Here is a 56,867-nt window from a genome sequence, read left to right on the forward strand (position 1 = left end):
CGGTGAGCAGCAGGGCCAGCGCCGGTACGGCGGTGCCGGTCAGGGCGGTGGTGGAGCCGGCCACGTCGAGGGCCAGGCCGGCCGCGCCGAGCGCGGTGGCGGCGCTGCCGAGCAGGCTGCCGCGCAGCCGGCGCCACCACAGCACCCCGCCGACCAGGGCGAGTACGGCCGCCACGGCGAGGGAGATCTGGGTCTCGACCCGTTCCAGGCCCGTGGCCCCGTACCAGTCGCAGCCGGCGGGCAGCCGCCGCGCCTGCACGTTGTAGTCGGCGCACACCAGCAGCTGCACCAGTTTGACGGGCTCCCCGGCGAGGCGGGCGGAGCCGCCGCTCAGGTCGCCGCGGCGCTCCCCGCACTCGGGGAGCGCGCCCGGGGTGGTCCCGGCGGGTCCGTCCTGCCAGCAGTTGCCGCGGCCCTGCCCGTCCCACCACACGTCCATGGCGTTGGGCCGGGACTTCCCGGCCTTGTCCCGGCCGAGGACGTTGCCGGCGTACCGGTTGTGGTGGGAGGTGTCGGCCTGCTTGGCCCAGGCCTCCTCGCCGCGGATGAAGGCCGGTACGGCGCTGAGGTAGAAGGCGGCGCGGTCGTGTCCGTAGACCCAGTTGTCCTCGTAGATGTTCCAGTTGCCGCCCGCGGTGATGATGCCGGTGCCCGGGGGCATGGAGATCTGCGGGCAGACCACGCCCTGCTCGTAGCCGCGCTGGGCGGGCGGTTTGGCGCAGGTGCCGTCGGCGACGTGGCGGTAGTAGTCCTGGTTGTTGTCGTGGATGAGGTTCCGCTCGAACTTGGCGTGGTTCTGCGGGAGTCCGGGGTGGCCGGGGAAGGCGCTGTCCATGGAGGCGCCGCCCATGTTGTGGTCGAACTCGCTGTCGTGGACCCAGACGGAGTCCCCGGCCGTGCCGGAGTAGCCGACCATGTTGTGGTGGCTGCGGCAGTTCGCGATCTCTATGGAGTAGCGGGGGACGTCGTAGCCGCGGCCCTCGTTGATGTTGGAGGCGCTGCCGGGGTAGATCCCCGAGTCCCCGTTGCCGTAGGACTCGCAGTTCTTGTACAGGCCGTGGTCGCTGGCGAAGGTCAGGAAGCCGTACTCGTCGTTCCAGCGGGTCAGCACGTCGTCGATGACGAACCCGTCGACGGCCAGGACGTACAGCGAGTTGAAGGTGGTGCGCTGCGCGGTGAAGTTCCGGAAGTAGATCCCGTGCGACTGGTCCGCGCGGATGGCGTTGAGCTTCTGGTACTTGGCGTCGAAGACCACGTCGAGGCGGGAGGCGCCGGTGCCCTCGATCTGGAGGTCCTCCTTGCCGAGGATCGCGACGAGGTTCTGGTTGTGGCGGCACTGCACCTGCTGCTCGTACGACAGGATCTGGTAGCCGAGCGAGGAGGAGGGGGCCTTCAGTCGGGCGCACTCCCCGGCGGGCGCGGGCAGCGAGGGCTCCTCCTCGTAGAGGCCGGGCAGGACCGCGATGTTCATCCCGGGGCGGTCCACGGCGTCGACGGCCTGCTGGAGGTGGCGGTAGCCCTGCGCGGCGCACTTCTCGAAGAGGGCGAGGTTGCGGGTCCGCAGGGCCTCGGGGAAGTCCGCGATCCGGCGTTCGAAGGCGGCCCGGTCGGTCTTGCAGACCAGCAGGTCGGGCTCTCCGCCGCGGTGGACGGGTACGGAGCCGGTGCCGTCGGGGAAGACGACGGGGCGCTCCTCGTGGGCCAGGGCCGCGGGGGCCGCGGCGATCAGGGTGAGGAGCGCGAGGAGGGCGGCGAGCAGCGCCGCCGGCACGGCAGGGAACCTGCGGATCCACGACATGCGCGAGAGAGTAGAGCAATGTTCATCTTTTGAGAGCCCCCCGCGCACGGCGGATTCCCGGACCGGCACCCCGTTGACGGGAGGGGCCGCGGAATCCTACTGTCAAGCATAGGAATCCTTCGACAGGACGGGAGCGGGCCATGGGCAGTGCCAGCGGCGGAGCCGGCGAGCAGGCCAGGAAGACGGCGGAGGGTCTGGAGTACCTCACCGGTTTCGGCAACGAGCACAGCTCGGAGGCCGTCCCCGGCGCCCTCCCGATCGCCCGCAACTCCCCCCAGCGCGCACCCCTGGGCCTGTACGCCGAGCAGCTCAGCGGCAGCGCCTTCACCGAGCCGCGCGCGCACAACCGCCGCTCGTGGCTGTACCGGATCCGCCCCTCCGCGGCCCACCCGCCCTTCACCCGCATCGACAACGGCGCCGTGCGCACGGGCCCCTTCACCGAGACCGTGCCGGACCCGAACCGGCTCCGCTGGAACCCGCTGCCCGAGCCCGCGCCCGGGACGGACTTCCTGGCCGGCCTGTGGACCCTGGGGGGCAACGGGGACGCGGCGCAGCGCACCGGCATGGCGGTGCACCTGTACGCGGCGAACGCCTCGATGACCGACCGGGTCTTCGGCAACTCCGACGGCGAGCTGCTGATCGTCCCCGAGCGAGGCGGCCTGCTGCTGCGCACGGAGTTCGGCCTGCTGCGCGCCGAGCCCGGCCACATCGCGCTGATCCCGCGCGGGGTCCGCTTCCGCGTGGAGCTCCTGGACGCCGAGGCCCGCGGCTACGTCTGCGAGAACTACGGCCAGCCCTTCGAACTGCCCGGCCTCGGCCCGATCGGCGCCAACGGCCTCGCCGCGCCCCGGGACTTCCAGGCCCCGGTCGCCGCGTACGAGGACGTGGAGGGCCCGGTGGAGGTGGTGAACAAGTTCTGCGGCAACCTCTGGTCCGCGACCTACTCCCACTCCCCCCTCGACGTGGTCGCCTGGTACGGCACGCACGTCCCGTACGTCTACGACCTGCGCCGCTTCAACGTGATCGGCACGATCAGCTTCGACCACCCGGACCCGTCGATCTTCACCGTGCTGACCTCCCCCTCCGACACCCCCGGCCTGGCCGGCGTCGACTTCGTGGTCTTCGCCCCGCGCTGGCTGGTCGGCGAGGACACCTTCCGCCCGCCGTACTTCCACCGGAACGTGATGAGCGAGTACATGGGCCTGATCGAGGGCGCGTACGACGCCAAGGCCGGGGGCTTCGTCCCGGGCGGCGGCTCGCTGCACAACATGATGTCGGCGCACGGCCCCGACCGGGAGACCTTCGACAGGGCCAGCGCCGCCGAGCTGAAGCCGCAGAAGATCGACGACGGCCTCGCCTTCATGTTCGAGACCCGCTGGCCCATCACCGCGACGGCCCAGGCGGCCTCCGCCGGCCACCTCCAGCAGGGGTACGACGAGGTCTGGCAGGGCCTGGAGCGCCACTTCCGGGCGTAGAGGGCCTAGCATTCCTGCACGCCGCCCCGCCCGTACGGAGAACACCCCGTGACCGCCTTCGCACCCGATTCGCTGGTCCTCAACCGGAAGCTGCCGCTCTGGTACCAGGTCTCGCAGTCCCTGCGCGCCTCGATACTGGGGCGCACCGCGGACTCCTCGCTGCGGCTGCCCACGGAGGAGCAGCTCGCCGAGCACTACGGCGTCAGCGTGCTCACCATGCGCCAGGCCCTCAAGGAGCTGGAGCAGGAGGGCCTCATCAGCCGGCACCGGCGGCGGGGCACCTTCATCGAGCCGGGTGCGCAGCGCGGGGCGCCGGTCCGGCTGCTGGGTTCGGTCGACGCCATCGTGGCCCAGCAGTCGGGCGAGCGGACGACGGTCCTCGGGCACTCCCGGGGCCCGGTGCCCGGGGAGCTCGCGGAGTACTTCCCCGGACTCCCGGAGGTGGTCACGTACCGGCGGCTGCGGCGGGACGGGGAGAGCGGCGAGCCGACCAACTGGGCGGAGAACGCCGTGCTGCCCGAGCTCGCCGGGGCGGTGGACCTGGGCGATCTGGAGCGCTGGCCGATGACCAAGGTGCTCCGGGACGTGGTCGGGGTGCGGATCAGCCGGATCACCGACACCGTCGAGGCCCGGCTGGCCGATCCGGCCACCGCCGAGCTGCTGGAGGTCCCCCTGCTCAGCCCGATCCTGCACTACACGGGGGTCACGTACGACGAGGACGGCCGGGTGGTCGACGTGGCCCGGATCCGGTACCGCGGCGACCGCTTCTCCTTCACGGTCACCGTCGACGCGCACTGAGCCGTCCGGCGGGGCGCGCGGCGCCCGCCGGGCCGCCCCCGGGTCCGGGTCCGGGTCCGGGTCCGGGTCCGCCTCAGGGTGCCGGTGCCGCCGTCCGGGCGGCTACTTCTCGTCCTCCGCGGAGCGCTCGCCCTCCGCCTGGGAGGGCGTGGTCCGCGTGGTCGGGGGGTGCTTCTCCTCGGCCGGGTCGCGGTCCTCTTCCAGCCGCTCGCCCTCGGCCTGCGACGGGGTCGTGTACTCGTTGTACTCGCTCATGCCGCCTCCTCGGTTGCCGGGAGTCGTATACGCCGAGCCTAGCGCTTCCGGCCGGACCCGGCCCGGCCGCTTCGCGCCCCGTACGCGAGCCCCTACCATGCGTGCGGTGAGCGATGACACCCCGCCGCCCGACGCCCCGCTCCTCGACGAGCTGATGCCCTGGTCCGTCCCGCCGGTGCGCCCGGGCCGCCCCTGGGTGACCGCGCCGGACGCCCGGACCCTGCGCTCCCGCTGGGAGGCGCTGGTCCGCGCCGAAGGGGCCGACCGGGAGCGGCTGTTCCAGGCGACCCGGCTGCGCAGTCCGCACACGGGGGCGGCCCTGCTGCCGGGGCAGCGCGGGGCCACCGGCCGGTTCGCCCAGGCCCCCGGCGCGTACCCGGAGCCGGTACGGGTGCTCTGCGGGCCCTACGACGAGCAGTGGCTGCTGCCCGACCAGCGCCTGATCGACGCGGCCCGGCCGGAGCTGTGGCGGGTCCGCGACGGCCACCAGCTCTACCTCCGCGAGGACTCCGGCTCCCTCCAGGCCACGGCGTACCTGCCGGTGGGCCGCGGCGGCCGGGTGCGGCCGCTGCACCGGCGCCCGGAGGGGGCCGAGGCCAATCTCGCGCCGGGCCTGGCGGAGCTGCTGACCGAGTGCCTGCGCACCTTCGTGACCCCCGAGGACCTGCTGTGCTGGGTGCTGGCGGCGGCCCGCCCGGGTCCGGCCGGGACGGTGGTGCCGCTGCCCGCCGATCCGGAGCGCTGGCGGGCCGGGGTCGGGCTCGGCCACCGGCTGCTGACCGTGCAGCTCGCCGGGGCGCGGGGCGGGGAGCCGCCGCGGCTGCCGGGCGGGAGCCGGCCGTACGTGCGCTCCGCGCTCCCCGCGCGGCCCGCGGAACCGGACTACGACCCCGAAGGGCAGGCGCTGCTGCTGGGCACCGGGGTGATCTCGCCGGTCCCGCCGCAGGTGTGGGAGTTCGAGCAGGGCCGGGTGCGGGTGCTGGAGCAGTGGTTCGCGGCCCGGACCGCCCACCGCGGGGCGGAGGGGCTGGCGGCCCTGGGCCCGGACGCGTGGCCGCAGCAGTGGACCTCGGAGCTCCTCCAGCTGATCACCACCCTGACCCTGCTGACGGAGCTGGCGCCGCTGCGCGCGGCCCTGGAGGTGGGCCCGGAGCTCGGCCGGGAGCGGCTGCGGTCGGCGGGGGTCCTCCCGGTCCCGCCCGCGGCCCGGCGCCCGGCCTCGGTGCTGGACCACCTGGAGGAGGGTCCGGAGGGGCAGTTCGCCCTGCTGTGAGGCGGGTGGGGCAGCCCCGGGGCGGGCCGGGCGCGGCGGGCAGGGGGTGACAAGCCGGGGTCCGAGCCGGTAGGTGTGCTTGTCATGCACTCAGACACGTCCGACGCCCAGGGTCCCGCCAGCCGCCCCGGGGACCGCACCGCCGCCCGGCCCGCCGGTCCGCTCCCCCTCGACGGGATCACGGTGGTGGCCGTGGAGCAGGCGGTGTCGGCCCCCTTCGCCACCCGGCAGCTCGCCGACCTGGGTGCACGGGTGGTCAAGATCGAGCGGCCGGACGGCGGCGACTTCGCCCGCGGCTACGACACGGCCGCCGCCGGCCTCGCCTCCCACTTCGTCTGGGCCAACCGGGGGAAGGAGTCGGTGGCCCTGGACCTCAAGGACCCGCGCGGCCGCGAGCTCGCGGGCCGGCTGGTCGCGGGGGCGGACGTGTTCGTGCAGAACCTCGCCCAGGGTGCGGCGGCCCGGCTGGGCCTGGACGCCGCCACGCTGTGCGCCGCGCACCCGCGCCTGGTCGCGGTGGACATCTCGGGGTACGGCGCCGAGGGCCCGTACGCGCACAAGCGGGCGTACGACATGCTCGTGCAGTGCGAGGCGGGGCTCGTGTCGGTGACCGGCACCCCGGAGCATCCGGTGAAGGCCGGGATCCCGGCGGCCGATATCGCGGCCGCGATGTACGCGTTCTCCGGCGTGCTCGCAGCGCTGCTCCGGCGGGGCACGACCGGGCGGGGCGGGCCGGTGGAGGTGTCCATGCTCGATGCGCTGGCCGAGTGGATGGGGCATCCGCTGCACCACACGATGCACGGGGGCGGGCAGCCGGAGCGCACCGGGCTGGCCCATGCCGTGATCGCCCCGTACGACGCCTATCCGACGGCGGGCGGGGGCCGCGTCCTGCTGTCCGTGCAGAACGACCGCGAATGGCGGCGCCTGGCCGAACAGGTGCTGGAGCAGCCGGAGTTGGCTGAGGATCCGCAGTACGCGACCAATGCGGCCCGGACCGCGCACCGGGAGAAGACCGACGCCGTGGTCGCCGCGGCACTGGCCGGGCTCGGGACGGAGGAGGCGGTCGGCCGCCTGGAGGCGGCGGGCATCGCCTGCGCCCGACTCAACTCGGTGGCCGAGCTGGCCGGGCACCCGCAGCTGGCGGCGCGGGACCGCTGGCGGGAGGTGGACACGGCGGCCGGACCGCTGCGGGCCCTGCTGCCCCCGGTCGTCCTGCCCGGCGGGCCCGAACCGCGGATGGGTGCGGTGCCGGCGCTCGGCGAGCACACCGGGCCCGTCCTGCGCGCCCTGGGGATGTCGGACGCGCAGATCGACGGGCTACGCCGGGCCGGTGTGGTCGCCTGAGGGCCGGGGACGGGGCCGGGTGGGCCCGGGGTGGCGGGGCAGGGTCAGCGGTGGCTGCCGAACAGCGTGCGGCGCAGCCGCCGCAGCGGGGCGAACAGCGAGACGCGCGCGCTGCGGCTCCGGTGGCGGTGCGTGTGGTCACGCGACGTCAACTCGCGCATCAGCAGGGTGGCTTCGGCCGCCTCGCGCTGCGGGACGGCGGGTCCGCCCAGCACGGCGAGGTGGCGGTCGAGCCGCGTACTGGTCGCGCTGCTGCCGCAGGTGATGGCAGGCACGCGGGGCGGCCTGCTGCGCATTGCTATCTGTTCCATGTCTCTCCCCACCCGTACGAGGCACCCGGCCCGGGCAGGGTAACCCTATCGCCCTCTCGGCGCAGTCGGGTATCCCGGGAGGGTGATTTGGCCGTCACTACACCACATTTGACGGCTACTCACCGAAGTCGACCACTACTCTCCGCACTCGCCGCGGCCCGGGGCCCGATCCGCACACGCTCCGTGGACGGCCGCGCACGCACCGGTGGCAAATGGCCCGCCTTGGGTTAGCGTGGAGTAATCGCCCGATTGCGTTGTACCGATGGGGGGTTCGGTGACCGGAGTGCCGAGCGGTGAGCGGGTGGTCGCGGGCCGGTACCGGCTCCTCGACCGGCTGGACGGGGGCCGGACGGAGGCGGCGGGGCCGGACCCCGCGCCCGGTTCGGTCTGGCGGGCCCGGGACGAACTCCTCGACCGCGAGGTGGCCGTGCGGCGGCCCGCGGTCCCGGCCGGGCTCGGCCCCGCCGAACTGCGCGCCCGGTACGCCCTGCTGGAGCAGGAGGCGCGGGCGGCGTCCCGGATCTCGCACCGCGGGGCGGTGGCGGTGTACGACGTGCTCGCCGCGGAGCCGGACGGCGGACCGCCGTGCATCGTGACGGAGTTCGTGCGCGGCCTGTCGCTGGCGGAGGTGCTGGCCGCGGAGGGCCCGCTGTCCCCGCGCCGGACGGCGCACATCGGGGCCCAGGTCCTCGCGGCGCTGCGTGCGGCCCATGCGGAGGGGGTGGCGCACGGGGCCGTGGGGACGGGGAGCGTCCTGCTCGCCAACGACGGCAGGGTGCTGCTGGGCGGTTTCGAGAGCGCCGACCGCGCCGAGGGCGGCCCCGCGGGCGACCTGCGGGCGCTGGGCCTGCTGCTGTACGCGGCCGTAGAAGGAGGAGAACCGGGAGAAGGGCGAGAACGAGGAGAGGGAGGAGAGGGAGGAGGAGGGGAAGGCGCGGCGGGGGCCGGCGGACCCGGGCGGGGGCTGGCGCCGATGCGCCGGGCAGGCGGGCTGGAGCCCGTGGTGACCGGGCTGCTGGAGCGGGATCCGGTCGCGCGGATGCCGGCCGTCGAGGCCGAGCGGCTGCTGCGGATCGTGGGCGCGGGCGGGCAGTCGCGGGCGGACGGCGGGCCGCAGGGGGCGGACGGGGCGGCGGGCGGCGCGGGGAGCACGGACCCGGGAGCAGCCGCGGGCCCGGGTGCGGGGTCGGGGTCGGGTGCGGACTCGGGCGGAGGGTCCGGGGACAGTGGCGGCCGGGCCGGTCTGGTGCTCGGCGCCGGGGTGCTGTTCCTGCTGCTGGCGGTCCTCGCGCTGGTGTGGCTGCTGTGGCCCTCGTAGGACGGCGGCGGCCCCGGTGACCCGGTAGCCCCGGCAGCCCGCCGGCCGGGCTGGGCTCCTCGCGGCTTCGCGCGGCCCCTCTCCACTCTCTCGCGTGCGAGGAGGCCCCGGGGCGGGGCCTCCCCCACTGCGCCGTGCGGGCGGGTCCGGGTGTGGCGGACCCGCCCGGTCAGGCCGCGGAGCGGAAGACGGGCAGGTAGCCGCCGGACTGCCCGGCGGCGGTGGGGTGGTACGACTCGCCGATGTTGAGCCAGTTCACGCTGTGCAGCCAGGCGCTGCCGGAGCAGATCTCGTGCCCGGTGAAGGCCCCGACGACGGAGGCGAAGGCGAAGCCGTGGTCGCGGGCGCGCTTGTCGATGGCGGTGTTGAGGTGGTCGGCCGCGCCGTTGATGGCGGCGCGCTCGCCTTCGGAGAGCCCTGCGGTGCAGGTGCCGTTGAGCTTGTAGAAGCGCGGGTATCCGATGACGACCACGCGGGCGTTGGGCGCCTTGGCCCGGATGGCGCTGTATACGGAGTTGAGCTGGCCGGGCAGGGTGCTGTCGACGTACGCCTTGGCCTGGTTGACGCGGCTGATGCAGGTGGATTCGGACTGGAGCACGCAGGTGGTCATGACGTCGGAGAAGCCGGCGTCGTTCCCGCCGACGGTGATGCTGACGAGGTCGGTGTCGGCGTTGAGGGGGCCGAGCTGGCCGGCCGTCACATCACCCGTACGAGCGCCCGAGCAGGCGGTGAAGGCGAACGAGCCGGGTGAATTGGCGTTCTTCCAGAGGACGGGGAACGCCTTGGTGCTGCGCTTGCAGTTGCCGCTCGCGCTGTCGTAGCTGCCGGCTCCCACGCCGGAGGAGTACGAGTCGCCGAGCGCCACGTACCCGAAGGACGCGGCCTGACCGGCCGCTCCCGCGGGGGCCGCGCCGAGCAGCGCGGCGGATGCGGCGAGGAGTAACGAGGTGGAGAACACCGCGAATCGGGACAGTTTCATAGGCCCTCCCTTAGCAGGATTTCTGCCACTCCCGTCGTATCGCCCAGCTCCCCTTACTGGAAGTGTCCATGCCAAGAAGAATCGGTGAGGAGATGCCCAGGACCCGGCGGGGAACCTTCACCACCGGGGGGGTTTCGGCGCACACCCCACAGGGCCGAACCGGCGAAACCCGGGTGCGGGAGGGCAGTTCGTGCCGGATCATGGGCGCCATGTCAGCCACCCCAGGAGCCATTGCAGGAGCCGATCCAGGAGCCACCCCGCAGGACCCGCGGCACGCCCTGCCGATCCGGCTCGCCGTCGACGACAGCGACTCGCCCTCGGACGTGGTCGACGCACTGTTCCTCGGCCGCTTCGCGACCGGCGAGCAGCCCCATGCGCACAGCGTGTCGATCGACCGCGTCAAGTCCGGTGCCACGCTGCTGCCTTCGGGTGCGCGGACGCTGCGCTCGGCCCGGGACAGCGACCGCAGCGCCGTACTCGCGGAGGGCGAGGGGTGGACGGTGCTCGTCTCGCGCTGGAACCGCGGCGCGGACGTCACCGTCACGGCCGTCTCCGAGGAGCTGGCCGCGTCCGTGCTCGCGCAGGCCACGGAGGGGGCGCAGGACGAGCCCGAACCCCAGCCGGAGAACGTGACCATGGGCTTCTGGTACGTCTCCCCGCGCCGCGGCCCGCACCGCACCACCCGGCAGATCTCGGCCGGCACCTGGGCCGAGGTGCGGCCCAACTACACGGCTCCGGTGGCCGAGGCCATGGACCGGCTGATGAAGGTGACCCCGGACGACATCGCGGGCCGGCTGCTCCTGCTGCACGGCCCGCCGGGCACCGGGAAGACCTCCGCGCTGCGCACGCTGGCCCGGTCCTGGCGGGACTGGTGCCAGGTGGACTGCGTACTGGACCCGGAGCGGCTGTTCAACGACGTCGGGTACCTGATGGACATCGCGATCGGGGAGGACGAGGGCACGGCGGGCGGGCGCTGGCGGCTGCTGCTGCTGGAGGACTGCGACGAGCTGATCCGCGGGGAGGCCCGGCACACGGCGGGCCAGGCGCTGTCCCGGCTGCTGAACCTGACCGACGGACTGCTGGGGCAGGGCCGCAACGTGCTCGTGGGCGTGACCACGAACGAGGACCTGGAGCGCCTGCACCCGGCGGTGGTCCGGCCGGGCCGCTGCCTGGCCCGGATCGAGGTGGGGCGGCTGACCCACCGCGAGTCGGTGGACTGGCTCGGCACGGACGAGGGGGTGTCCCGGGACGGCGCCACCCTGGCCGAGCTGTTCTCCCTGCGCCGCGGCAGCGGCCCGGCCTCGGTCCCGGCCCAGCACCCGGGCGCGGACGCCGGCCTGTACCTCTGAGGGGCCCGTACCTCTTCGGCGGCCCGCCGCCGTCAGGACGGGTAGCGGGAGCGGAGGGCGTCGGCGGCCAGGGCGAGGGCCTCGTCGTGCGTGAGGCCCAGCCTGCGCGCGCGGTCGGCGTACGCCTGGGCGGCGGCCGCCGCCTCCCGGTGGGCCGCGTCGCCGGCCGCCGCCACGAAGGTGCCGGCCCGGCCCCGGGTCTCGACCACCCCGTCCGCCTCCAGCACCCGGTAGGTCTTGGCCACCGTATTGGCGGCGAGGCCCAGTTCGGCGGCGAGGGCGCGCACCGTGGGGAGCTTGAAGCCCACCGGCAGCTCGCCGGAACGGGCCCGTCCGGCGATCTGGGCGCGGAGCTGCTCGTACGGCGCCTCGGGCAGGTCCGGGTCCACGGAGAGCACGAGGGGGCCCGGGCCGGGGACGGCGGGGGCGGCGTCACCGGCAGCGCTGCCGGGGCTGTTGGGGGTCTTGGCGGTCACCGGCGCATTCTCGCCCACCCGCGGCCTTCCTGCGGCACGTACCCGCCCCGCCTGCGGGAATCCGGCGGGGTCGCCTCGCGGGCGCCGGGTCCGGCCCGGCGGGAAAATCGGAGGCGGCCGGCCGGGGCGGCCCGTAGCGTCCCCGCCCATGACCGTCATCGTTCGAGACCTCCGCCCCGGCGACCCCGCGGACGCCGGGGCCGTGGCGGCCGTGCGCCGCGCGGCCCTGCCCTTCATGATCGCCACCGCACCGGGGGTCGTCTTCGAGCTGGAGTCCGCCCATCCGGACAAGCGCTACCGGGTCCTGGTCGCCGAGGACGGCGACGGGCTCGTGGTGGGCACCGCGCAGGTCGGCATCGCGTACGACAGCGAAGAGCCGGGCCAGTCCTTCGTCAACGCGTACGTGGACCCCGCCCACCGGGGCCGCGGCGCGGGCTCGCTGCTGGTGCGGACCGCCGAGGAGTACCTGGCGGGCGAGGGCGCCGCCACCGTGTACGCCTGGGTGCTAGACGAGCCGGAGCACACGGCCTTCGCCGCGCGCCGCGGCTACGCGCCCAGCCGCTCGGCGCACTTCCTGCGCCTGGACCTGGCCTCCGCCGCCCTCCCGGAGCTGCCGGAGCGCCTCCCCGAGGGGGTGGAGCTGCGGCCAGCCGCCGCCTTCGCCGCCGACCCGCGGCCGCTGTTCGAGGCCGACGCGGAGACCACCTCGGACGAGCCGGGCGACGTGGGCGCGGAGCTGTCCGACTACGAGGACTGGCTGCGGCACACCTGGGGCAACCCGGCCCTGGACCGGGAGCTGACGATGGTGGCGCTGGTGGACGGCGAGGTGGCCGCCTTCAGCGCCGCCGAGACCGACGGGGCCCGGCGGTACTCCTCGGCGATGACCGGCACCCGGCGGGCCTTCCGCGGCCGCGGCCTGGCCAAGCTCGCGAAGAACGCCTCCCTGCACCGCGCCCGCGCGGCCGGCCTCACGGAGGCCTTCACGGGCAACGACGCCGGCAACGGCCCGATGCTCGCGATCAACAAGTGGTTCGGCTACGAACTCTGCGCCACCGAGGTCCGCCACTCGAAGCCCCTGCGGGACCACCGGGCCTAGGCAGTCGCTTCCGTGAGCCGCTTGCGGTAGTGGAAGCGGTCGTACGGGCCGTCGACGCGGCGCCCGCTCAGCTCGTAGCCGTAGCGCGGGTAGAGCTCGCGGTTCTCCCACATCAGCGCGTTCGTGTAGAGGCGGATCTCGGGCAGGCCGAGCTCGCGGGCGCGGGTCTCGGCGAAGCCCAGCAGGAGCCGGCCGAGGCCGGTGCCGCGGGCCTGCGGGCTCACGGCGACGCTGTCGAGGAAGAGGTGGTCCGCGGCGGGGACCAGGACCACCAGCCCGGCCGGCGGCTCCCCGGCGAGGTGGACGTGCCCGGCGGCGATCTCCGCCGCGTGGTCGGCGTCCATGGGGGCCGGGCGGATGCCGATCCGCTCGACGTAGTGCCCGTAGGCGGAGTCGGTGATCGCGCGGACGGCCGCCAGGTCGGCGGGGGCGGCGGGACGAGGTCGGACGGTCATGGGGTCCGAGGGTACGGTCATACTTTCCACCACACCGTCCGCACGCGCTCCGCAGAAAAGGGAAATTCCGGAACATGAACTCCTTTTCTCCTCATATATTTCCGCCGAGCGAGCCCGGTCGACCCGCCCCCGTACCGCCGTACCCGCCCGCACCGCAGCACCTGCCGCCCCTGGCCGCCCCCGTACCCCCACCCGCGCCCGTGCCCGTGCCCGCGCAGGGGCCCGTACCCGACGTCTCCGTGGTCATCGCCGTGTACAACGCGATGCCCTACCTGACCGAGTGCCTCGAATCGGTCCTGTCCCAGTCGCTGGAGTCCTCCCGGTACGAGGTGATCGCCGTCGACGACGGCTCCACCGACGGCAGCGGGGCCGAACTGGAGCGGTTCGCCGCCCGCGACCCCCGGCTGCGCGTGCTGCGCCAGGCCAACTCCGGCGGCCCCAGCTCCCCGCGGAACAAGGCCCTCGACCTCGCCCGCGGCCGGTACGTGTACGTCGTCGACTCCGACGACTACCTCGGCAAGGAGGCCCTGGAGCGGCTCCTCGCCATGGCGGACGCACAGGACTCGGACCTCGTGCTCGGCAAGCTCGTCGGCCTCGGCCGCGCGGTCCCCGACAAGGCGCACCGGCACGCCGAGCGCGCCGACCTCTACACCTCCGAGGTCTACCGCTCCCTGCACAGCGCCAAGCTCGTCCGCCGGGAGCTGCTGGAGCGCGAGGGGATCCGCTACCCCGAGGACCTGTGGTTCGGCGAGGACCAGCTCTTCGTGACGGCCGCCTACCTCGCCGCCCGGAAGATCTCGGTGGTCGGCGACTACGACTGCTACTTCCTGCGCCGCCGCGAGGACGGCCGCAACATCACGGCCCGGCACCGGACCGCCAACGAGACCGTCCAGCACATCGAGCGGGTCATGCGGATGGTCTCGGACCGGGTCTCCGACCGGGTGGGCCGCCGCCGGATGCTGGGCCGGCACTTCCGCGCGCTGGTCGCCAAGGCCCTGGTGCCGGCCGCCCTCGCGTACTCCGCGGACCCGGCCTTCACCTCGGAGGTCTACCAGCGGGGGCGCGCGCTGTGCGAGGCGTACTGGACCCCGGACATGGCGGGCGAGCTGTCCGTCCTGGACCTGCTGCGGCTGTTCTGCTTCACCCAGGGCCGCTTCGACTCCTTCGCGCAGCTGGCGGCGTACGACCCCGCGAAGACCCCCGCGGAGCTGTTCGTGGACGGCGGGCGGGTCTACCGCCGCTTCCCGCTGTTCCGCGATCCGGCCGCCGGGCTGCCGGACAAGCTGTACGACGTCACGGCGAAGCTGAAGGCCCGGCACCGGCTGGACGGCATGGTCTGGAAGGAGGGCCGCTTCCGGCTGACCGGCCACGCGTACGTCGAGCTGCTCGGGGCCTCCCCCGAGGGCGGCCGGCTGGTGCTGCGGGAGCGGGTCTCGGGCGCCGAGCACTCGGCCCCCGCCGCGGCCTGCCCCTCCCCCGAGCTGGCGGCCGACGGCGAGCGGCGCGGGCTGGACCTGGGCACGGCCGGTTTCCGCGCGGACATGAACCTGGCCACCGTCGACGGCGGCGGGCCCATCGCCCCCGGGGTCTGGGACTGCTTCCTCGACGTACAGGCCGAGGGCGTGACCCGGCGGGTGCGGCTGGGCCGGGCGCAGGGCCCGGAGCTGGACCGTACGGCGCGGGCCTCGCGGGTGGTCTCCCGGGACGACGCGGTGGGCACGGAGCTGACCGCGGCCCCGTACTTCACGGCGTACGACAACCTCAGCATCGAGGTGGTCCGGCGGTTCGCGCTGGCGACCTCCTGAGGCGGCGGGGGCTCCGGGGCGCCCCTGAGCGCCCGGGAACCCTCCGGGAGCCCGAGTCTGAGGCCCCGCTTACCTCCGCATTAAGCGAGCCCTAAGGATCTCCACGACCGGCCCGGAGCCCCGTTTCCGGGCCGGCCGGGCGGCTAACTTGCGTGTCGCACCCCCGACTTGCAGTGCTTGCACCGCCCGAAGGAGATCCGCCATGTCCGCTCGCCGCACGGCCGCCACCGCCGCCGCCCTCGGTCTCGCGCCGCTCGCGCTGGCCGCCTTCGCCGCCGCGCCCGCCGCCGCCCACGGGTCGATGACGGACCCCGTCAGCCGGGTGGCGGCCTGCCACGCCGAGGGCCCCGAGGCGCCGAAGTCCGCGGCGTGCAGGGCCGCCGTGGCGGCCAGCGGCACCCAGGCGTTCTACGACTGGAACGAGGTCAACATCGGCGACGCGGCGGGCAACCACCGGGGCCGGATCCCCGACGGGAAGCTGTGCTCGGCGGGCCGGGACAAGTACCGGGGCCTGGACCTGCCCCGCGCCGACTGGCCCGCCAGCCGGATGGCCCCGGGCGCGCACACCTTCCGCTACCGGGGCACCGCCCCGCACAAGGGCACCTTCTCCCTGTACGTGACCAAGGAGGGGTACGACCCCTCGAAGCCGCTGAAGTGGTCCGACCTGGAGGCCCAGCCCTTCCTCACGGTCACCGACCCGTCGATGCGGGGCGGCGAGTACGTCTTCGACGGGACCGTGCCCGGCCGGTCCGGCCGGCACCTGATCTACAGCATCTGGCAGCGCTCGGACAGCCCGGAGGCCTTCTACACCTGCTCCGACGTGGTCTTCGGCAAGGACGGCGGGGGCTCGGGCGGCTCCGGCTCGGGCGGCTCCTCGGGCGGCTCGGGTACCTCGGGCGGCTCGGGCGGCTCGGGCGCTTCCGGCGGCTCGGGCGGCTCGGAGCCCACCGTGCCCGCCCCCGGACCCACCGCCTCGGGCGGGCACGGGGACCACGGCGGTGCGGGCGGGCACGGCGGCGGGGGCGGGCACGGCGGCGGGGGCGGGGCGACGGAGAGCGCGGAGCCCACCGGCACGCCCACCGGACCCTCCGCCACCGAGGGCGGTACGGAAGGCGGCACCGGCGGCTCCGCCGGGGGGAACGACCCCGGCACGGACGGCAGCGCGTCCCCGCTCCCCGGGGGCTCCGGGGACCTGGCCGAGACCGGCGCCGGCTCGGCCACCCCGCTGATCGCCATCGCCGGTACGGGCATCGTGGCCCTCGGCGCGACGGTCCTGCTGACGACGGCGCGCCGCCGGACCGCGGGCGGCCGCCACAGCCGCTGAGACGGCTGAGATGGCTGAGGCGGCCGGCGTGAGCGGACCGGCCGCCCCGCGTCTCAGTCGGTGTCGAACACCGAGGCGCAGGTGGTCGGTTCCGCCTGGGCCGGGTCGAGGGCGTTCTCGGCCGCGTGGAAGGCGATCCGGTCGGTGAGCCCGATGGTCACGTGCTCGGCGAGGTCCAGCGGGCACAGGTCCTGGAGCAGGACGTTGCGGACGCCGGGCCCCTCCAGGAACTGGCTGCGGTACGGGGTGACCACCTGGTCGTAGCGGGTCGCGATGACCGTGTACGCGACCCCGGGCACGGTGTCGCCGCCCTCGTTGAGCCGGGTCAGGAACTCCGAGCCGGCGATCTGGTCGGCGAGGCCCGGGGTGGCCGTGCTGATCAGGTCCTCCGCCCCCGGGAAGTAGGGCAGCAGCTTCGTGAGCCCGAGCAGGGTGGTGCCGTGGTTGTCGGGGGCCAGCCCGACCAGTGCGTTGACCTTGTCGGCCCCGCCGAGGAACTTCAGGTACCAGCGGGGCATCATGCCGCCCTGCGAGTGCCCGACGAGGTCGGCCTCCGGGGCTCCGGTGGCGGCCAGCACCCGGTCGACGAAGGCGTCGAGCTGGTGCGCGGACTTCTCGATGGGGCCGAGCCCGTTGAAGAAGGGCACTCCGGGGAGCTGGCCGTAGTCGAGCGAGTAGACGCAGTACCCGCGGTTCACCAGGTAGGGGGCGAAGCCCAGCCAGTTGTCCACGGAGTTGCCGAAGGTGCCGTGGACGAGGACCACGGGGCGCGGGTGGGCGGCGGAGGGCTTGCAGGACCAGTTGTTCCAGCCGCGGGTGGGGGCGGTGGCGGTGGTGTCGGCCTGGGCGGTGGTGGGGGTGAGGACGGCTCCGGCCAGGAGCAGGGCGGTCAGGGACCCGAGCAGTCGTCTCCAGGGCAGCATCGGATGAACTCCTTGCGGGGGGAGGGGAGGCGCGATGGGGGATTCGCCCGTGATCCGGATCACAAGGTGAGCTGCATCCGCCAAATTACGGGCGGGTAGCAAAACTGGGAAGTTACGCGTCGGTAAAAACTCCCGTGTCGCCACCGCCGGCGGCCGTGCCTCCCGCGCCGCCGCTCCTCAGGCCGCGAGGGTGCCGCGCATCGCGGCCCGCGGCCCGAACCGGGCCCGGACCCGGTCCGCGGCCTCCTCCAGCCGGCGGGCCTTGTCGTCCTCCGGGTCGAAGCTCAGCTGCTGCGCGGCCCGTTCGGCCGGTACGAGCCCCTCGGCCCGCAGGGACAGCACCCGCACCCGGGCCCGCTGCAGGCCGAGCCCGGCGTACAGCGCGTACACGGTGGCGGTGAGCGCGGCGGAGTGGGCGGTGGGCTCGGCGAGGGTGCGGGTACGGACGACCGAACTGCGGTCCGCGCAGCGGACGGTGAGGACCAGGGAGCGGCAGACCAGCCCCTGCGTGCGCATCCGGGCGCCGAGCTCCTCGGTGAGGGAGAGCAGGGCGCGCCGGTGCCGGGCCGGGTCGGTCTCGTCCCGGTCGAAGGAGCGGTCGGCGGCCAGCGAGGGCGCGGGGGCGCCCGGGACCACCGGCGTGCGGTCGATCCCGCGGGCCCGTTCGTGGACCTCGCGCCCGGCGCGCGCGCCGAGGATCCGCCGCAGGGCGGCCTGCGGGGCGGCGGCGATCCGGCCGGCGGTGCCGAGGCCGTACGCGGCCAGGGTGCGGGCGGTGGCGGGGCCGACCCCGTCGAGGGCGGCGGCCGGCTGGGCCGCGAGGAACTCCCGTACGGCCTGCGGGTCCTCGGGGACCACCACGGTCTGCCCGGTCCGCGCCTGCCGGGCGGCCATCCCGGCCAGCATCGGATTGCCCGCGATCCCGATCGCGCAGTCCACGCCGTACAGGGCGAGGGCCCTGACGCGCAGGAGGGCGGCGAGCTGTTCGGGGGTGCGGTCGAAGTAGCGGAGCGCGCCGGAGAGGTCCGCGAGGGCGGTGTCGGGCGGGAGGGCGCGGACGGCGGGGGTCAGCCCGGCCAGCACGGCGAGCAGCCCGTCGTAACCGGCCGCCCCACCGCCCCGGCACACCACACAGAACACCATCCGCCCCACCTCCTTCCTGAACACCCACTCCCCCGGGCCCTCCACGCCTGAGGCGCGGACCCGGGCAAACCCAGCCCCGCCGGCGTTTGAGGCGCGGGGAAGGGGTGCGGAGCCCCGGGGCCGGGCGGACGGGGTCATCCCGCGCTCCCCGGGCTCGCGTGCCACAGTCTGCGGCCCGTCGCCGGCCCGGCTCCGGGCGGCTGGAGGTCGGCCCACGGGTTCAGCTCGTACCCGGTGGGCAGGCGGATGCGCCGCCCGGAGGGGTCGGCGGGCGGCTCGGGGCCCGGCGGGGCGTCGGCGGCGGACAGCCGGCCGGCCACCGCCTCCAGACCCCCCGCGCGCCGCAGTTCGACCAGCTCGGCCAGGTCCCAGGCGGCCGCCCCGACCACGCTCAGGCTCTGCGGCCCGCGCCGCTGCACCACTCCCCGCACCAGCAGCAGCCAGGAGTGGAACACGGTGTGCGCGCAGGCCTCGTGGCTGTCGTCGAAGAAGGCCAGGTCGACGAGGCCGGTGCCGTCGTCGAGGGTGGTGAACACGACCCGGCGGCCGGAGCGGACCGGCGGGGTCTGGGTGGCCGCCTTGGCCCCCGCGACCAGGACGGTCTGCCCGTGCGCGGCCTCCCGCAGCCGCCGGGCCGGGACGGCGCCGAGTTCGGCGAGGAAGGCCCGGTGGTCGTCCATGAGGTGCCGGGAGGCGTCCATGCCGAGGACGCCGAGCTCGGCACTGAGCCGCTCGGCCTCGTTGAGGTCGGGCAGGCCGAGCCGCCCGGTGCGCCGCCCGCCGTCGAGCGGGAGCTGCGCCCCGCCGCCGGCGGATCCCCGGCCCCGTCCCCGGCCCGTACCGGCGGCCCGCAGGGAGCCGTGGAGCTCCGCCAGGTGCAGCATCAGGTCCCGGCGGTTCGCGCCGAAGAGGTCCAGGGCCCCGACCTGCGCGAGGCGTTCGGCGACCGGGCGGCCCGGGCGGGCGCGTTCCCAGAAGTCGAGGAGGGAGGCGTACGGCTGGCCGGCCTCGATGCGGGCGGCCTCCGCCCCGGTGATGCCGTGGACGTCGGCGAGGGCCAGCCGCAGCCCCCACCGGGAGGCGCCCGCCGCCCCCGGCACCGCCCCCGGCGGCACGTCGCGCACCGCTCCGGGCCCCCCGCCCGGCACCATATCGGACACCAGTTCGATCCGATGGGCCACCGCCGACCGGTTCACGTCCAGCGGCAGCACCGGCACGCCCCGCCGCCGCGCGTCCGCGAGCAGCAGCCGCTTCGGGTACATGCCGGGGTCGTGGGTGAGCAGCCCGGCGTAGAAGGCGGCCGGGTGGTGGGCCTTGAGCCAGGCGGACTGGTAGGTGGGGACGGCGAAGGCCACGGCGTGCGCCTTGCAGAAGCCGTAGCTGCCGAAGGCCGCGACGATCTCCCAGGTACGGGCGACCACTTCGGGCCCGTAGCCCCGCCCGGCGGCCTGCTGGGCGAACCAGACCCTGATCCGGCCCTGGGAGCCGGGGTCGGACAGCCCGCGCCGCACCCGGTCGGCCTCGGCGCGGCCGCAGCCGGTCATGATGGCGACGATCTCGATGACCTGCTCGTGGAAGACCACGACCCCGTGGGTCTCGCGCAGCGGCCCCTCCAGGTCCGGGTGCGGGTAGCGGGCGGGCGCGCGGCCGTGCCGGGCCTCGATGAAGGGCCGGACCATGTCGGCGGCGACGGGGCCGGGCCGGAACAGCGAGATGTCCACGACCAGGTCGTGGAAGGTCGCGGGCTGGAGCCGTCCCACCAGGTCGCGCTGGCCGGGGGATTCGATCTGGAAGCAGCCGAGGGTCTCGGCGGAGCGGATCAGCCGGTAGGTCGCCTCGTCGTCCGGCGGCACCTGCGCCGGGTCGTCGAGGTCGAGCTCCCGCCCGGTGGCGCGCCGGACCTCCGCGACGGCGTGCGCCATCGCGGACTGCATCCGTACGCCCAGGACGTCGAGTTTGAGCAGCCCGAGGTCCTCGACGTCGTCCTTGTCGAACTGGGACATCGGCAGCGGGGCGCTGCCGAGACCGGGCCCGAGGGGCACCTCCCCGCTGGTGGGCACGACGGGGGTGCGGGCGAGGAGCGAGGCGTCGGAGAGCAGCACCCCGCACGGGTGCATGGCCACTCCGCGCGGCAGGGCGTCCAGGGCCTCGACGAGCTGCCACAGCCGCTCGTGCTCCGGTCCGCCCGTCCGGCTCCGCACGCCGCGCAGTTCGGGGAGCTCGGCCAGGGCGGCACGGGCGTCGCGGGCCCGGATGTGCGGGAAGGCCTTGGCGAGCCGGTCGGTCTCGGCGGGGTCCATGGACAGGGCGGCGCCCACGTCCCGGATGGCGTGCCGGACCCGGTAGGTCTCGGGCATGGCGACGGTCGCGACCCGCTCGGCGCCGAAGCGGTCGATGACCGCGCGGTAGACCTCCAGCCGGCGGGCGGACTCCACGTCGATGTCGATGTCGGGCAGCACGGGCCGCCGCTTGGACAGGAACCGCTCCATCAGCAGGCCCTGTTCGACCGGGTCGGCGTGGGCGATCCCGAGGAGGTGGTTGACCAGTGAGCCGGCCCCGGATCCGCGGGCGGCCACCCGGATCCCCCTATCCCGTACATCGTCAACGACTTGAGCGACCGTCAGGAAGTAGGTGGCGTAGCCGTAATGGGCGATGACGTCGAGCTCCTGGTGCATCCGGTCCCAGTACGGGCGGCGGTCCGCGTACCCGCGCCGCACCATGCCCGCGGCGCACCGGGAGGCCAGCACCCGCTGGGCGGTGCGGCGGGCGGCGCCGACCAGCCGGGGCTCGGGGAAGTGCACCGAGCCGATGCCGAGGTCGTCCCCGGGGTCGACGAGGCAGGAGCCGGCGTCCTGCCGGGTGCGCTCCAGCAGGGCCCGGGCCTCCGCGCGGCGCCCGCCGGCCGCCTCGGCGATCCGCTCGGCGGCAGCGGCCATGGCGGCGGGGCCCTTGAGCCAGCGCTCGCCGCCGTCGAAGGGGCCGCGCGGGTCGAGCGGGACCAGCCGGCGGGAGGCGTCGAGCACGTCGGCGACGGGCCCCTGGCCGGGGTCGGCGTACCGCACGGCGTTGGCGAGCACCGCGGGCACGCCCTGCTCGGCGGCGAAGCCGAGGGTACGGGCGGCCAGCCGCAGGGAGCCGGGGCCGGTGCCGGCCCGGCCGTGGTCGACGACCTCCAGGCGCAGGGCGTCCCCGTACCGCTCCCGCCAGGGGGCCAGCAGCCGGGCGGCGCGGTCGGGGCGGCCGGCGGCCAGGGCGCGGCCCACCTCGGAGCCGGGCCCCAGGAGGACCAGGAGCCCTTCGCCGTGGTTCTCCGCCCAGGGCAGCAGGGGGCGCGGGCCCGTCCCGGAGGCGGAGCCTGCCGCGGGCCGGGCCGCATGGGCAGCCGTGACCAGGCGGCACAGCCCGGCCCAGCCGGCGGCGCCGCCGCGGGCCAGGAAGAGGGCGCGCGGCGCGGACTCGTCGACGAAGGCCCCGCCCTTGACGGGGGTGCGGCGGCGCACGGTGCCCTGCGGGGCCCCGGCAGCGGCCGGGGGCGTCTGGTCCGGAGCCACGGCCAGGTCCACCCCGAACAGGGGGCGGATGCCCGCCCGCGCGGCGGCCTTGGCGAAGCGCACGGCGCCGGCGAGGGTGTCCCGGTCGGTGAGGGCGAGGGCGTCCATGCCGCGCTCGGATGCGCGCGCGGCGAGCTGCTCCGGGTGTGAAGCTCCGTACCGCGCGGAGAACCCGGAAACGGTGTGCAGATGCGTAAAACCGGGCATCCACGCCTCCGGCTTCCCTCGATGACCGGCTCCCCCTTCTCTCTCCCCTCCCTCCACCATAGACCAGTTTCGAACACTCGTACGACACACATGTTCGATACAGACTGCGACGGCCGTCCAGCAGCCGGTCATCCGTTCGGCCCTCCCCTGCTGCGCACCCGCCCCGGCCCCCCGAGCGTGGTGCCATGACACCCACCGATCCAGCCCCTTCCCGAGGGTTCCTCGGCGAGATCAAGGACGCAGTCACCGCCCGGGCAGCGCTGCTGGTCATCGGGGTGCTGGCGCTCCAGCTCGCCTTCATCACCTCGTACATCGGCGCCTTCCACCAGCCGAAACCGCACGAGATCCCGCTCGCCGTGGTCAGCCCCGCCGCCCCGCTCACCGAGCGGACGGTGGCCCAGCTCGCCGGCCTGCCCGGCGACCCCCTCGACCCCCGGTCCGCCCCGGACGAGGGCGCCGCCCGGCAGCAGGTCCTCAACCGCGAGGTGGACGGGGCCCTGATCATCGACCCCGCCGGGACCACCGACCGGCTGCTGGTCGCCAGCGGCGCCGGCGCCTCGCTCTCCCAGGCCGTCGAACAGGTGGTCGGCCTGGCCGAGGCGGCCCAGCGGCGCACGGTACGGGTGGTGGACGTGGCCCCCGCCGACAAGGGCGACGCCCGCGGCCTGTCCTCCTTCTACCTGGTCGTCGGCTGGTGCGTGGGCGGCTACCTGTGCGCCGCGATCCTCGCCATCAGCGCCGGGGCCCGGCCCGCCAACCCGGCCCGCGCCGTCATCCGGCTCGCCGCACTCCTCGCGTACGCCGTCGTGGCCGGACTCCTCGGCGCGGTGATCGCCGGCCCGGTGCTCGGCGCGCTGCCCGGCAGCATCTGGGGCCTGTGGGGGCTCGGCACCCTGCTCGTCTTCGCGGTGGGCGCCATCACCCTGGCCTTCCAGGGCCTCGCGGGGGTGGTGGGCATCGGCCTGGCGATCCTGCTGGTCGTGGTGCTCGGCAACCCGAGCGCGGGCGGGGCCTACCCGTACCCGCTGCTGCCCGCCTTCTGGCGGGACATCGGACCGGCACTGCCGCCGGGCGCGGGCACCTACGCGGCCCGCTCCATCGCGTACTTCAAGGGCAACGACGCGGGCGGTCCGATGCTGGTCCTCGCCGCCTGGGCCGTGCTCAGCGCGGCGGTGACCCTGGCCTGCGCGGTCTTCCGCAAGGGCCGCCCGGGCCCGGCCGTCGGCAGCGGACTGCCCGACGCGGGCGCGGACGGCGCCGCCGCGGACCCGGGCGCCGCGTCCGCGGCCCGGTGAGCAGCGCTCCGCGCCCCCGCCCGGCGGGCGCTCCCCCGCCCGCCCGGAGGGCGCCGGCGGATCCGCCCCGCCCCGCAGGCAACCCCCGCCCCGGCCCCGGCCGTCTTCCCCTGCGGACGGCGCACGGTGCCACCGGGGAGGCGGTCCGGGAGCGGGGCACGGGCCGGACCGGCCCGCCGGCCGCCCCCGGCGCCGCCCGCGCCGGCTCCTGCGGATCCCGGCGGGCCCGCGGCCCCTGGGGCCCGGTCCGCCGCGGTCCGCAGGAGCCGGCCTGCACACCGGCGGGGCGGATCCCCGCCGGTGCCCGGGGCCTGCCCGTCCTGCCGTTGGGCCCCCTCCCGGCCCCGGAGGAACACCCGGAGACGTGATCACCACCCTCGCCGTAGAGAACTACCGCAGCCTGCGCCGCCTGATCGTCCCGCTGGGCCGGCTGACCGTCGTCACCGGTGCCAACGGCACCGGCAAGTCCAGCCTCTACCGCTCCCTGCGGCTGCTGGCCGGATCCGCCCGCGGCGGGGCGGTCGCCGCCCTCGCCCGGGAGGGCGGGCTGCCGTCCACCCTGTGGGCCGGCCCGGAGACCTCCGCGGGGGCGCTGCGCCGCGGGACCCCCGTGCAGGGGACGGTGCGCGGGGAGCCGGTGAGCCTGCGGCTGGGCTTCGCGGGGGACGACTTCGGGTACGCCGTGGACTTCGGGCACCCCTCCGCCTCCTCGGAGTCCCTGTTCGGCCTCGACCCGGAGATCAAGCGCGAGTCCACCTGGGCGGGCCCGGTGCTGCGCCCGGCCGCCGTGCTCTCGGAGCGTGCGGGGCCGGCCGTGCGCACGCGGACCGCGGACGGCGGCTGGCACCGTACGCACAACGGGCTGCGCCCGTACGACTCCATGCTCAGCGAGCTGGCCGATCCGCAGCTCGCCCCCGACCTGCTGGCGCTGCGGGAGCGGATCCGGTCCTGGCGGTTCTACGACCACCTGCGCACCGACGCGGGGGCCCCGGCCCGGACCCCGCGGGTCGGCACCCGGACCCCCGTGCTGGGGCCGGACGGCGGGGACCTGCCGGCCGCGCTGCAGACCATCCGGGAGACCGGGGACCACGAGGCGCTGGACGCGGCGGTGGAGGCGGCCTTCCCCGGCAGCCGGATCTCGGTGCAGGACCGGGGCGGGCGCTTCGAGCTGGAGCTGCGCCAGCCGGGGCTGCTGCGGCCGCTGGGCGCCGCCGAGCTCTCCGACGGCACCCTGCGCTACCTGCTGTGGGCGGCGGCCCTGCTCACCCCGCGGCCGCCCGCGCTGATGGTGCTCAACGAGCCGGAGACCAGCCTGCACCCCGATCTGCTGGGTCCGCTGGCCGATCTGGTGCTGACGGCCTCCCGGAGCACCCAGACGGTGGTGGTGACCCACGCCCGGCCGCTGGCCGAGGCCCTGGCGGCGGGCACCCGGCGGCACCGGGTGGACCTGCACACCGTGGAACTGGTCAAGGAGTTCGGGCAGACGCAGGTGGCGGGCCGGGAGGGGCCCCTGGACGAGCCGCTGTGGTACTGGCCCTCGCGCTGACCCCGCCGCCGGGGCAGCCCGCCTGGGCCTGGGCCCCGGACCTGCCGGAGCCCGCCGGGGCCTGAACCCCCGGACGCGCCGGAGCCCCCCCGGGCCTGAGCTTCCCGGGCGGGCTCCTGCTGTTCCGCTGTGCGCGGAGTTCCGGTGGCGGCGGCGCCTCAGTTCCCGCCGGCGGCGGCCGGGACGGCCTCCGCGCTGCCGTAGTAGGCCTGCTTCATCAGCTGCTGCATCTCGTCGATCATCGGCATCCGCGGGTTGGCGGGGGCGCACTGGTCGGCGTAGGCGTTGACGGCCTGCTGGGGCAGGGCGGCGAGGAAGGCCTGCTCGTCCACGCCCTCCTCGGCGAAGGAGGCCGGGATCCCGCACCGGGTGCGCAGCTCCTCCACGGCCCGGGCGTAGGACTCGACGCCCTCGGCGGGGGTGGCGGCCGGCAGGCCCAGCACCCGGGCGATCTCCTGGAAGCGCTCCGGGGCCCGGTAGACCTCGGCCTTCGGCCACGGGGTGGCCTTGTGGGAGACGGTGCCGTTGTGCCGGATGACGTGCGGCAGCAGCAGGGCGTTGGTACGGCCGTGGGGGACGTGGAAGGTGTTGCCGAGGGTGTGCGCCATGGCGTGGACCAGGCCCAGGAAGGCGTTGGCGAAGGCCATGCCGGCGACGGTCGAGGCGTTGTGCATCTTCTCGCGGGCCTCGGGGTCGTTCGGCCCGTCGGTGACGCACCGCTCCAGGTTCCCGAAGATCAGCTTGATCGCCTGGAGGCAGAGGCCGTCCGTGTAGTCGTTGGAGTACGCCGAGACGTAGGCCTCGGTGGCGTGGGTGAGGGCGTCGAAGCCGGAGTCGGCGGTCACCGAGGCCGGCAGGCCCATCGGCAGCACCGGGTCGACGATGGCGACGTCCGGGGTCAGGGCGTAGTCGGCGAGCGGGTACTTCTGGGCCGCGGCCGGGTCGGAGATGACGGCGAAGGGCGTGACCTCGGAGCCGGTGCCGGAGGTGGTCGGAATGGCCACCATCCTGGCCTTCTCCCCCAGCGAGGGGAACTTGTAGGCCCGCTTGCGGATGTCGAAGAACTTCTCCTTCGTGTCCGCGAACTCGACCTCCGGGCGCTCGTACATCAGCCACATGATCTTCGCGGCGTCCATCGGGGAGCCGCCGCCGAGGCCGATGATCGTGTCGGGGCGGAACTCGCGCATCAGCGCGGCGCCCTGCTGGACGGTGGACAGCTCGGGGTTGGGCTCCACGCTGTCGATGACCTGGACGGCGACCGAGCCCTCGCGGGAGTGGAGGATGTCGGTCACCTTCTGGACGAAGCCGAGGGCGACCATGGTCTTGTCGGTGACGATGGAGACCCGGCTGATGCCCTCCATCTCGCCCAGGTAGCGCAGGGAGTTGCGCTCGAAGTAGATCTTCGGGGGGACCTTGAACCACTGCATGTTGTTGTTGCGCCGTCCGATCCTCTTGATGTTGACCAGGTTCACCGCGCTGACGTTGTTGGACACGGAGTTGTGCCCGTAGGAGCCGCAGCCGAGGGTCAGCGAGGGCAGGAAGGCGTTGTAGACGTCGCCGATGCCGCCGAAGGTGGACGGGGAGTTGGCGATGACGCGGACGGCCTTGACCCGCCTGCCGAACTCCTCGACGAGCTCCTCGTCCTCGGCATGGATGGCTGCGCTGTGGCCCAGTCCGTGGAACTCGACCATCTGCGCGGCCAGTTCGATGCCGTGGGCGGTGTCCTCGGCCCTGAGGGCGGCCAGCACCGGGGAGAGCTTCTCCCGGGTCAGCGGCTCGCCCTCGCCGACCTCCGTGCACTCGGCCAGCAGGATCGAGGTGCCCTCCGGGACCGTGAAGCCGGCCTGTTCGGCGATCCACCGGGCGGACTTGCCGACCACGGCGGGGTTGAGCTTGCCCCCGGCGCAGTCGGCGGCGTACGCGGTGGTGCCGAAGACGTACTCCTCCAGCTTGGTCTTCTCGGCGGCCGTGACCACGTGCGCGCCCAGCCGGCGGAATTCGGCGATGCCCTGGTCGTAGACCTCCCGGTCGAGGATGACGGCCTGTTCGGAGGCGCAGATCATCCCGTTGTCGAAGGCCTTGGAGAGCACGATGTCGTGGACCGCGCGGCCGAGCTTCGCGCTCTTGTGCACGTACGCGGGGACGTTGCCGGCGCCGACTCCGAGGGCGGGCTTGCCGCAGGAGTAGGCGGCCTTGACCATCGCGTTGCCGCCGGTGGCGAGGATGGTGGAGACGCCCGGGTGGTTCATGAGGGCCGCGGTGGCCTCCATCGAGGGCTCCTCGATCCACTGGATGCAGTCCTCGGGCGCCCCGGCGGCGACGGCGGCGTCGCGGACGGTGCGGGCGGCCTCGGCGGAGCAGCCCTGGGCGGAGGGGTGGAAGGCGAAGACGATCGGGTTGCGGGTCTTCAGGGCGATGAGCGCCTTGAAGAGCGTGGTCGAGGTCGGGTTGGTGACCGGGGTCATGGCGCAGACCACGCCCACCGGTTCGGCGATCTCGGTGATGCCGTTGAGCTCGTCGCGGCGGACCACGCCGGCGGTCTTGAGCCCGCGCATGGAGTTGACCACGTGCTCGCAGGCGAAGAGGTTCTTGACGGCCTTGTCCTCGAAGAGACCGCGGCCGGTCTCCTCGACGGCGAGCTGCGCGAGCTCGCCGTGGCGGCTCAGCGCGGCCAGTGCGGCCTTCTTGACGATGTGGTCCACCTGCTCCTGGTCGAACGCCTCGAACCGGTCGAGCGCCTTGAGCGCGTCCCGGACCAGCACGTCCACCCTGTCCTTGGCCTCCATCGCAGGAACTCCTTCTCGCGACCCGTTTTTCCTGATGTCCTGATGCCTCAATTCGACACCCAAAAGCGGAGGCGGGGGCCCCGAAAAAGCCCCCTCCGGCAGGGCCGAAGGGCCGTTCACAGGCGTTTACTGATCCATAAACCTCTTCCTGACCTGCAAAAACGGGGGAGGACCAAAGACCCCTGTGCGCTTGTGAAAGTTTTCACAAGAATTTCACGCGGAATGCGCCCTACCGTGCTCCTCCCCCAGCGAGCACAATCACCGTGACGACTCGCGTCGACCGTGAAGGAGGGAACGCGTGCGCAATCGGGTGCGCGCCGCGGACGGGCGGCATCTGACGGTGGAGAGACTCGGCGACCCGAACGGCAAGCCGGTGTTCCTGCTCCACGGCACCCCCGGCAGCAGACTGGGCCCGGCCCCCCGCGGCATGGTCCTCTACCAGCGCCGGATGCAGCTCATCGCCTACGACCGGCCCGGATACGGCAACTCCGACCGCCATCCCGGGCGCACCGTCGCCGACGTGGCCGCGGACGTGGCCTCGATCGCCGACTCCCTCGGGATGGACACGTTCGCCGTGGCGGGCCGCTCCGGCGGCGCCCCCCACGCCCTCGCCTGCGCCGCCCTGCTCCCGCAGCGGGTCACCCGGTGCGCCACCCTCGTGGGCCTGGCCCCCCGGGACGCGGACGGCCTCGACTGGTTCGACGGCATGACCACGTACAACGTGCGCGAGTACACCGCCGCCACCACCGACCCCGAGGAGCTCGCCGCCCGCCTGATCCCCCGCTCCGACGAGATCGCCCGCGATCCGGGCCGGCTCCTCGAAGACCTGCGCCGCGAGCTGACCGAGAACGACCGGCTGATCGTCTCCGACGCCGGACTGCGCCAGATGCTGGAGCGCAACTTCCGCGAGGGCCTCAAACAGTCCGGGTACGGCTGGCTGGACGATATCCGCGCCCTCGCCGCCCCCTGGGGCTTCGACCCCGCCGACATCAGCTGCCCGGTCCTGCTCTGGCACGGAGAGAAGGACGTGTTCTCCCCGGTCGGGCACTCCCGCTGGCTGGCCCGCCGGATCCCCGGGGCCACCGCCTCCTTCGAGCCGGCGGCCGCCCATTTCGCGGCCTTCCGCGCGCTGCCCGACATCCTCACCTGGCTGCTGCGCGACCCGGGCCCGCCCCAGCAGCGCTCCGCCTGACACGGCTGCGGGCGGTACCGCCGGAAGGACTCCCCGGCGGTACCGCCCGCAGCCGCGCCTCACACGGCCAGCGGCTCCAGGTCCCGGTGCACCCGGCGCTCGTCCCGCGCGTACCGGGTCAGGCCGTGGTCCTCCCCCAGCAGCCGGCTGAGCTCGGCCACCGCCTCCGCGCGCACCCGCGACGCCTCCTCCTTGCGGCCGAGCCGGTCCAGGCTCACCGCCATGTTGGAGGCGCTGGCGAGGGTCTCGGGGTGGTGGGCCCCCAGCGCCTCCTTCAGCCGCCCGACCGCGATCCGTTCCATCCCCAGCGCCCCCTCCGGATCGCCCAGGTCCGCATGGGCGTTGGCCAGGTTGAGGGTGGCGAAGATGGTGTGCGGGTGGTTGTCGCCCAGCACCTCGCGCATCACCCTGATCGTGCTGCGCAGCATCGGCTCGGCCGTCTCCGGCGCCCCCGAACCCCAGTGGAACACGGCCAGGTTGTTGATCGCCGCGAGGGTGTACGGGTGCCGCTCCCCCGGCACCTTCATGTACTCGTCCACGACCTCCTGGGCGGTGTCGCGCGCCGCCAGCGGGTCCCCGGTGGCGAACAGGTCCGCCGCCAGGTTCAGATCGCAGGCCAGCAGGTCGGGGTTGACCGAGGTGTACTTGGCCCGGTAGCGGTTGCGGGTGGCCGTGGTCAGCCGCAGCGCGTCCTCCAGCAGCCCGGCCCGGCGCAGCGAGACGGCGAGGTTCTTCGCCGCCGACAGGGTGCCGGGGAAGGACCGGCCCAGGGTCCGCTTGTAGGACTCGTACGCGCGGCTCAGCAACTGCACCGAGTCCTCGTACCGGCCGACCTCGCGCAGGTCGCGGGCCAGGTTCTGGGCCGAGGAGAGGGTGTACGGGTGCTCCGGCCCGAGCACCTCGGTGCGCCGGTCGAAGACCTCCTGGTCGATCTCCCGGGCGCGGGCGTACTGGCCGACCATGCGCAGGTTGAGCGCGAGGTTGTTGGCGGCGGCCAGGGTGCGCGGGTGGGCCTCGTGGAAGATCTGGCTGAAGCCCTCGTGGGCCTCGGTGGCCAGCTCCATCGCCTTGCCGTACTGGCCGAGGGCGCCCAGGTTCATCGCCAGTCCGCTGGTGGTCATGTACGTGTGCGGGTGGGAGGGCCCCAGGGCGAGGCGCTGCCGCTCCAGGGTGACCTCGTCCAGTTCCTTCGCCTCCACGAACCGGCCCTGGGAGCGCAGGATGTTGGAGAGGTGGAAGCGCAGGTAGAGGTACTGGAGGTCGCTGTCGCCGAGGGTCTCCTTCCACGACTGCCGCAGATCGGTGGCGAGTTGGTGCGCGGCCTTGAAGTCCCCGCGCTTCCACTGGTAGCGGACCCGGTCGATGAGCAGCCGGCGGGTCTCGGGCTCCTTGCAGTACCGGGCCTCGGAGGTGGCCAGGTGCGGCCAGATGGTGTTGAACCGCGGCCAGGTCTCGGGGTTGTCTATCGGCTCGTCGTCGTCGGGGCGGGCCCCGGCGAGGATCCGGTGCACGGCGTGCCGGGCCTCGCGCTGCTCCTCCTCGCTCAACTGGGCCCGGATCACGGCCTGGACGAGCCGGTGGACCTGGATGCTGTTGCTGACCTGGTCGACCTTGGCGAGGGCGAAGCGGCCGATCTCCCGGATGACCCGGCCGAGGACCAGCTTCTCCTGGAGGGAGGCGTCGTACGGCTTGAGGGCGTCGATCATCTCCTTGCTGTACAGGAGGTTCGCGGAGATCGGCTCGGGGGCGAAGAAGGCGCACAGCTGGAGGAGCCGGACGGCGGCGGGCGAGCGGCTCTGGAGGCGCTCTATCGAGACGTTCCAGGTCGCGGCGACCGGCTCGGGGTATCCGGCGGGCTGGTTGAGGGCGAGCACGTTGGCGGCCTGCTGGGCCAGCTGCTCCAGGTAGGAGGAGACGGGGGTGGCGGTCTCGGCGATCCAGGCCCCGGCCTGCTCCACGGCCAGCGGGAGGTCACCGACGGCCGTGGCGACGGCGTCGGCGTCGGCGAGGGTGAGCCCGGGCGCGCGCCGCTGGAGGTGCTCGACGGACTCCTCGCGCAGGAACACGTCGACGGGCAGGGCGTCCCCGTACTGGGACCAGCTCTGGTTGCGGGAGGTCACCAGGATGTGGCCGGGGCCGCCCGGCGGGAAGAACCGCTTGAGGGTCTCCGGGTCGTCGGCGTTGTCGAAGACGAGCAGCCAGCGGGAGGAGGGCACCCCGCGCCGCAGCAGGTCGATGGCCTCCTGCGAGGCGGCCGCCATGTCCTCGCCGGTCTGCGCCCCGAGCCGGACGGCGAGTTCGGCGAGCCCCGCCACCACGTCGTCGGTCTGCTCGGAGGAGATCCACCAGACCAGGTCGTAGTCCGCCATGAAGCGGTGGACGTACTCCAGGGCCACCTGGGTCTTGCCGACCCCGCCGAGCCCGAAGAGGGTCTGCGGCTGCGGCAGGACCACGGAGATCCCGCCGCCGAGCTGGTCGCGCATCCGCTCCAGCACGACGCTGCGGCCGGTGAAGCCGGGGTTGCGCGGCGGCGCGTTCCAGATCTTGGGCACCGTGCCCGGGAACCGCGGTCCCGGCGAGACCGGGTCGGCGAGCTGGACGGGCCGCTCCAGGGTGCGCAGCAGGGCGGCGGTGGCGTGGCTCTCGTCGAGCCGGAAGAGGTCGACGGGGTTGCGGTCGATGTAGGGCGTGCTGAGGCGTACGTCGCCCACGCGGATCGGGACCAGGTGGCGGCGGCCCCCGGTGGGGTCCTCGGCGGCGGCCCGCTCCCAGACGTCCACCGCCCGGGCGGACTTGAGGTAGGCGCTGGAGAGGAGGACCACGGTGCGGGCGGGGCTGTCGATGCTGAATCCGGCGCCGAGCGTGTCGGCGGGCCCCGGTTCGGCGGAGACGTCCTTGGGGACCACGCGGAATCCGGCCCGGGTGAGCACGGACTCGATCCAGTCGGCCCACATGCGGTTCTCGGCGACGTACGAGAGGAAGAGGTCGGCGGGCAGGGCCGGGCGGCGGCGGGTGAAGGCGTCGCGGATCCGCAGCCGCACCTCCTCGCCGATGGCGGGCATGGCGGTGACCCGGCCCTCGGAGACCACGGCGGTGAGCCGTTCGAAGGCGGACAGCAGGGAGTTGGTCAGCCCGGCCTCGTCGCCGAAGGTGGCGAGGGTCTCCTCGTACGCATAGTAGGGCCGGTACGGGATCTCGACGGCGCCCCAGTAGGCGGTGGCCTCGTCCCCGGCGAGCCCGGTGGGGAAGCGGTCGAACTTGATGCGGGCCAGGGCCCGGCCGGCGTCGGCCTTCTCCTTCTCGCCCTCGTCGATGCGCATGGGGACCGGGTAGATCTTGATGTCGCGGTCGCCGTAGCGCTCGTAGACCTGCCGGGCGACGGCGGCGGCGCCGTCGATGGACTGGTCGGAGAGGGTGAAGCAGTCGACGAGCACGTCGGGGAGGTGGAAGGTGCAGATGTCGGCGATATCGCTGAGGCCGGTGCGGCTGTCGATCAGGACGTAGTCGTAGTTCTCCTTCATGTCCGCGCGTAACGCGTCGAAGAAGAGCCCGCCGCCGAGCCGGTCGTAGAAGTTGTCCCAGTCGAAGGTGGAGACGGTGGCGGAGTACTCGCGGTTCTGGCGGCCCGCGGACACGAAGTCGAGGGTGCCGCCCGCCGGGAACTCCCAGCCGAGGTTCTCGGGGGTGAGCGAGACGGCGTGCTGCTGGATGCGGGCGTAGTCGCGGTGCCAGTCGTCGGCGCGCTGGACGGGGCTGGTGGCCGCCCAGGCGTACTCGGTGATCAGGTCGATGATGCCGGTGGTGGCGCCGAGGGTGGAGGGGTCGAGGAAGGGGTGGAAGAACCGGTGCAGCCCCGGGGCCTCGAGGTCCCAGTCCACGGCGAGGACCCGCTTGCCGTTGGCGGCGAGGATCCAGGCGGTGTTCGCCAGGGCCATCGTGCGGCCCGTACCGCCCTTGTACGAATAGAAGGTGACGATGCGTCCGTCACGACTCGCGGTCATCCGTGTCCTCCGCATCGGGGCCGAATTCCTCGTACTCGGGAAGGGCGTGCTCGTGGTGCGGCTGGTCGTAGCGCGAGCCCCCGGGCGGGAACGGGGCGGGGGGCGGGAGCGGGGGTCCGCCGGTCATGCCCATCGGGCCGACGAGCCGGGGCCGTTCGCCGTGGCTGCCGCCGGCGGGCGGGTAGACCTGGGCGTGTCTGAGGAACTGCTGCGCGGCGGCCTCGACCACCTGCGGGAGTATCTGGCCCAGGGCCTCCATGTTGTTGACTCCGTTGGCGGCGACCCGGCACGCGGCCCGCCCCTGACTCATCTTGACCGGCATGGTGTGCTCCAGCCGATGGGCCAACTCGCTCTCCTTCGCGCGGCTCTGGTGGTCGAGGCGGTTCCACGGCACGACCACGCTCACCCACGGCCGGGGCTCCTGGTCGAAGGCGGCCAGGCGCTGGCGGCGCTGCTCGTCGGCCACCGCCCAGCGGTCCACGAGGAGGATCTCCGGCCGGGTCGGGGGCGCCTTGCTGTCGAAGTGGCCGGCCTCGTCGTCGAAGGAGGCCAGCGTGGTCTGGTAGTTGAGGTTGCGCACCAGGTCCTCGGCGATGTGCGCCACGGGCCTGCGGGAGTCGGGGTGGTAGGGGTTCCAGTCGAGGGCGGAGTCCCCGTAGTAGTCGCCGCTGCGGCCCTCGGGGAGTTCGTGCCGGGTGCCGGCGGCGACGGTGATCTGGAGGCTGCGGGAGGCGGGGCCGGGTATCCGGGCGCGGGCCCCGCCGCCGAAGGCGCTGGGCACCAGGCGGTAGTCGACGGGGCGGCTGGACTCCAGGCGGACGGTCTCGGCGACCCGCACGATGCGCTTGGCCAGTTCGTACACGGCCCGCTCGTACTGCTCGGCGTAGGAGCGGAGTTTGATGAGCCCGTACAGCCCGTCGGTGACGTAGCGGTCCCCGAAGGTGTTGTGGTTGAACTGGAGCCGCTCGGCGGGTCCGGGCAGCTGCTCGGGCGGTACGGGAACCCACAGCGCGGGCACGATCGCCTCGGCGGTCTGGTTGTTGAGCGCTCCGTGCCGGATGGCCCGCTGGGCGAAGGCGTACCACTCCTTTCCGCACATCTCGCTGGCGAAATAGCGGGGCGAGAAGAGCGGTACGAAGACCAGGCAGGAGGCGAGCGCCGATCCGAGCCGTTCGGACCAGCCCTCGCCGGAGCGTATCTCCCGGTCCATGAATCCCGCAGGGGCGCCGGCCGGGAGATCCGTCAGGGCCATCACGTGGCCGCAGAGATCACGGAAGAGCCTCTCGACCCACATGTCGGGGTCGGGCCCTCCGGCTCCGTACCTCGGTGTGTGCGCATAACTGAGAAAGAAGTACGGCTGGTACCGCTGCGCTGATGAAGGCACACGACCCCCGTCCCGTGACAACTAATCACATCGGATGGAGCGAAGAAACATCATTCCGGAGCCCCTACGCCACATCCCCTCAACCTTCAGTCAATCAACGCTTATTTTCGGTCATCAGGACAGGGGGCGGAGGGCCGATTCGGAGAATTCCCCCGGAAAATGCCCGGCGCCGTTCACAACCCGGCCGCCTTCAGTTCTCCCCGGAGGTCTTCCACCAGGCCCTTTCCGCTGGTGGTGAGTTCGGCGGCGGCCGAGAGCCGGTCCAGCGCCCGCAGAATGCCGCCGGTGTCCCCGCCGCCCCCGGGGGCCGCCCGCCGGAAGGCCTCGACGGCCACCCGCTCGTGTACGTCGGCCAGCAGCCGGGAGACCGGCACCGGCCGGCCCTGCCACGGGGACTCGTGCAGCCACTCCCCGTCGAGGGCGTACAGGTCGGCGACCTCCGTCAGGGCCCGCAGCCGGGCCCGCCGGCGGCCCGTGAGCAGCGCGAGGGCCGTCTCGGCCGGCCCGGCCGCCCAGGACAGGCCCAGGGCCCCGGGACCGTGCCGGCCGGCCTCCCCCCGGCTGCCGGAGCGGGGCCCGCCGGCCAGCGGGGTCAGCGTGGTGAGCGCCCCGGCGGCCTGCCGGGCCAGCTCGGGCACCCGGTCGTCCAGCAGCGCCCAGGCGGCGTCGAGCCGGTCCCGCCACTGGGCCGCCTCCCCCGCGCCGAGCCGCAGCCGCGGGGGGCGGCTGAAGCAGTCGCGGTGCGGGTCGAGGTCGTCGACCACGACCCGCGGCGCCCCGCCCGCCGCCTCCCGCCAGATCCGCACGGGCTGCCAGCGCTGCTCCCCCTCCGCCGTCCGGAACACGTGCTCCGCAGCCCCCTCCCGGACCGCGAACCCCCCGTCGACCGCCCGCAGGAGCCCCTCCCGCCCCGCCCCCGGGCCCGCGCTCAGCAGCCCCAGGGTCGGCAGGTACGCCTGCCCGTCCCGGTAGGGCACCGCGGCCTCCGGGCCGCCCGGCCCGACCCGTACCGCGGCCGCCGCGGCCAGCGCCCCCAGCAGCCCGGCGGCCCCGGCCCCGGCCGGATCCCCGGCCCGTACGGCCGCCAGCGAGTCCAGCAGCCAGGTCCGCGTGTACGGGTGGTCGAGCACGGGGTCCAGAGCGGCCGGCCCGGCTCCGGCGGCCTCGATCCCGGCGATCAGCTCCCAGGCGCGCTGCCAGCCCGGCCCGGCGGACCCGGCCAGCTCCTCATGCAGTGCGGCGAGCAGGACCCGGGTCAGCCGCTGCTGGGAGGCGTCCAGCTCGGCGGGCGCGGACAGTTCGGGGACGGTGTCGGCAGAGGTCCGGCCCGCCACCCCGTCGACCAGTTCGCGCAGGTCGGCGCAGTAGACGGAGGGGTTGTCGAAGCCGGTGCCGGGACGGTAGCGGTGGGTGTAGAGGCCCCCGCCGCACGAGCGTACGACGGGGCAGGAGCGGCACTGGCCGCTGACCCCGGCGAGCCCCAGCTGCCGGGCCCGCACCCCCGGATGGGCGGCGACCTCGTCGAAGGAGTGCCGGAAGACGTCGAAGCCCGTGGCGGCGGCCCCCTCGAAAGCGGTCTTCAGCGAGTCGACCTGCTCCAGGGTGCCGTCCGTCTCGACCACGACCAGGTCGGTGGGGGCGAGCCCGAGGGACTCGGTCAGGCTGGGTCCGCCGCGCAGGGTGCTGAGCAGGGAGTCGAACATCCGCACCGGTACGGGCCGGCCGCGCTGCTCCCAGTGGTCGAAGATCCGCAGCAGCCAGCGGGCGTAGCCGTCGGGCACCCCGCCGGGCCGGGGCGGCGGGGCCTCCCAGGTGGCGTGCGGCAGCAGGAAGTCGATGCGGGGCGGTTCGAGGGCGGCGAGCGCGTCGAAGACGGCGACGGGGTCGTTCTCGATGTCCACCGTGCACAGCAGGCCCTGGTACAGGTGGCGGTACGGCTCCGAGCGGAGCAGGTCGAGGGCCCGGAGGACCAGGGGGTGGCTGGTGCGGCCGTCGGCGAAGCGGCGGTGCCGGTCGTTGGCGGCGCGGTCCCCGTCGAGGGAGACGCCGACCTTGACCCCGTACTCGGCGAAGAGGTCGAGGTAGCGCGGGCCGAGCTGGAGGCCGTTGGTGTGGATGCGCAGGTCGAGGGCGGCGATGCCGTCGAGGGCCGCGGTGAACTCCTCGCACACGCGGCGGAGGCGGGCGGGACCGGCCAGGAGCGGCTCCCCCCCGTGGAGGATCACGGTTGCGGAGGGGAGCGCATGGGTCCGCGCATGGTCGGCGAGCCGTCGGGCGGTATGGCCGATTACCTCGTCGGAGATCGTTTTCGGCCGGGCCCGCCAACTCTGATCTGCGTGTTCGTAGACATAGCAATGATCACAAGCGAGATCACATCTGCTGTGAACCTTCAGGACGATCTCGCGAAAAGCGATCAGACCGGTCATTCCACCAGTCTAGGGCCGTGAACTCGCCCCTAGAGCGCGGAGTTGAAGATCGGCTGCTGAAGCGGACGACCCGATTCGGACGGCAGCACCCGGGCGAGTGCAGACGTCGCGGCGTCGCTGCGGGCGTCGATCTGGGCCAGCGGAACACGGGTGTTCTTCTCGCTGGTCGAAGGGGTTGCAGAGGTGTTCACGGCCGTCCTTAGGGAATGGGCATGGAAATGACAACAGCGACGCGCTAGTGTCGGTGTGGACTTTACTCTTCTGGCCACTATTGGCAACCGAGACATGAGCCCAGGTCAAGCGTTCTATCGAAAGAGTGCGCAGGAGAGGTCGAGCGGAGCACGAGGAGAGAAGAGCAGGGCCCGAACAGCAGACTGAGGGGGCGGCTGTGACGGACTTTCCCGGATCGCTGAACAGCATGACGTTTCGGAACGAGGACCTTCCGGCCCTGTTCCACCACGCGGACGCGGCCGCGGTCTCCCGCCAGCGGGAATCCACGCAGGCCACGCGCGCACAGCTGCTCCTGCTGGTGCTCGCCGCCGCCTTCGCGGCCCTGCCGGCCGTACCCGTCGGACCGCTGCGGCTCTTCGGCGCGCTGAGCGCGCTGGCGTACGCGGGCGTCCTGGCCGTGGGGGTGCACGCCACCCGGCGCCGGGCCCGCCCGCAGTGGCAGCTGAACCGCTCCGCGGCGGAGTTCATCAAGTCCCTGGCCTGGCGGTACGCCGTACACGGCGCGCCCTTCGACACCGGGCACCCGGATCCCGAGGGGCTGTTCCGCACCCGGATGGAGGCGGGCCTCGGCGAGCTCCGGAAGATGGGCTGGACCGACCCGCGCGGCTCCGGGGCCGCCGACGGCATCCCCTCCGGGGGCGAAATCACCGGCGCCATGCTCCAGTTGAGGGGCCGGGCGTACGGGGTCCGGCGCGATACCTACGTCCGCGACCGGCTCATCGAGCAGCGCAACTGGTACCGCAGGCGCACCGAGGTCTCGCGGCGCGCGACCGCCCTGTGGTCGTGGACGATCGTCCTCCTGACCGTACTCGCCCTGGTCTTCGCCGTGTTGAGGGCCTTCGGGTCCGGTGCGGGCGCCGGGACCGCGGGGCTGCTGAGCGCGGCGGCCGCGGCGGGCATCGCCTGGAACGAGATGCGCCGCCACCACCCGCTGATCGAGGCGCACACCCTGATCGAGCAGGACCTCGCCGCCATGATGGTGGTGATGCAGACGACCGTCACGCAGGACCAGTGGCCCTCCGCGGTCTACGAGACCGAGCGCTACGTCTCCCCCCAGCACACCGACTGGCTTGCCCGGCACAGCAGTTGACGCGGCTCCGGCTGCACCTCAGGCGCGCCGCACCCCGTCGCGCCAGATGACGGTGACCGGCTTGCCGAGGCGGCGGGCGTACTCGACGATGTCGCCGGTGCCGCCGAGGCCGCGCGCCGGGAGCCCGTCCCAGACGGCCACCAGCCGGTCGCAGGCCTCCGCGATGAAGGTGCCGGCCGCGTAGTAGGCCTCGTCGGTGGCGTGGCGGAAGTCCATCCGGACCTCCTGGGCGGCCCGGTCCTTCAGGGCGCGGTAGCGCTCCCGCGCGGCCGCGTCCTCGAACAGCTCCTCGTAGTCCTCGCTGGGGATGACCGCCGTGAGGTCGGCACCGCACTCCAGGGCGATGGCCGCGAAGAGCTGGTCGGCGCCGTCGGCCAGGCTGGACAGGGCCTCCAGCGGCCCCTCGTGCCCGCCGAGCAGGGTGCGCAGGGCCTCGTCGACGTGGCCGAGGAGCTCGGCCGGGATCGTCCGGTGCCCGGTCACCCCGATGCGCTTCATGCACGAACCCCCGTCAGCCGCCCCGCGCCGCATGCGCCGCACCCGCCGCACGTCCCCGGACATCCTCCCAGAAGGCGGGGGAACGTCCAGGGGCGCGAAGGGGCGTGCGGGGCGGGCCGCCTCAGTAGACGCTGACCCCGTAGGCGGCGAGCACCTCGGTGACCGGCTGGAAGAAGGTGGTGCCTCCCCAGGTGCAGTTGCCGCTGCCGCCCGAGGTCAGCCCGATCGCCCGGCTGCCGGAGTACAGCGGTCCGCCGCTGTCCCCGGGTTCCGCGCACACGTTGGTCCGGATCATCCCGTACACGATGTCGCCGCCGCCGTAGTTGACGGTGGCGTTGAGGGCGGTGACGCGGCCGCTGCGGGTGCCGGTGGTGGAGCCGCGCCGGGTCACGCGCATGTTCACGGCCGCGTCCCCCGCGCTCGTGATGTCCTGGGTCCCGACGGTGCCCGGACGGCTCACGGCCGGGTTGTCGTACCGGACCAGCCCGTAGTCGTCGACGGGGAAGCTGGAGCCCTCGGTGGTGCCGATGGGGGTGGCCCGGGCCGCGTCGGAATACCAGGCCTGCGCGCCCTGGGTGCAGTGGCCGGCGGTCAGGAAGTAGTAGGTCTCCCCCCGGCGGACGTTGAAGCCCGCGGAGCAGCGCCAGCTGGTCGACCAGACCGGGTCGCCGCCGGTGAGCAGCCGGGTGAGGCGGCCCGGGATCCGCTCGATGCGCAGGGCGCCGGGGTCCCCGCCGGCCGCCCGCCGCAGCCGGGCGAGGCCGTACGCGTCGACGGAGTCGTCGGCGGCGACGACGAGGGTGCCGGTGGCGGGGTCGGTGTGCCAGGCCGTGCCGGGCACGTCGGCCCGGAGCACCGCGGAGCCGAGGGCGGCGATCCGCTCGGCGCTGCGGCCCGCGCCCCCGTCGGCTCCGGCGCCGGGGCGGCCGGGGCCGGCCACGGCGGCCGGGGCGGTGAGCGCGGCCAGGGCGGCGAGCCCGGCGGCGAGGGCGGTGAGCCGGGTCGCGGTGCGCCGGGCGGGGGTGGGGGCGGTGCCGGGGCCGGGCGCGGGGGTGGTCGTGCGGGGGGTGGTGCGCTGGAACCTCACGTGTCGTCCTCCCTGGGGTCGGGGGCCCGCGGCGGTGGGGGTGCGCCGCGTGACCGCGGAAGTGTCCTCGCGTCAGTTTTCCTCCGCGGGAGCCGGTTTCAGTCGTCCCGCACCCACCGGGACCCCGAACGGCAGCGTGCTGCCCGCCGGGGGAAGGGGGCGGACGACCTGCTCCGCGAACGCGCACGTGGGCGGCGGGGCCCGGCCGGAGCCTGCTGCGGACGGGCCGTGCGGCCCTGCGGGCCTCGGGCCGGAGCCGCGGGCCCGGGTCCCGGGCGGGGGTCAGCAGCCGTCGCAGGGGCAGCAGCAGCAGTCGCCGCAGTCGCAGTCGCAGTCCCGGCAGCAGCCCTCGCGGCGCTTGCGCGACCAGGGGCCCTCGTACTCCTTGGCGCAGCAGACCTTGCAGCTGCAGAACAGCGGGATCGCCACCGCGCAGCCCTCCCAGAAGCCGCGCCGCGGGGGCCGGCCGGCCGAGCCCCCGGAGCCGCTGCCACTGCCGGGGCCGTGGGGCGGCAGCCCGGGGCCGCCGGAGCCGTACGCGCCGCCGCCGGGGTACGGGCCGCCGGGGTGGCCGCCGTGCCCGCCCGCTCCCCCGCCACCGTAGGGGTTCCCGCCCCCGCCGTACGGGTTCCCGCCGCCGTAGGGCTGCTGCGAGGAGGCCAGGAGGCCCCGGCCGCCGGGGTCGGTGCCGGTGTGCCCGCAGCTGCGGGTGCCGAACGCGCGGTCGATGGAGGTGCCGAGCTCGTGGGCGAGCAGGACGTGCGCGAGGCCGCCGTCGGCGAATTCGGCGTCCTTGAGGGCGAGCCGGACCCCGTGGAGGGCGTCGTCGGCGAGCCGGCGGGCCTCGGCGAGGGAGGTCCCGGTGGCCGTGAGGGGGTTCCAGGCCCCGGCCTCGGCGTCCGCCTCCAGGTCCTCGACGGCGTCGAGGAGGTGCGCGAGGCGGCCGAAGAGCCGGCCCGCCTCGGCGAGCGCGGGGGCGTTGCCTGGCCGTCCGGCGAGTTGCGCGGTATGCGCGAAGGCGGCGGCCGTGGCGGTCTCGGTGGGCTCGGTGACGGTCAGCAGCGGGGTGCCGGGTCCGGCGAGCGCCTCGATGTCCGCCTGCCGGTCGACGGCGTCGACGAGCACGGCCGTGTCGAAGCCGAGCGAGGCGCCGGTACGGGCGCCAGCCCGGTCCCAGGAGCGCGCGACGCGGCGGGCGGCCTTGGCGAGCGGGGCCCGCGCCAACAGCCCGTCGCGGTCGGCGACGTGGTCGCGGACCTTCGCGGAGGCGAGGACCAGGGAGACGGCCGCCGCGAGCCGGGCGCCCTCGCCGAAGGCCACCGAGGCGGTGCGCATCCCGCGCAGCGGGCAGGGCCCCGCCGTGCGCCGGGTGCGGGGGTCGCGGCCGGTCTGAGCCTCCGTCAGCACCGAGACGAGCAGCCCGTCGTAGTTCGTGACGACCCGGGCCAGCTGTCCGTGGTCCCCGCGAAGTGCCAGGCAGAGCCCGCAGAGATGGGCCATCCATGCGCTTTTGTACCGGTCACCGAGGGTGTGCGTGCATGGCCTGACGATCCCGAACATGGTGCTCCCCCGTGTGTGGTGCGCGCGCGTGCGGGGCATCGTATCGGGCACGCTCGTTCACCCGTACGCCGCGCTCCCCACCCGGATGGAGTGATGGATCGTATTTTCACTCAGTCAGCAGTCGTAGGCGTGCACAACCTAGACGGTGGGCCGCATGTTCTGCACCAGAACCGTCACGAAACCCCTGCGCGGCGGCTATCCACTTGGCGCGCTGTCAGCATCATGGACGACCATAGGGATTGCTGAACGGGCAGGTTCCGGGAAGCAGCACACACAGCAGCACACACAGCAGTGCAGAGCAGGACGCAAAGCAGCGCTGAAAGGAGGCGTCCATGGGTTCGGTGCGCAAGGCCAGTGCCTGGCTGGGTCTCGTCGAGGACAGCGACGACGAGCGTTACTACGACGACGAGCACGCCGGGTACGCCGAGTACCCGAAGGCACCCCGGAGCCCGCAGGCCGACGCGTGGGTCACCGACCCGCGGGTCCGCGTGGCCACGGACTCCGCCGTGGAGCGGGGCCGCCGGATCGCCACGGTCACGCCGGACGGCTTCCGGGACGCCCGCGCCATCGGCGAGCTGTTCCGGGACGGGGTCCCGGTCATCGTCAACCTCTCCTCCATGGACCCGGCGGACGCCAAGCGCGTGGTCGACTTCGCCGCCGGACTGACCTTCGGCCTGCGCGGCTCGATCGAGCGGGTGGCGACCAGGGTCTTCCTCCTGACCCCGGCCGACACCCAGATCGTCAACGAGAACGGCCACCGCGCCGAGGACGGCTTCTTCAACCAGAACTGAGCGGGGTGCTCACCGGAAGGCGTCGAGCCCGGTGAGTGCCTTGCCCAGGACCAGCTGGTGCATCTCCACGGTGCCCTCGTAGGTGAGCACCGACTCCAGGTTGGTGGCGTGCCTCATCACGGGGTACTCCAGGGAGATGCCGTTGGCACCCAGGATCGTGCGCGACGTGCGGCAGATCTCGATGGCCTCGCGGACGTTGTTCAGCTTGCCGAAGCTCACCTGCTCCGGGCGGAGCTTCCCCGCGTCCATGCGGCGGCCGAGGTGGTGGGCGAGCAGGATGCCCTTGTGCAGTTCGAGGGCCATGTCCGCGAGCTTGGCCTGGGTGAGCTGGAAGCCTCCGATGGGCCTGCCGAACTGCTCGCGCGTCTTCGCGTAGTCGAGCGCCGCCTCGAAGCTGGCGCGCGCCGCGCCCATCGCGCCCCACACGATCCCGTACCGCGCGTGGCTCAGGCAGCTGAGCGGGCCCTTGAGCCCGGTGACCCCGGGGAGCACCGCGTCCGCGGGCAGCCGTACGCCGTCCATGACCAGCTCGCTGGTGACGGAGGCGCGCAGCGACCACTTGTGCTTGATCTCGGGGGCGGAGAACCCGGGCGCGTCCGCGGGGACGACGAACCCGCGCACGCCCTCCTCGGTCTGCGCCCAGACCACGGCGACCGCGGCCACCGAGCCGTTGGTGATCCACATCTTGCGGCCGGTGAGCACCCAGTCCGCGCCGTCCTTCTTCGCGTACGTGCGCATGGCGGCGGGGTCGGAGCCCACGTCGGGCTCGGTGAGCCCGAAGCAGCCGATGAGCTCGCCGGCAGCCATGCCGGGCAGCCACTGCTGCTTCTGCTCCTCGGAGCCGTAGCGGTGGATGGCGTACATGGCGAGGGAGCCCTGTACGGAGACCAGCGAGCGGATACCGGAGTCGGCGGCCTCCAGCTCCAGGCAGGCCAGGCCGTACTGGACGTTGCTCGCCCCGGCGCAGCCGTAGCCCTCCAGGGACATGCCGAGGGCGCCGAGGGAGCCCAGCTCGCGGGCCAGCTCGCGGATGACGGGCAGCTCGCCCTTCTCGTACCAGTCGGCGACGTGGGGCAGGACGCGGTCGGCGGCCCAGCTGCGGACGGTGTCCCGGACGGCGAGGTCCTCGGGGCCGAGCAGTTCGTCGAGGCCGAGGGGGTCGGCGGGTACGAAGGAAGAAGTCACGGCGGGGCCTCCCGGCGGCACGCGAAAACTAGCAGTGTAAGTTTCCAGCTTCGGTGCCGACGTTACGGCTCAGGGTGCCGTGCGTCCAGACCGGGCCGGGGCGGCTGCGCCGTGCCGGGCCGGGGCCGGCACCTTGACCCGGCCGACGGACGGTCCGGACCCGGACCCCGCTGCCGCGCCGGCGGCACCGGCCGGTCCGGACTGCTGGGGCAGCACGGGGCCGCCCGCGGTCCGCGCCGCCGCGGCGGCGTCCTGCTGCTGCTCCCGCTCACAGTCCATGGTGCGCGGCAGCCGCAGGGCGGCCAGCGCCCCCAGGAGCAGCAGCCCGGCGCTGACCAGCAGGGTGGTGTGCAGACCCTGCACGAAGGCGTGACGGGCCGCGTGGTAGAGGGATTCACCCGCGCTGCCGCCGAGCCCGGCGGCGATCTGGTAGGCCTCGCCGAGCGAGTTCCCCGCGCCCGCCGCATCGGCCGCGGACACGCCCGGCACGTGCTGCACGCCCGGGGCGTAGGCGGCGTTCATCACGCTGCCCAGCAGGGCGATGCCCATGCCCGCGCCGAACTGGTACGAGGTCTCGCCGATGGCGGCGGCCCCGCCTGCCTGCTGGACGGGGGCCTCGCTGAGCATCGACTCGTACGCGCCGAAGAGGGTGGTCTGGAGGCCGAAGCCGAGCAGGACGAAGCCCGCGGTCAGCAGCACGGGCCGGTCGTGCTGGCCCATGAGGGTCAGCAGCAGGACGGCCAGGGCCGTGAGCGTGAAGCCCAGCGAGACCATCAGCCGGGGGCCGATGCGGTGCAGGGTGTACGAGCCGGTGACGCCCGCGGCCATGGCGGCGAAGGTCAGCGGGAGCAGGCGCAGCCCGGTTTCGAGGGGGCTGAGGTCCAGCACCAGCTGGAGGTACTGGACGGCGATGAGCTCCAGGCCGACCAGGGCGAGCATCGCGAGGACGATGCAGCCGACGGAGGTGGAGAAGGAGGCGCGGGAGAACATCCGCATGTCGATCAGCGGGTGCGTGCGCCGCCGCTGCCGGCGGACGAAGAGCACCAGCAGTGCGGTGCCGAGGAGCAGAGGCCCGAGGGCCCCGGCCTCCAGGAAGCTGCGGTCGGCGCCCGCCCGCTTGACCCCGAGGACCACGCCGAGCACGCCAACTGCGGCCATCAGGGCACCGAGCACGTCCCAGGGCCCGTCGGCCTGGCCCCGGGACTCCGGCAGCAGCCAGCGGGCCGCCGGGAGCAGCAGGGCCATGAGCGGGATGTTGATGAGGAAGACCGAGCCCCACCAGAAGTTCTCGACGAGGAAGCCGCCGAGCACGGGGCCCGCGGCCGCGCCGACGGCGGCGACGGCGGTCCAGATGCCGATGGCGACGGCCCGCTCGCGGCGGTCGGGGAAGACCTGCCGGATGATCGACAGGGTGGCGGGCATGATCATCGCCCCGCCGGTGCCGAGCAGGACGCGGGCGGCGATGAGCACCTGGGCGCTGTCGGCGAAGGCGGCGAGGGCGGAGGCCGCGCCGAAGAGCAGGTAGCCGAGGAGCAGGACGCGGCGGCGGCCGACCCGGTCGCCGAGGGTGCCGAAGAGGATCAGCAGTGCGGCGCACACGAGCGGGTAGGCGTCGACGATCCACAGCAGCTCGATGGAGCCGGGGCGCAGGTCCTCGGTGACGGAGGGGACGGCCACGTGCAGGATGGTCGCGTCGAGGGCGACGAAGACGAGGCTGACGCACAGGACGACGAGGACGACCCAGCGGTTGCCGCCGCCGGCGGCACCGGCCAGCCGCTGCCGGGGGGAGGGGGTCCGGCGCTCACCGGCCGTGTTCGTCCCTGACATGTGCGTACCTCCCGGGATGAGCCCTCGCGCTCGGCGGACCAGCGTCGATCTCTGCTGCCGGGACCTGGGTCCGGCAGTGTCCTACGGGGTCCGGCATCGACACGCGAGGAATCGCCAGCGTACGCGAGTTCGCCTGTGATTCACGTGGTCAAGCTCTCACCCCGGTGAGCGCCGGGGTGTGGCGTGCGCCACTCGCTCCCCCGGCGTGCGCGGACGGTCACGGACCGTGCCCGGGGCCCGCCACCACCGATAATCATGCCCGTGAAGGATCTTGATTTTCGGCGGGCCGCGCCCGCGCTCGCCGGGTTCGCGGCGGTCCGGCTGCTGGGGCTGGCGGTGCTCGCGGCCTGGGGCGCGGCCGCGGGCAGCAGCCCGCACACGCTGCTGTCCGCCCGCTGGGACTCGCTCTGGTACACCCGCGTCGCCGGGCAGGGGTACGGGTACGAGGTGGTGCTCCCCAACGGGGACGTCCACTCGAACCTGGCCTTCTTCCCGCTGCTCCCCTGGCTGGAGCGGGGCGTCTCGGCGGTGACCGGGCTCTCCTACGCCGATGCGGGCCTGGCCGTGTCCTGGACCGCCTCGCTGGCCGCGGCCTGGGGGGTCTTCGCGGTGGCGGACCTGCTGTACGGGCGCCGGGCGGGGATCGCGGCCGCGGTGCTGTGGGGCGCGCTGCCGGTGGGGATCGTGCAGTCGATGGCGTACAGCGAGTCGCTGTTCACGGCGCTCGCGGCCTGGTCCCTGTACGCCGTGCTGACCGGACGCTGGGTGGCGGCGGGTGCGCTGGCCGCGGCGGCGGGGCTGACCCGGCCGGTGGGCGCGGCGGTGGTGGCGGCGGTCTGGGTGGCCGCGCTGCTCGCCTGGCGGCGCGGGGAGCGGGAGCGGTCCGGGCGGATGCTGGCCGGGGTGCTGCTGGCCCCGCTGGGCGCGGCGGCGTACGTGCTGTGGGTGGGGGTGCGCACCGGGCGGGGCCTGTTCGGGTACCTCGACGTGCAGGCGGGCTGGGGCAACGGCTTCGACGGGGGCTGGGCCTTCGCCCGGTTCATCGGGGCGAGGCTGGCCTCGGGCGGGCCGGCGGGGATCCTCGCGGGGGCCGGGCTGGTGCTGGGGGTGGGGCTGGTGCTGTGGCTGTGCGCGCTGTGCGTGCGGCAGCGGCAGCCGGCCGCGCTGCTCGTGTACGGCGGGATCGTGGTCGCGCTGGCCCTCTGCGCCTCGGGGTACTTCGGCTCGAAGCCGCGGCTGCTGCTGCCCGCGTTCCCGCTGCTGCTGCCGCCGGCGGTGGCGCTGGCGCGGTGGCGGACGCGGTGGGCGGCGCTGCTGCTGGGGGTGCTGGCGGCGGGTTCGGCGGTGTACGGGGCCTTCTGGCTGAACGGCTCGGGGCCGCCGTAGACAGGCGCCACAGCAGTCCCGTAGATCACTGAAGACGACTGCCGTAAAGGCATACCGGAGGATTGAATTCCGAATAGCCCGGCCGTGGATTCACCCGAAGAGATAAAGGCGGGGTAAGCGCACTCAAGAATTGACGGAGTACGGATCAGCCCGGCCCGTACCATTCTCGGATTGCCTGAAATAAGGGCCGGAATGAGACCTACTCCACATCACATGGTCATCACAAACCCCGCGATTCGTCCGGGTGCCGCACGCGCGCGGGGTAACGTCGATTGAGTGCGTACCGACCAAATCCCGTCCCGACTGGAGCGGCTCTTCGCCCGCCTCGACCGGGAACCCGAACGACCGGCTCATCTGCAGACGCCGCAGATGAGCCGGCACCGTGTGGTGCTCTTCGGCGCGACGCTGGCCTTCTACCTGGCGATCGTCGTGGCCGTGCTCACCACCTCCTGGCTGGTCCGCCTGGACTGGCAGGTGATGTTCTGGCGTCCGTACGAGCAGTGGCCCGAGCTGCACGCCTTCCTCGACTACCTCGTCGTCCTCGGCCAGCGCGGCCCCACGGCGGTCATGGTCGCCGCCTGGCTGGGCTGGCGCTCCTGGCGCCAGCACACGATCCGCCCGCTGCTCACCCTCGGCGTCGCCCTGCTCCTGCTCAACGTGACCGTGGGCTCCGTGAAGCTCGGCCTCGGCCGCCTCGGACCGCACTACGCCACCCAGATCGGCTCGGCCGAGCTCTTCGCCGGCGGGGATATATTCCCTTCCGGCCACACCGCCAACGCCGTCGTCACCTGGGGCATCCTCGCCTACCTGGCCTCGACCGTCCGCACCCGGCGCAACCTCTCCGTGCTGTCCGCCGTCGTCGCGCTCAGCGTCGGCGCCACCACCGTCTACCTGGGTACGCACTGGGTGAGCGACGTGCTGCTGGGCTGGGCCGCCGGACTGCTGATCCTGCTCGCCCTGCCCTGGTTCGAGCCGCTCATCGCCCGCGCCGAGGCCCTGGTCTTCGAACTGCGCGACCTGGTGCGCGACCGGCTGCGCACCGCAGAGCCCGCCGGACCGCTCCCGCAGCCCGTACCGGTCGCCATCCTCCCGGCCCGCGCCGGCTCGTACGCACAGCGCGTGGCGGCCGCCGAGGAGGAGCCCGCCCGGCAGACCGCCGCGGCCGCAGCGGGGACGGGTGCGAACCCGGGCCAGGGGCTCGCCGCGGCGGCCCGCACGGCGCACGGACCGCACCACGCCCCGCGGGTCCACCTGTTCCGCACCGAGCGCACCGCCGCCGGCCCGGCCGGCAGCCGCCGCCCTGCCCCGGTGCACGCCGAGCGCGCCCCGCGCGGCGCCGCCGCCCGCCCGGTCACGGGCGGCTGAGGACGGGCCCCGGGTCCCGGCACCGCGGGGGCGGTACGCACGACCACCCCGCACCGCCCGGCCCGGCCCTCCCACACCCCGGTCCCTCCCGGGTCACGCTTGTGTCACAGAACGTCGACAGGCGTTTACCGCGGCCCATTCACCCGTACCGGGAGCACGGGATACGCACAGAGTTCCCATTCCCGGGCCCGGCCGCGGACTTTCCCCCGGGTTTCCTGGCCTTTTCGCAGCCGAATGCGCCGCATGCGGCACACCATTACTTCACCCCTTAACGGACATGGCCGACGGGTGAATTCGGGCCGCCGGAACGGTACCGTCCGCGCACGCCTGCGGGCCCCGGCAGTTCCCCGCCCTCTCCCGCCCCGCGTCACCCGCCCGCGCGCATCCCGCCACCGGGCCGCGGAGCCGTCGGAACCGGTACGGGGGCGGGCGCCGGAGCCGGCGGGGACGCAGGGGCCGGAGCAGGCGCGGGACCAGGGGGAGGCGCGGGAGCCGGTACGGGCGTTGGGGCCGGGATCGGGGCCGGCGGGGGCGCCAGGGCCGGTGCGGTCGGCGGCAGGGCCAGCATCATGCCGACGGCGATCCGCTCCGGACGCGGCCCGACCAGCTGGGCGTTCACGCGGTGCAGCTCCTGCCAGCCGCCCGGGATCCGGTACCGGCGCGCCAGCGCCGACAGCGTGTCCCCGGCCCGCACCACATGGGCGCGGCCCGACAGCCCGTACCGCACCGAACAGGTCGGCCAGGCCCGCCAGCCCTGCCAGGCGAGCACCTCCTCGGCGACCCGGATCTGCTGGGCGCGGGTGGCGAGGTCGGCGCGCGGGGCGAAGACCGCGCCCCCGTAGCGCTCCCAGGTGCTCTGTCGGAACTGGAGCCCGCCGTAGAAGCCGTTGCCGGTGTTCACGCTCCAGCGCCCGGTGGACTCGCAGTCCGCCACGCAGTCCCAGGGCCACTGCCGGCCCGCCCCGCAGTCCCCCCGCCCGCGGCCGACCCGACCCGGTGAGCCCGCGGGACCCGCGGGACCGGGAGCCGGGGGCGCCGGAGCCGCGGCGGATCCCCCCGTGGTCCGCGCAGTCGCCCCCGCCGTCGTCCCGGCTCCCCCGGCTCCCCCCGCCCCGGCCGCTTCGGCCGTCGGGGTGAACAGCAGCACGGCGGCGGCCAGCAGGACGGCCGCCCTGGTCCGGAGTTCGGGCATCGGGCCACGCTACGTACCCCTGCCAGGCCTTCCGTGCCCGCCGCGCGGCATCCGGCCCGGCCCCACCCGGTCGGCGCACCGTCCCCCACCCGGCGGCCGGAACCGGCCGGTCCGCCAACTGTCCGCGCCCGGGGGCGTGACCCCGGCCGCGGCTCCCCCGTTGAGCCCCGCAGAGCCGGGAACGGCCCGGCCCACGCACGCCTATCCGAGGAGTCACCCCGTGTCGCGCATGCTCGACGTCAGCCCTGACGTACGCGCCGAGATCGGCGACGAAGAAGCCGAGCTGCTGCTCTCCGGCGAGACCGCGCCGGGCAGCTACGACTGCACCTCCTGCCGCACCCCGGGCGACTCGGAACGCGAAGCGACCAGCACCGTGCTGTTCGTCGGCGACGAGACCGCCGTCCTGGCCTTCGCGCACGCCACGTGCATCCCCTCCCAGGTCGTCGAGGTCTCCGAGGACCAGCTGCAGGGGGCGGTGGCCAGCATCACCGGGCAGCCCGAGCCGGCGCCCGCGGGCGTCCCGCAGTCGGTGCCCGGCGGTCAGGCCGTCCTCGGCATTACCAGCGGGCTCGTCCTGCTCGGCGGGGAGCTGCACCCGGCCCTCGTCGTGGAGCCCACGGCCCCCATCGCCCGCCCCGGCACCACGGGCCCCGGCGACGACTTCCTGCCGCTCCTCATCGAGCAGGGGTTCATCCCGGTCACCGACATGACCGCGGTCCCGTCCGTGCTCTCCGGCTGGTCCGTGCTCCTGGCGATGGGCCAGCTCCACGCCGTCCTGCAGCCCGGCGCCGCGGGCGGCAGCCCGGTGGCCTGGTGGCAGGCCCACCAGGCGCTGCCCGTCACCGAGGGCTGGCGCGCAGCCGTGAACCGCACCCAGAAGGTGCTCGTGTACGCCGCCCCGGTCGGTTCCATCGGCCAGCAGCCCCGCGAGGACCTGCTGCGCGACGCGCTCGACAAGGCCGCCGCCTCCGGGCTGCTCGTCGCCGCCACGATGCCGCTCGCGGGCACCTGAGCCCCGGGCGGGCACCCGGGTCCCGCCGGGGGGCGCCCGACCCGGGTCCGGGCCGGGCGGCCCCGCACGCGTGCGCCGGGGGTACGGGGAAGATCCCCCGGCACCCCCGGCGATCTGCGTTTTCACCCCTGCGCCCGCATCTGTCCGGCCCACGTGTCGTTGGCAGTGACGTGCACGCATACGACGCCCACCGCCCCCAGCCCGTCCCGCAGCCGTTCGCGGGCTCGTACCAGAGCCCGGTGGTGCCGGTGCGCCACGAACGGGACGCGGCCGCGCTGTCGCAGACCCCGATCTTCGACGCGCTGTACTCGGAGTACCTGCGGTCCTTCCGGGCCCTGCCCGGGGACCGGACCGGCGAGGAGGACCTCGGGTACGCGGGCTTCGGCCCCGGGGGCGGCACGGCCGGCGTGGGCTTCCCGACCTTCGCGCCCCTCTCCGGGCTCACGCCGGGCTCCGGCACCTGGGGCGCCCCGCCCGGCTCCTCCGCCGGCTCCGGCACCGCGGGCACCTCGGGGTACTGGGGGTCCTGGGGCTCCCCGCCCGGGTTCTCCTCCGCCGCAGCGGCCCAGGTCCCGCCGGCCCCGGCCCCCGCCTCCCCGGGATTCCTGCCCGCGCTGCCCCCCGGCCCCTCCGCGGGCTTCCCCGCGGCCCCCGTCCCGGCCTCCCCCGCAGGGTTCGAGTCCCGGTACGGCGACCCGTACGGGACGGGCTCCTACACCTCCGCGAGCGGTACGGGCCCCTACCCGGCCGGGAGCGGCTCCGGCGGCCCGTACCCGGGCGCGGACGGCTCCTCCGGGGGCCGCGGGGGGTGGCCCGCGCCGCCCGCCTGGGGGACCCCGCCGGTCACGGACGCGTGGCTGCCGGTCCCCGACGTCCAGGCCACGTACGCCGGGCAGCCCGCCCGGCCGGCGCCCGCCGTGCCCGCACCCGCGTCCGCATACGCGAGCGGGCGGCCGTACCCCTCCGGGACACCCGTCCCGGCGGCACTGCCGCCCGCTCCCCGCCGCGGGTACTGAGCCCCGCGGCCGCGCCGCTACTTCTTCTTGCTGCGCTTCTCGCGCACCCGCACCGAGATGTGCACCGGGGTGCCCTCGAAGCCGAACTCCTCGCGCAGGCGGCGCTCGATGAAGCGGCGGTAGCCCGCCTCCAGGAAGCCGGACGCGAACAGTACGAACCGCGGCGGCTTGGTGCCCGCCTGGGTGCCGAACAGGATGCGCGGCTGCTTGCCGCCGCGGATCGGGTGCGGGTGGGCCGCGACGATCTCGCCGAGGAAGGCGTTCAGCCGGCCGGTGGGGACGCGGGTCTCCCAGCCGGCGAGCGCCGTCTCGATGGCCGGGACCAGCTTCTCCATGTGGCGGCCGGTGAGCGCCGAGACGTTGACGCGCGGGGCCCAGGCCACCTGCTGCATCTCGGTCTCGATCTCGCGCTCCAGGTAGTAGCGGCGCTCCTCGTCCAGCTCGTCCCACTTGTTGTAGGCGATGACGATGGCGCGGCCCGCCTCCACGGCCATGGTGATGATGCGCTGGTCCTGGACGCTGATCTTCTCGGTGGTGTCGATCAGGATGACCGCCACCTCCGCCTTCTCCACGGCGGCGGCCGTGCGCAGCGAGGCGTAGTAGTCCGAGCCGGTCTGGAGGTGGACCTTCTTGCGGATGCCCGCGGTGTCCACGAACTTCCAGGTCACCCCGCCGAGCTCGATCAGCTCGTCGACCGGGTCGCGGGTGGTGCCGGCCAGCTCGTTGACGACCACCCGCTCCTCGCGGGCGACCTTGTTGAGCAGGGAGGACTTGCCGACGTTCGGGCGGCCGATGAGGGCGATGCGGCGGGGGCCGCCGAGCGCGGCGCCGCCGAAGGTCTGCGCCGGGGCCTCCGGGAGCACCTCCAGGACGGCGTCGAGCATGTCGCCGGTGCCGCGCCCGTGCAGGGAGGAGACGGGGTACGGCATCCCCAGGCCCAGGGACCACAGGGCGGCCGCGTCGGCCTCGCCGCTCTGGCCGTCGACCTTGTTGGCGCACAGGACGACGGGCTTGCCGGCCCGGCGCAGCAGCTTGACGACGGCCTCGTCGGTGTCGGTCGCGCCGACCTTGGCGTCGACCACGAACACGCAGGCGTCGGCGGCCTCGATGGCGTACTCGGCCTGGGCGGCCACGGAGGCGTCGAGGCCGAGTACGTCCTGCTCCCAGCCGCCGGTGTCGACGACCTTGAAGCGGCGGCCGGCCCACTCGGCCTCGTAGGTGACGCGGTCGCGGGTGACGCCGGGCTTGTCCTCGACGACCGCCTCGCGGCGGCCGATGATCCTGTTCACCAGGGTCGACTTGCCGACGTTGGGGCGGCCGACGACGGCGAGGACGGGCAGCGGGCCGTGTCCGGCCTCGCCGATCGCGTCCTCCACGTCCTCGAGGTCGAAGCCCTCGTCCGCGGCGAGCTCCATGAACTCCGCGTACTCGGCGTCGCCGAGTGCTCCGTGGTCGTGCTGGTCGTTCATGAAGTCCGTTCCTCGTCGTCCGTGGTGGTCGGTGGGGGCCGTCCCGTGCGGGGCGGGTCCACTACTCGTTTCGTTCAGTCTCGCCTAGCGGCCGGTCAGGCGCTTGGCGTGGTCCAGGTGGGCGGTGAGCCGCTGCTGGATGCGTTCGGTGGCCGCGTCGAGGGCCGTGCGGGTCCGCCGGCCGGTGCCGTCCCCGGCCTGGAAGGCCTCGCCGAACACGACGTCGACCCGGCCCTTCAGCGGCGGGAGCGCCTTGACCAGGCGGCCGCGGCGCTCGGTGCTGCCGAGGACCGCGACCGGCACGATCGGGGCGCCGGAGCGGACCGCGAAGTACGCGAGCCCGGCCCGCAGCGCGGCGAAGTCGCCCTCGCCCCGGGTGCCCTCGGGGAATATCCCGAGGACGCCGCCCTGCTCCAGCACCTTCAGGGCCGCCGTGACGGCCGTCCGGTCGGTGCCCGTGCGGTCGACGCTGACCTGCCCGATCCCCTCCAGGAAGGGGCCGAGCGGGCCGACGAACGCCTCCTTCTTGATCAGGAAGTGCACGGGCCGCGGGGCGGTCCCCATGAGCATGGGGCCGTCGATGTTGTGCGCGTGGTTGACGGCCAGGATGACGGGGCCCGCGGAGGGGACCTTCCAGGCGCCGAGCACCCGGGGCCGCCAGAACCCGTACATCAGGCCGATGCCGATGCGCCGGCCGACGGCCGCTCCGCGCAGGGAGGGCGCCGGGGTGGCGCCCGGTGGGGACGCGGCGGGCGCGGTGCTCACTGCGCGGCCCGCTTCTCCGTCCGCCGCTCCTCGACGAGGGTGACCACGCACTCGATGACCTGGTCGAGGGTGAGCTCGGTGGTGTCCACCTCGACGGCGTCGCCGGCCTTGGCCAGCGGGGAGGTCTTGCGGCCGGAGTCGGCGGCGTCGCGCTTGATGAGGGCCTCCCTGGTGGCGGCGAGGTCGGCCGCCTCCTTGCCCTTGAGCTCCCCGCTGCGGCGGGCCGCGCGGGCCTCGGCCGAGGCGGTGAGGAAGATCTTGAGGTCGGCGTCGGGCAGCACGGTGGTGCCGATGTCCCGGCCCTCGACGACGATGCCCGCGGCCTGCCCGGCGGCCTCGGCGGCGATGGCGCGCTGGAGGTCCGTGATCAGGGTGCGCACCTCGGGGACGGCGCTGACGGCGCTGACCTTGGAGGTGACCTCCTGGGTGCGGATCGGACCGGAGGCGTCGAGCCCGTCGACGGTGATCGTCGGGTGCGCCGGGTCGGTGCCGGACACGATGGCCGGCTTGCCCGCCGCCAGGGCGACGGCCTGCGGGTCGCTCACGTCGACGCCGTTGCTCAGCATCCACCAGGTGATGGCGCGGTACTGGGCGCCGGTGTCCAGGTAGCGCAGTCCCAGCTTGGCGGCCACGGCCTTGGAGGTGCTGGACTTGCCCGTGCCGGAGGGTCCGTCGATGGCGACGATCACGGCGGTTTCCACGGTGGTGGGCCCTTCTGCTGGCGCGGTCTGCTGGCGCGGCGTGTTCCGCGGCCTGCCCGCGGCTCGATCAGGGCGCACGAAAGCGCCCCTCTTCTAGGTTACCGAGTCCCGGCGCCCGCCCACGACCCGTGTACGGGGCGGGCGGGCTGCACCGGAACGCGCACGCCGTGTGAGACCCCGGCGGACAGCCCGTACCCCTCCGGCCGCCGGGCCCTACTGGCGGCGCAGGGCCCAGCCGCGCTCGCGCAGCTCGGCGGTCAGCACCGGTACGGCCTTGGGCTCGACCATGAGCTGCACGTGACCGGCCTGCTGCCCGGTGGCGTGCTCGATCCGCACGTCCTCGATGTTGACCCCGGCCCGGCCGGCGTCGGCGAAGATCCGGGCCAGCTCGCCCGGCTGGTCGCTGATGAGCACCGCGACGGTCTCGTAGGCCGCGGGGGCGGCGCCGTGCTTGCCCGGCACCCGGACCCGGCCGGCGTTGCCGCGCCGCAGCACGTCCTCGATGCCGCCCGCCCCGTCCTGCCGCTTGTCCCCGTCGGCGGACTGGAGGGCGCGCAGGGCGCGGACGGTCTCGTCGAGGTCGGCCGCGATGCCCGAGAGGACGTCGGCGACCGGGCCGGGGTTGGCGGAGAGGATCTCCACCCACATCCGGGGGTCGGAGGCCGCGATCCGGGTCACGTCGCGGATGCCCTGGCCGCAGAGCCGTACGGCGGTCTCGTCGGCGCCCTCCAGGCGGGCGGCGACCAGGGAGGAGACCAGCTGCGGGGTGTGGGAGACGAGGGCGACGGCCCGGTCGTGGGCGTCGGCGTCCATCACCACGGGGACGGCCCGGCAGAGGGCGACGAGCTCCAGGGCGAGGTTGAGCACCTCGGTGTCGGTGTCGCGGGTGGGGGTGAGCACCCAGGGGCGGCCTTCGAAGAGGTCGGCGCTGGCGGCCAGCGGCCCGGAGCGCTCCTTGCCGGACATGGGGTGGGTGCCGAGGTAGCGGGTGAGGTCCACGCCGAGGGCCTCCAGTTCCCGCTTGGGGCCGCCCTTGACGCTCGCGACGTCGATGTAGCCGCGGGCCAGGCCCCGCCCGACGGAGTCGGCCAGGGCGGCGGCCACGTGGGCCGGGGGCACCGCGATGATCGCGAGGTCCACCGGGCCCTCGGGGGGCTCCTCGGTGCCGGCGCCGAGGGCGGCGGCGGTCCGGGCCTGGGCGGGGTCGTGGTCGGCGAGGTGGACGGCGACCCCGCGCCCGGCGAGGGCGAGTGCCGCGGAGGTGCCGATCAGTCCGGTTCCGATGACGACGGCGGTTCTCACGGGCGCTCCTCGTTGCTGGGGTCTGCGTGCTGCGGGTACGGGCGGGTGCGGACCGCCGGCCGGCCGACCGCGGGGCCCTCGGGGCTGCGGCACGCCGTACGGCTGCTGCGGTCCGCCGGTCCGCCCCGCGCCACGACAGCAGTGCGGCCTGCGCCGTCCCTACGGCCGGGCCGCGCCGCGGCCGTACGACCGGCCCTCGACCGGCCGGACCAGCGTAGTCGGGGCGGCCCGCCCGGACGGCCGCGGGGACCCGGTGCGCGCCCGGCCGGGCGCGCACCGGGTCCCCGTACCGGGCCCGTCGCGGGGTCTGCGGTGACCGTCAGCCGCCCTGCGCCTTGATGATGTCCTCCAGCGAGCCCGAGGGCACCTGGCCGCCCGGGGTCAGCCTGTCCACGGCCTGCGGCAGCAGCTGGGCGATCTCGGCGGCGGCCGCGTCGGGGCTGACCCCGTTCTCCTGGGCCACCTTCTGGAGGGCCTCGTCGGGCAGGGCCTCCTTGATCTGGTCGGCGGTGACGGGCTGGTTCTCCCCGGTGCCGACCCAGGACTGGGCCTGGTCGACCAGGCCGGACTTGGTCAGCATGTCGAGGAGCCCTCCGAGGGGGTTGCTGCCGCCGCCCCCGCCGCCGGCCTGGGAGCCGCCGGCGCCGCCGCCCATCAGGGCGCCGAGGAGGGCGCCGAGGATGTTCCCGCCGCCTCCGCCACCGCCCCCGCTGCCGCCCTGGCCGCCGCCGAGGAGGCCGCCGAGAAGAGAGCCGAGGTCATTTCCCGCCATGGTCACGCCTTTCGGAGGAAGGACCGGGCGCCTGGGAGGAGCAGGAGCGCGCCCGGCTTCGAGACACGGACAATCTCCCCCAGACCGGATCATGCCGCCACCTGGCGCAGCCCCCGGCACGGGCCGCGCGGCCCGCTGCGGTAGAACCGTCGGCATGATCTTCCACCTCGTCCCGCTGGCGGCCTGGTCGGCCGCGCCGGACCTCCCGTACGCCCCGCCGTCCCTCGACTCCGAGGGTTTCGTGCACTGTTCGGCGGACCGGCCGACGGTCCTGGAGATCGCCGGTGCGCACTACCGGGACACCCCCGGCCCGCTGCTGGCCCTGGAGATCGACGAGGCCGCGCTGGGCGCCGAGGTCCGCCGTGAGGGTGAAAGCGGCGCCCGGTACCCGCACGTGCACGGACCCGTCGAGCGGGCCGCCGTGGTGCGGGTCTGGGAGGTCGTACGCGGGCAGGACGGCGTACCGCGCGACCTCGCCCCGTGGGCGCCGGCACCCTGACGCGCCCGGTACGCGTGCTTCTCACGGAGCCCGCGGCACGCCAGGATGCTGCCGCGACGCACCACCGACACTGAGGAGACGCCATGCGTGAGGACTGCGGGTGCCAGGACGCCGGGCAGCAGGACGCCGTACGGGAGGGCGCCGGGCGCGAGGGGGCGGCGCGGCGCACCGTCCTGGCGGCCGGCGCGGCGGCGCTCGCCGCCGGGGCGCTGACCGCCTGCGGGACCGAGGGGGTGGACACGGGCAGCGGCGACGGCGGGATGCAGCCGACCGCGGCCGGCTCCTCCGCCTCCGGGTCCGCCTCGGCCTCCCCGGGCGGCGGGGCCGGCGGGGAGGCCCTGCTGAAGGCCTCCGAGGTGCCCGTGGGCGGCGGCACGGTGGTCAAGGACGCGAAGGTCGTGGTCACCCAGCCCACGGCGGGCGAGTTCAAGGCCTTCTCGGCGACCTGCACGCACCAGGGCTGCCTGGTCAACAAGGTGGCCGACGGCACCATCGACTGCCCCTGCCACGGCAGCAAGTTCAAGATCGCGGACGGCGCGGTCGAGAAGGGCCCCGCCACCCTCCCCCTCCCCGAGAAGAAGATCACCGTCTCCGGCGGGGAGATCCGCC

45 protein-coding genes (2 of these 45 running past the window's edge) are annotated in these 56,867 nt (G+C 74.5%); 20 read left to right on the forward strand and 25 right to left on the reverse strand.

Features of this window, described 5'->3' with window-relative positions:
• On the reverse strand, positions 1-1,798 hold the 5' portion of the coding sequence (locus ACZ7JZ_RS23225) for a right-handed parallel beta-helix repeat-containing protein (protein WP_470942358.1). 404 nt of this gene lie to the left of the window's left edge; 1,798 of the gene's 2,202 nt are visible here — the first part of the coding sequence; it begins with the start codon at positions 1,796-1,798; the stop codon falls past the left edge of the window.
• Positions 1,799-1,938: 140 nt separating this feature from the next.
• On the opposite strand from ACZ7JZ_RS23225, the gene hmgA reads away from it, so the two are divergent.
• Both hmgA and ACZ7JZ_RS23235 read left to right on the forward strand, forming a co-directional pair.
• Complete coding sequence (gene hmgA / locus ACZ7JZ_RS23230; RefSeq protein WP_470942361.1) at positions 1,939-3,273, forward strand: homogentisate 1,2-dioxygenase; 1,335 nt, start codon at positions 1,939-1,941, stop codon at positions 3,271-3,273.
• Between the two features lie 48 nt (positions 3,274-3,321).
• Positions 3,322-4,071 (forward strand): GntR family transcriptional regulator, encoded by a 750-nt coding sequence (locus tag ACZ7JZ_RS23235; RefSeq protein WP_470942363.1) that lies wholly within the window; start codon positions 3,322-3,324, stop codon positions 4,069-4,071.
• A 102-nt stretch (positions 4,072-4,173) separates the two neighbouring features.
• On the opposite strand, the gene ACZ7JZ_RS23240 is transcribed toward ACZ7JZ_RS23235, so the two are convergent.
• Positions 4,174-4,326: a hypothetical protein gene (locus ACZ7JZ_RS23240; RefSeq protein WP_470942366.1), complete on the reverse strand. Its 153-nt coding sequence runs from the start codon at positions 4,324-4,326 to the stop codon at positions 4,174-4,176.
• A 97-nt stretch (positions 4,327-4,423) separates the two neighbouring features.
• Between ACZ7JZ_RS23240 and ACZ7JZ_RS23245 the strand changes: the two genes are divergently transcribed.
• On the forward strand, positions 4,424-5,599 hold the full coding sequence (locus ACZ7JZ_RS23245; RefSeq protein ID WP_470942369.1) for a type ISP restriction/modification enzyme: 1,176 nt from the start codon (positions 4,424-4,426) through the stop codon (positions 5,597-5,599).
• A gap of 84 nt (positions 5,600-5,683) precedes the next feature.
• Positions 5,684-6,943, forward strand: coding sequence for a CaiB/BaiF CoA transferase family protein (locus ACZ7JZ_RS23250; protein ID WP_470942372.1), 1,260 nt, complete (start codon positions 5,684-5,686; stop codon positions 6,941-6,943).
• A 44-nt stretch (positions 6,944-6,987) separates the two neighbouring features.
• On the opposite strand, the gene ACZ7JZ_RS23255 is transcribed toward ACZ7JZ_RS23250, so the two are convergent.
• The gene (locus ACZ7JZ_RS23255) at positions 6,988-7,254 is read right to left on the reverse strand and encodes a hypothetical protein (RefSeq protein WP_470942375.1); all 267 of its coding nucleotides are present in this window, start codon (positions 7,252-7,254) and stop codon (positions 6,988-6,990) included.
• A gap of 274 nt (positions 7,255-7,528) precedes the next feature.
• On the opposite strand from ACZ7JZ_RS23255, the gene ACZ7JZ_RS23260 reads away from it, so the two are divergent.
• Entirely contained in the window at positions 7,529-8,572 is a 1,044-nt protein-coding gene (locus tag ACZ7JZ_RS23260; RefSeq protein ID WP_470942380.1) for a protein kinase family protein, read from the forward strand.
• Between the two features lie 169 nt (positions 8,573-8,741).
• Here ACZ7JZ_RS23260 and ACZ7JZ_RS23265 read toward each other — a convergent pair whose 3' ends face one another.
• A complete protein-coding gene (locus ACZ7JZ_RS23265) occupies positions 8,742-9,551 on the reverse strand; it encodes an SGNH/GDSL hydrolase family protein (protein ID WP_470942386.1) in 810 nt (269 codons plus the stop codon).
• 209 nt (positions 9,552-9,760) lie between these two features.
• Here ACZ7JZ_RS23265 and ACZ7JZ_RS23270 point away from each other — a divergent pair, with 209 nt between their 5' ends.
• Positions 9,761-10,900, forward strand: a complete 1,140-nt coding sequence (locus ACZ7JZ_RS23270; RefSeq protein ID WP_470942391.1) for a DUF5925 domain-containing protein — start codon at positions 9,761-9,763, stop codon at positions 10,898-10,900.
• A gap of 32 nt (positions 10,901-10,932) precedes the next feature.
• Here ACZ7JZ_RS23270 and ACZ7JZ_RS23275 read toward each other — a convergent pair whose 3' ends face one another.
• Entirely contained in the window at positions 10,933-11,298 is a 366-nt protein-coding gene (locus ACZ7JZ_RS23275) for a GntR family transcriptional regulator (protein ID WP_470942573.1), read from the reverse strand.
• A 226-nt stretch (positions 11,299-11,524) separates the two neighbouring features.
• Here ACZ7JZ_RS23275 and ACZ7JZ_RS23280 point away from each other — a divergent pair, with 226 nt between their 5' ends.
• Entirely contained in the window at positions 11,525-12,472 is a 948-nt protein-coding gene (locus tag ACZ7JZ_RS23280; RefSeq protein WP_470942395.1) for a GNAT family N-acetyltransferase, read from the forward strand.
• On the opposite strand, the gene ACZ7JZ_RS23285 is transcribed toward ACZ7JZ_RS23280, so the two are convergent.
• Positions 12,469-12,927, reverse strand: a complete 459-nt coding sequence (locus ACZ7JZ_RS23285) for a GNAT family N-acetyltransferase (RefSeq protein ID WP_470942397.1) — start codon at positions 12,925-12,927, stop codon at positions 12,469-12,471. The genes ACZ7JZ_RS23280 and ACZ7JZ_RS23285 overlap by 4 nt on opposite strands.
• A 200-nt stretch (positions 12,928-13,127) precedes the next feature.
• Between ACZ7JZ_RS23285 and ACZ7JZ_RS23290 the strand changes: the two genes are divergently transcribed.
• Together ACZ7JZ_RS23290 and ACZ7JZ_RS23295 are read left to right on the forward strand one after the other, a co-directional pair.
• Positions 13,128-14,732 (forward strand): glycosyltransferase family 2 protein, encoded by a 1,605-nt coding sequence (locus ACZ7JZ_RS23290; RefSeq protein ID WP_470942402.1) that lies wholly within the window; start codon positions 13,128-13,130, stop codon positions 14,730-14,732.
• A gap of 202 nt (positions 14,733-14,934) precedes the next feature.
• Positions 14,935-16,056, forward strand: coding sequence for a lytic polysaccharide monooxygenase (locus tag ACZ7JZ_RS23295; protein WP_470942405.1), 1,122 nt, complete (start codon positions 14,935-14,937; stop codon positions 16,054-16,056).
• A gap of 53 nt (positions 16,057-16,109) precedes the next feature.
• Here ACZ7JZ_RS23295 and ACZ7JZ_RS23300 read toward each other — a convergent pair whose 3' ends face one another.
• The 3 genes from ACZ7JZ_RS23300 to ACZ7JZ_RS23310 all read right to left on the reverse strand — a co-directional run bounded on the left by ACZ7JZ_RS23300 (position 16,110) and on the right by ACZ7JZ_RS23310 (position 21,880).
• Positions 16,110-16,979: an esterase/lipase family protein gene (locus ACZ7JZ_RS23300; RefSeq protein WP_470942408.1), complete on the reverse strand. Its 870-nt coding sequence runs from the start codon at positions 16,977-16,979 to the stop codon at positions 16,110-16,112.
• 177 nt (positions 16,980-17,156) lie between these two features.
• Positions 17,157-18,122 (reverse strand): DNA polymerase Y family protein, encoded by a 966-nt coding sequence (locus ACZ7JZ_RS23305; RefSeq protein WP_470942411.1) that lies wholly within the window; start codon positions 18,120-18,122, stop codon positions 17,157-17,159.
• Between the two features lie 134 nt (positions 18,123-18,256).
• Positions 18,257-21,880, reverse strand: a complete 3,624-nt coding sequence (locus ACZ7JZ_RS23310; RefSeq protein WP_470942413.1) for a DNA polymerase III subunit alpha — start codon at positions 21,878-21,880, stop codon at positions 18,257-18,259.
• 185 nt (positions 21,881-22,065) lie between these two features.
• Here ACZ7JZ_RS23310 and ACZ7JZ_RS23315 point away from each other — a divergent pair, with 185 nt between their 5' ends.
• Positions 22,066-23,175 (forward strand): DUF3533 domain-containing protein, encoded by a 1,110-nt coding sequence (locus ACZ7JZ_RS23315; RefSeq protein WP_470942415.1) that lies wholly within the window; start codon positions 22,066-22,068, stop codon positions 23,173-23,175.
• A gap of 364 nt (positions 23,176-23,539) precedes the next feature.
• Positions 23,540-24,721 carry an AAA family ATPase gene (locus ACZ7JZ_RS23320; RefSeq protein ID WP_470942418.1) on the forward strand — a complete coding sequence of 394 codons (1,182 nt, stop codon included), beginning with the start codon at positions 23,540-23,542 and terminating at the stop codon, positions 24,719-24,721.
• A gap of 158 nt (positions 24,722-24,879) precedes the next feature.
• Here the strand turns inward: ACZ7JZ_RS23320 and adhE are convergent, their stop codons facing one another.
• Positions 24,880-27,507, reverse strand: a complete 2,628-nt coding sequence (gene adhE, locus ACZ7JZ_RS23325) for a bifunctional acetaldehyde-CoA/alcohol dehydrogenase (protein WP_470942421.1) — start codon at positions 27,505-27,507, stop codon at positions 24,880-24,882.
• Between the two features lie 298 nt (positions 27,508-27,805).
• Between adhE and ACZ7JZ_RS23330 the strand changes: the two genes are divergently transcribed.
• Positions 27,806-28,699, forward strand: a complete 894-nt coding sequence (locus tag ACZ7JZ_RS23330) for an alpha/beta fold hydrolase (protein ID WP_470942424.1) — start codon at positions 27,806-27,808, stop codon at positions 28,697-28,699.
• A gap of 59 nt (positions 28,700-28,758) precedes the next feature.
• Here ACZ7JZ_RS23330 and fxsT read toward each other — a convergent pair whose 3' ends face one another.
• The 4 genes from fxsT to fxsA all read right to left on the reverse strand — a co-directional run bounded on the left by fxsT (position 28,759) and on the right by fxsA (position 36,701).
• Positions 28,759-32,700 (reverse strand): FxSxx-COOH system tetratricopeptide repeat protein, encoded by a 3,942-nt coding sequence (gene fxsT, locus ACZ7JZ_RS23335; RefSeq protein WP_470942426.1) that lies wholly within the window; start codon positions 32,698-32,700, stop codon positions 28,759-28,761.
• Positions 32,684-34,105 (reverse strand): TIR-like protein FxsC, encoded by a 1,422-nt coding sequence (locus ACZ7JZ_RS23340; RefSeq protein ID WP_470942430.1) that lies wholly within the window; start codon positions 34,103-34,105, stop codon positions 32,684-32,686. Before ACZ7JZ_RS23340 ends, fxsT begins: the two co-directional genes overlap by 17 nt.
• Before the next feature lie 152 nt (positions 34,106-34,257).
• Complete coding sequence (gene fxsBH / locus ACZ7JZ_RS23345; protein ID WP_470942433.1) at positions 34,258-36,510, reverse strand: radical SAM/SPASM protein FxsBH, inactivated beta-hydroxylase extension form; 2,253 nt, start codon at positions 36,508-36,510, stop codon at positions 34,258-34,260.
• 29 nt (positions 36,511-36,539) lie between these two features.
• Positions 36,540-36,701, reverse strand: coding sequence for an FxSxx-COOH cyclophane-containing RiPP peptide (gene fxsA, locus ACZ7JZ_RS23350; protein ID WP_470942435.1), 162 nt, complete (start codon positions 36,699-36,701; stop codon positions 36,540-36,542).
• Positions 36,702-36,928: 227 nt separating this feature from the next.
• Between fxsA and ACZ7JZ_RS23355 the strand changes: the two genes are divergently transcribed.
• Entirely contained in the window at positions 36,929-37,831 is a 903-nt protein-coding gene (locus tag ACZ7JZ_RS23355; protein ID WP_470942437.1) for a DUF4231 domain-containing protein, read from the forward strand.
• A gap of 18 nt (positions 37,832-37,849) precedes the next feature.
• On the opposite strand, the gene ACZ7JZ_RS23360 is transcribed toward ACZ7JZ_RS23355, so the two are convergent.
• From ACZ7JZ_RS23360 to ACZ7JZ_RS23370, 3 genes are all read right to left on the reverse strand, one after another.
• Positions 37,850-38,329: a hypothetical protein gene (locus ACZ7JZ_RS23360; RefSeq protein ID WP_470942439.1), complete on the reverse strand. Its 480-nt coding sequence runs from the start codon at positions 38,327-38,329 to the stop codon at positions 37,850-37,852.
• A 121-nt stretch (positions 38,330-38,450) separates the two neighbouring features.
• Positions 38,451-39,416: a S1 family peptidase gene (locus tag ACZ7JZ_RS23365; RefSeq protein WP_470942441.1), complete on the reverse strand. Its 966-nt coding sequence runs from the start codon at positions 39,414-39,416 to the stop codon at positions 38,451-38,453.
• 282 nt (positions 39,417-39,698) lie between these two features.
• Positions 39,699-40,976, reverse strand: a complete 1,278-nt coding sequence (locus tag ACZ7JZ_RS23370; protein WP_470942444.1) for a DUF5685 family protein — start codon at positions 40,974-40,976, stop codon at positions 39,699-39,701.
• Between the two features lie 332 nt (positions 40,977-41,308).
• Between ACZ7JZ_RS23370 and ACZ7JZ_RS23375 the strand changes: the two genes are divergently transcribed.
• On the forward strand, positions 41,309-41,767 hold the full coding sequence (locus ACZ7JZ_RS23375) for a cell division protein SepF (protein WP_470942447.1): 459 nt from the start codon (positions 41,309-41,311) through the stop codon (positions 41,765-41,767).
• 9 nt (positions 41,768-41,776) lie between these two features.
• Here the strand turns inward: ACZ7JZ_RS23375 and ACZ7JZ_RS23380 are convergent, their stop codons facing one another.
• Positions 41,777-42,952 carry an acyl-CoA dehydrogenase family protein gene (locus ACZ7JZ_RS23380; protein ID WP_470942449.1) on the reverse strand — a complete coding sequence of 392 codons (1,176 nt, stop codon included), beginning with the start codon at positions 42,950-42,952 and terminating at the stop codon, positions 41,777-41,779.
• Between the two features lie 69 nt (positions 42,953-43,021).
• Complete coding sequence (locus ACZ7JZ_RS23385) at positions 43,022-44,779, reverse strand: MFS transporter (protein WP_470942452.1); 1,758 nt, start codon at positions 44,777-44,779, stop codon at positions 43,022-43,024.
• 255 nt (positions 44,780-45,034) lie between these two features.
• On the opposite strand from ACZ7JZ_RS23385, the gene ACZ7JZ_RS23390 reads away from it, so the two are divergent.
• Both ACZ7JZ_RS23390 and ACZ7JZ_RS23395 read left to right on the forward strand, forming a co-directional pair.
• On the forward strand, positions 45,035-46,165 hold the full coding sequence (locus ACZ7JZ_RS23390) for a hypothetical protein (RefSeq protein WP_470942455.1): 1,131 nt from the start codon (positions 45,035-45,037) through the stop codon (positions 46,163-46,165).
• Between the two features lie 276 nt (positions 46,166-46,441).
• Entirely contained in the window at positions 46,442-47,530 is a 1,089-nt protein-coding gene (locus ACZ7JZ_RS23395; protein WP_470942458.1) for a phosphatase PAP2 family protein, read from the forward strand.
• Positions 47,531-47,897: 367 nt separating this feature from the next.
• Here ACZ7JZ_RS23395 and ACZ7JZ_RS23400 read toward each other — a convergent pair whose 3' ends face one another.
• Positions 47,898-48,722, reverse strand: coding sequence for a LysM peptidoglycan-binding domain-containing protein (locus ACZ7JZ_RS23400; protein WP_470942460.1), 825 nt, complete (start codon positions 48,720-48,722; stop codon positions 47,898-47,900).
• 220 nt (positions 48,723-48,942) lie between these two features.
• Between ACZ7JZ_RS23400 and ACZ7JZ_RS23405 the strand changes: the two genes are divergently transcribed.
• Both ACZ7JZ_RS23405 and ACZ7JZ_RS23410 read left to right on the forward strand, forming a co-directional pair.
• Positions 48,943-49,734: a hypothetical protein gene (locus ACZ7JZ_RS23405; RefSeq protein WP_470942462.1), complete on the forward strand. Its 792-nt coding sequence runs from the start codon at positions 48,943-48,945 to the stop codon at positions 49,732-49,734.
• A 170-nt stretch (positions 49,735-49,904) separates the two neighbouring features.
• Positions 49,905-50,750: a hypothetical protein gene (locus tag ACZ7JZ_RS23410; RefSeq protein WP_470942465.1), complete on the forward strand. Its 846-nt coding sequence runs from the start codon at positions 49,905-49,907 to the stop codon at positions 50,748-50,750.
• Positions 50,751-50,767: 17 nt separating this feature from the next.
• Here ACZ7JZ_RS23410 and der read toward each other — a convergent pair whose 3' ends face one another.
• From der to ACZ7JZ_RS23435, 5 genes are all read right to left on the reverse strand, one after another.
• Positions 50,768-52,219: a ribosome biogenesis GTPase Der gene (gene der / locus ACZ7JZ_RS23415; protein ID WP_470942470.1), complete on the reverse strand. Its 1,452-nt coding sequence runs from the start codon at positions 52,217-52,219 to the stop codon at positions 50,768-50,770.
• An 84-nt stretch (positions 52,220-52,303) separates the two neighbouring features.
• Entirely contained in the window at positions 52,304-53,035 is a 732-nt protein-coding gene (locus tag ACZ7JZ_RS23420) for a lysophospholipid acyltransferase family protein (RefSeq protein ID WP_470942473.1), read from the reverse strand.
• Positions 52,981-53,685: a (d)CMP kinase gene (gene cmk, locus ACZ7JZ_RS23425; protein ID WP_470942477.1), complete on the reverse strand. Its 705-nt coding sequence runs from the start codon at positions 53,683-53,685 to the stop codon at positions 52,981-52,983. Before cmk ends, ACZ7JZ_RS23420 begins: the two co-directional genes overlap by 55 nt.
• A 213-nt stretch (positions 53,686-53,898) precedes the next feature.
• Entirely contained in the window at positions 53,899-54,987 is a 1,089-nt protein-coding gene (locus tag ACZ7JZ_RS23430) for a prephenate dehydrogenase (protein WP_470942483.1), read from the reverse strand.
• Between the two features lie 319 nt (positions 54,988-55,306).
• Complete coding sequence (locus ACZ7JZ_RS23435; protein ID WP_470942486.1) at positions 55,307-55,759, reverse strand: YidB family protein; 453 nt, start codon at positions 55,757-55,759, stop codon at positions 55,307-55,309.
• A 154-nt stretch (positions 55,760-55,913) separates the two neighbouring features.
• Between ACZ7JZ_RS23435 and ACZ7JZ_RS23440 the strand changes: the two genes are divergently transcribed.
• Together ACZ7JZ_RS23440 and ACZ7JZ_RS23445 are read left to right on the forward strand one after the other, a co-directional pair.
• On the forward strand, positions 55,914-56,258 hold the full coding sequence (locus ACZ7JZ_RS23440) for a DUF952 domain-containing protein (RefSeq protein ID WP_470942490.1): 345 nt from the start codon (positions 55,914-55,916) through the stop codon (positions 56,256-56,258).
• An 83-nt stretch (positions 56,259-56,341) separates the two neighbouring features.
• Positions 56,342-56,867: the 5' portion of a Rieske (2Fe-2S) protein gene (locus ACZ7JZ_RS23445; RefSeq protein WP_470942494.1), read on the forward strand. Its footprint extends 8 nt past the window's final position; 526 of the gene's 534 nt are visible here — the first part of the coding sequence; the start codon lies at positions 56,342-56,344; the stop codon falls past the right edge of the window.

This window comes from Streptomyces sp. NPDC038213, assembly GCF_055600495.1.

Coding starts and splice junctions, on each gene's coding strand:
- hmgA (WP_470942361.1), top strand. CDS start 1,939: ATGGGCAGTGCCAGCGGCGGAGCCGGCGAGCAGGCCAGGAAGACGGCG.
- ACZ7JZ_RS23240 (WP_470942366.1), bottom strand. CDS start 4,326: ATGAGCGAGTACAACGAGTACACGACCCCGTCGCAGGCCGAGGGCGAG.
- ACZ7JZ_RS23245 (WP_470942369.1), top strand. CDS start 4,424: ATGCGTGCGGTGAGCGATGACACCCCGCCGCCCGACGCCCCGCTCCTC.
- ACZ7JZ_RS23250 (WP_470942372.1), top strand. CDS start 5,684: ATGCACTCAGACACGTCCGACGCCCAGGGTCCCGCCAGCCGCCCCGGG.
- ACZ7JZ_RS23255 (WP_470942375.1), bottom strand. CDS start 7,254: ATGGAACAGATAGCAATGCGCAGCAGGCCGCCCCGCGTGCCTGCCATC.
- ACZ7JZ_RS23265 (WP_470942386.1), bottom strand. CDS start 9,551: ATGAAACTGTCCCGATTCGCGGTGTTCTCCACCTCGTTACTCCTCGCC.
- ACZ7JZ_RS23270 (WP_470942391.1), top strand. CDS start 9,761: ATGTCAGCCACCCCAGGAGCCATTGCAGGAGCCGATCCAGGAGCCACC.
- ACZ7JZ_RS23280 (WP_470942395.1), top strand. CDS start 11,525: ATGACCGTCATCGTTCGAGACCTCCGCCCCGGCGACCCCGCGGACGCC.
- ACZ7JZ_RS23285 (WP_470942397.1), bottom strand. CDS start 12,927: ATGACCGTCCGACCTCGTCCCGCCGCCCCCGCCGACCTGGCGGCCGTC.
- ACZ7JZ_RS23295 (WP_470942405.1), top strand. CDS start 14,935: ATGTCCGCTCGCCGCACGGCCGCCACCGCCGCCGCCCTCGGTCTCGCG.
- ACZ7JZ_RS23300 (WP_470942408.1), bottom strand. CDS start 16,979: ATGCTGCCCTGGAGACGACTGCTCGGGTCCCTGACCGCCCTGCTCCTG.
- ACZ7JZ_RS23305 (WP_470942411.1), bottom strand. CDS start 18,122: ATGGTGTTCTGTGTGGTGTGCCGGGGCGGTGGGGCGGCCGGTTACGAC.
- ACZ7JZ_RS23310 (WP_470942413.1), bottom strand. CDS start 21,880: ATGCCCGGTTTTACGCATCTGCACACCGTTTCCGGGTTCTCCGCGCGG.
- ACZ7JZ_RS23315 (WP_470942415.1), top strand. CDS start 22,066: ATGACACCCACCGATCCAGCCCCTTCCCGAGGGTTCCTCGGCGAGATC.
- adhE (WP_470942421.1), bottom strand. CDS start 27,507: ATGGAGGCCAAGGACAGGGTGGACGTGCTGGTCCGGGACGCGCTCAAG.
- fxsT (WP_470942426.1), bottom strand. CDS start 32,700: ATGACCGCGAGTCGTGACGGACGCATCGTCACCTTCTATTCGTACAAG.
- fxsBH (WP_470942433.1), bottom strand. CDS start 36,510: ATGACCGGTCTGATCGCTTTTCGCGAGATCGTCCTGAAGGTTCACAGC.
- ACZ7JZ_RS23355 (WP_470942437.1), top strand. CDS start 36,929: ATGACGTTTCGGAACGAGGACCTTCCGGCCCTGTTCCACCACGCGGAC.
- ACZ7JZ_RS23360 (WP_470942439.1), bottom strand. CDS start 38,329: ATGAAGCGCATCGGGGTGACCGGGCACCGGACGATCCCGGCCGAGCTC.
- ACZ7JZ_RS23370 (WP_470942444.1), bottom strand. CDS start 40,976: ATGTTCGGGATCGTCAGGCCATGCACGCACACCCTCGGTGACCGGTAC.
- ACZ7JZ_RS23375 (WP_470942447.1), top strand. CDS start 41,309: ATGGGTTCGGTGCGCAAGGCCAGTGCCTGGCTGGGTCTCGTCGAGGAC.
- ACZ7JZ_RS23385 (WP_470942452.1), bottom strand. CDS start 44,779: ATGTCAGGGACGAACACGGCCGGTGAGCGCCGGACCCCCTCCCCCCGG.
- ACZ7JZ_RS23390 (WP_470942455.1), top strand. CDS start 45,035: ATGCCCGTGAAGGATCTTGATTTTCGGCGGGCCGCGCCCGCGCTCGCC.
- ACZ7JZ_RS23400 (WP_470942460.1), bottom strand. CDS start 48,722: ATGCCCGAACTCCGGACCAGGGCGGCCGTCCTGCTGGCCGCCGCCGTG.
- der (WP_470942470.1), bottom strand. CDS start 52,219: ATGAACGACCAGCACGACCACGGAGCACTCGGCGACGCCGAGTACGCG.
- ACZ7JZ_RS23435 (WP_470942486.1), bottom strand. CDS start 55,759: ATGGCGGGAAATGACCTCGGCTCTCTTCTCGGCGGCCTCCTCGGCGGC.
- ACZ7JZ_RS23440 (WP_470942490.1), top strand. CDS start 55,914: ATGATCTTCCACCTCGTCCCGCTGGCGGCCTGGTCGGCCGCGCCGGAC.